A 55,604-nucleotide genomic window follows, 5' to 3' on the forward strand; every position below is an offset into this window, starting at 1 on the left:
GAACTCGTAGAACAACGCAGCCTGTTCGACTTGCCGATGTCCCATCATGATCTTCAGTCCTGCCAATTAGACTGACTGAATCACTGATCCCTCTGCGTCGCAACAGTCGCCTTTTTCAACACAATCGACCCTCAGCGGACATTCAGCAGAAGCCTCGAAATTCCATCACGGAATTCTGGCCAAGCGCGCGCAGCGTGAGCCCGGAACGATTTTTACCGAAGGTTGTTGAGGCTCAAGTTGTCTGATGTCGCTTCTATCCTGGCATGAGGCAGCAAGGGAGGGCACTTGGTCCAGCTTGGGGCCCCGAGCTCTTTGTTGAGGAGTTGCGGCGGCCTTTCGTTCGGTCGAACTCTCAAAGGAAAAATGGCATGACGAACAGCACACTCGATCTGGCACGTGCCAGGTTAAAGGCATACGTCCATAAGGATCGGACAGCAATTGAAGCGCTTCTTGCGGACGATTATCACTTCTCAAGTCCAATCGACAATGAGTTGGATCGCGCGACTTATCTGCGGCGCTGCTGGCCCAACAGCGAAAAAACCAGTTCGTTCGATGAAGTCATCGCGACCGAGGATGGAAACCGAGCAGTCATCGTCTATGAGGCAGCTGCTGCAGGAGGTCACAGGTTTCGTAATTGTGAGGTAACCACCGCTCGCGGAGACAAGATCGTTCGGGTGGAAGTCTACTTTGGATGGGATATGCCTCACAAAGCTCCGAAGGGCGGCTTTATCGAAAATGACGGCGAGGGTCACGCTTAGCAGGATGCCGGTCGATCTGCCATCAATAACGCGGCTTTGGCATTTGTCCGTGTTGAGGCAGCGCTGACGATTTTCGTGCTGATGCCGCTTCTGCTGTTCGCGATGGACGCGCTTTTCCTGCGCATCATGGTCCCGACTGCGATAACCACCGCCTGGTTCTCAATAGAGTATTGTTAGTAGTCGGTAGACAGACGGACGTATTGTGCCGCTCGACACATCCTTTGCGACTGAGGCAACGTCCCTTGAGACATCCGCGATCTATGATTCCGCCAAGGCGGGTGCAAAAGGCCCCGGACGATGCCGGGGCCTTTGAGTCGCCGGAGAGAAGCCCAGATCAGAACTTCGCGACGAGCGGACTACCCCAGTTGAAGCGGTAGTTGATGCGCGCCGTGATCAGATCGACATCCTGACGAATCGTGTCGGTGCGGAATACGCCGCCGACCGGTATGACAGCGGCACCCAAAACGCCTGTCGACGTGAAGCTGTGGCTATGGTTACCCATGAACAGGTGATCGTACTCGACCGCAACGGACCAATTCGGCGCGAAACCGAATTCGAGGCCCGTTCCGACGACACCACCCCAGCGGGTTTCACTCGCTGAATCGAACAGCGCGCCAGTGGCGGTCACCGTGCCACGGTATTTGTCGTCGGTTACGGCGGCGCCACCCTTTACATACCAAAGAACGTTGTTCCAGGCATAGCCGACCTGGCCGGTGAACAGGCCGAACGCCTCGATCTTGGAATTGTTAGTCCAAGCGGGAATGAAAGCGCTGACATTGGATCCGTTTAAATCAGCCCAGTCGCCCTGCGCTTCGAGACCGAACACCCAACCGGCGGTCTGCCAACGATAGCCAATCTGACCGCCAACCACGCCGCCGGTCGCATCATGACAACCTTCGCGGAAAATGGGGACGACAGTTGCACCGGGGAAGTTCGTAATATCCCAGCACTTATGGCTCGATCCCCAACCGCCGTTGGCGCCGATATAGAAGCCGCTCCAGTCGTAGATCGCAGCCACCGCCGGAGGTGGCGCCTTGGTGTAGGGACGTGCAGCCAGATCAGCGGCCGACGCGGGAGCGGCCACGCCTACTGCTATTAGACCCGCCATACCAACCAGAAACTTCTGCATGGGATTTCTCCATCTCCATCGCTTCTGATTTGTACGAAGCGATAACTGCACTGGCGACCGCCAACAACTTTGTTCCGGCCAATTGCGATTGCTTCCACGCTGAATGATAGACGATCCGGCCCTGAGATTCCGTGCCTCAAATGCAACTATCGGTTTTTGAAGTGCGGCGAAAAAAGGACCAGTTGCATGGACAGGCCTGCTGACCTTTCAAGGCAGATGCGAAGATTGGAGAATGCTGTTTGCTGCGCTGGCTCGAGTCCGGAAGTGGCCCCATAACCGACGTTGAATTTACAGCGGTCGAATGTCCGTTACTGGCGCTTCCGAACCCTTGACGGCGTCAGGGTACTGCTGGCTCCGCTTTGCCGCCGCGCGAAGTCGACAAACGCCTTGAACGCGGCGGTCGGGTTGCGTCGGCTCGGATAGTAGAGGCTTAACGGCGACCGAATGGGCGTCCAATCCTCGAGCACGGGCACAAGGCGACCTGCCTCGATGTCGTCTCGCACGTCGGACTCCATCGCCAGGGTGAGACCGACGGAAGCGAGGGCCGCGGTGCGCGCGAGGCTCGCTTCGTCGAGGGTGATGGGACCCTCAACGTCGACATGGACCGATTGTCCGTCCTTCTCGAACGGCCAGCGGTAGATTGCACCATCGGGAAGCCGGACGCGGAGACAGGAATGCTCGGCGAGATCCTGGGGGATCAGGGGCGTCCCATGCGCTTTCAAATAGCTCGGTGTTCCCACCACAACACTGCGCCGCGCGCCCCCCAATGGCAGTGCGATCATGTCGGCCGGCACAAGATCTGAGCTACGGACGCCGAGGTCGAAGCCGCCCGCGACAACGTCCACCAGGCGCCCCTCTGTGACGATGTCGATGTGGACCTGAGGGTGCGCTCGGAGAAACGGTAGGACAAGCCACGAGAAGATTTCCCGCGCCGCTGTCGGAAACGCATTGATGCGCAGTGTGCCCGAAGGCGTGGCTTGTTGAGAGCGCGCAACTTCCATCGCCTCATGAATGTCCTGCACGGCAGGAGCGACTTGTGCGACGAACCGCTGACCTGCCTCTGTCAAGGAGACGCTTCGCGTCGTCCGGTTGAAGAGCCGGACGCCGAGCGTGCGCTCCAGCTTTCCGACCGCATTGCTGAGCGCGGTCGTTGAGACCCCGAGCTCAAGCGCCGCCGTTCGGAACTTGCCCCGGCGGGCGACCATGAGAACGGCGTCCAATTCGTTCAGGCTGCTCTGCAATATTATCCCGATTTTCGTGATGAAACGTCCCGAATTGTCCTGATTATCGTCCCAGATGTCCATCGCTATCTTGGCTGGCACGCGCACTTGCAGCCGCCCCAGGCTGCGACCGCAGCAAGCAGGACAAAAACAATGTCGCTCGAACTACCTACCCCGATCGCCGCGTATGTGGCTGCGAACGCCCGCCTCGACGCCGATGGCATGCTGAAACCCTTCGCAGCCGACGCCATCCTTCGCGATAACGGCACCGTTCTTCGGGGGCACGCGGAAATCAGGCGGTTGCTTGAGGAAGCGGTGGTCGCTGCAAAGGCGATCTTTACGCCGGACACCCTCCGGCACGAGGGCGGTCAGGTCGTGCTCGAAGGCCCTGGCCATGGCGACTTCAAGGGCAGCCCGATCCGATTCACCTATCGCTTCACGCTCGAAAATGACGCCATCAAAGCCCTGGAGATCACGGCATGAGCATCGCAGCTGATCCGACAGAGTTCGCGGGCAAGCGCGTCCTCGTCAGCGGCGGCACCAAAGGTCTGGGCCGCGCCACCGTCGACCGCTTCCTGGCCGGCGGCGGCCGGGTGATCACCGCCGCCCGCGGAGCGATGGAGCCTGTCGACGGCGTCGAGTTCGTCCAGGCAGACCTGACAACGTCCGAGGGTGGGGAAGCGCTGGCCAAGGCGGCGCTCGCGCGTATGGGCGGCTTAGACATCTTGGCCCACGTCATCGGCGGTTCGTCCACGCCAGGCGGCGGCTTTGTCGCTCTGACGGACGAGCACTGGCTCTCCGAACTGAATCTGAACCTCCTGGCCACGGTCCGCCTTGATCGTCTCCTGGTTCCGCAGATGATCGAGCGGGGCGCCGGCGCGGTGGTGCACGTCGGCTCCATCCAGTCGGTCCTGCCTCTGCCCGAGGCGACGACCGCCTACGCCGCCGCCAAAGCCGCGCTCAGAACCTACAGCAAGTCGATCTCCAAGGAGCTGGGACCGAAGGGCGTGCGGGTCAACGTCGTCTCCCCCGGCTGGATCATGACCGAGTCCTCCGTCGACCTGTTGAAACGTCTGCAGGCCGCCAATGGCGGCACGATCGAGCAGGCGCGGCAAGTCGTCCTCGACAGTCTGGGCGGGATTTCCATCGGGCGTGCGGCCGAACCTTATGAGGTCGCCGACGTCATCGCCTATTTGGCCTCGGATCGCGCCGCCTCGATCCACGGCGCGGAGTTTGTCATCGACGGCGGCACCGTCCCGACCGTCTGATCAGAGGGACTCGTCCACGCTTGGCCGAGCTGACCGAGCGTGGACAGACGCATGCCCATGGCCTGATTGTCCCCCTCTGCTCTCCGGCCTTACAGCGGTGTCCGCTGTTGGGCCCACAGGCGACGTCCGACCTTGTCCGCGTTTGCGCCGCAACGAGAGGAGAAGCGAACATCGGTCACGCGGTCGCTCAATGAGCACGCGCCCTACCAGCGTTCATCGCGCTTTGAGTTGTCGATTGGGCGTGATCTTTGCGGAAAACCCCTTCGCAACTTCCGGATCATGCCTTAGTTCGTCAGCCGTCGCGACAGGCCGGTGACGCGCTCCATCACCGCGACCAGCGCGACGGTGGCGATGATCAGCACGCCCGAAAGTGCTGCGATGGTCACATCCAGCTTGCCCTCGAGATCCTGCCACATCCGGATCGGCAGCATGTCGGTGGCGGCATCGCGCAGGAACAGCGAGACCGGCACGTTGTCGAAGGACGACATGAAGGCGATGAAGGCGCCCGCAATGATGCCCGGCCGGATCAGCGGCAGCACGATGCGGCGGAACGTGTAGAGGCGGCTGGCGCCCAGCACCGCCGAGCTTTCGAGCAGGGTCGGCTCCAGCTGGGCGAGCGCTGCGACCGTGTTGCGCACGACATAGGGCACGCAAACCACGGTGTGACCGATCACCAGCGTCAGCGGCGACACCGGCAGGCCGACCAGCGAGAACAGCATCAAGGCGGCAAGGCCGAAGGCCAGCGCGGGCAAGACCAGCGGCGACATGAAGAGCGAATCGAGCAGGCGCGCCGACAGCGTCGGCGAGCGCGAGATCGCGAGTGCGGCGGCGACGCCGAGCACGACGGACAGGCCCGTCGCCCACAGCGCGACGATGAGGCTGTTCTTGGCGGCAAAATGCAGCTGCCAGGCATCCCAGAGCTCGGCGTACCAGCGCAGCGAATAGCCGGGCGGCGGGAATCGCAGCGAGAAACCGCTGGTGAAGGAGACGATCAGCACCACGAGAGAGGGCGCGATGATGATGATCAGCGCGATCAGTGCGATCACGGTCATGACAAACTCGAAGCTGAAGGCTTCCAGGGTGCGCTTGCGGCCAGCCATCACGCGCCTCCATAGCCGCGCGACAGGCGGCCGAGCGTGGTGAAGACGGAGACGACCGCGAGCACGGCGAGCAGGAAGATGATCGAGATTGCCGATGCAAACGGCCAGTTCTGCAAGGTCGAGGCCTGCTGATACAGATACATCGGCATGAACAGCATCTGCCCGCCGCCGATCAGCGACTGGGTGATGAAGGCGGTGATCGCGGCGGCATAGGTCAGCGTGCACCCGGCGATCACGCCCGGCAGCGACAGCGGCAGCACGACCTTGAAGAACGTGCGCCAGCTGCCGGCGCCGAGCGAGCAGGAGGCATCATCGAGATTGGGATCGATCCGGCCGAGCGCGGTGATCAATGGCAGCGTCATCAGCGGCATCTGCACCTGCGCCAGCGCAATCACCACGCCGAACTGGGTGTAGAGCAGCTTTAAGGGCGTATCGATGACTCCGAGGGATTGCAGCGTCGCATTGATGATGCCCTGGCGGCCCAGGATGACGATCCAGGCGAAGGTGCGCACCACGACGCTGGTCAAAAGCGGCAGCAGCACGATCAGGATGATGACAGTCTGAAGCTTTGGTCCGACCCGTTGGTAGAGCCAGGCGATGGGGAAGCCGAGCACGAGGCAGACGGCGGTCACCTCGGCGCCCAGCAGCAGCGTCGAGCCGAGCACGCTGAGGCTGAAGGGGTCGGTGAGGAAGTGCAGGTACTGGCCGAGCCCCCAATGGAGCCCGGCCGTGTCGTTGTGCAGTGAGAGCCAGAGCAGTTGCAGCAGCGGCGCGACGAAGAAGAACAGAAAGAACAGCGCCAGCGGCGCTGCCAATCCCATCCCGTAAGACGTTACGTCGCGTGATGCCGGTGCTGTGCCCATCGCTCAGACCTTCATGGCTTTAGATCTTGATCTCGCGATTAAAACGCTCGATCCAGGCCGAGCGCTGCTCGTTGATCTTCTTCCAGTCCTGGAACACGAATTTCTGCTTCAGCTCGGCGGTGTCCTTGGCCAGCACGCGCGCGATCTCGCCGCCCATCGTCACCTTGGAATTGGTAGGCACGATCAGATAGGGCGGGTTCATCAGCGTGGTCTGCACCTCCGGCGTCAGCGACGCCTCGATCAGCTTGAAGGCGAGCTCGCGGTTGGACGAGTTCTTGACGATGTGGATCGTGGTCTTGAAGGCGATGGCGCCTTCCTTCGGCGCCACGAACTCGACCGGCACGCCGCGCGCTTTCAGGATCTGGATCGCGTTGAAATTGCCGGGCGAGATGTCGATCTGGCCCTGCTGGAACAGGGTCGCAAGCGCACCGGGATTGGCCGCGACCGCGGCGAGATTGGGCTTCAGCTCCTCCAGTGCCTTGAAGGCGGGATCGACATTGGCTTCGGAGCCGCCGCGCATCTTGGCGATCTCGACCAACCAGCCGGTGCCGAGCGTCGAGTTGAGATTGGTGATGCCGACGCGGCCCTTGAACTCCGGCTTCCAGAGATCGGCCCACGAGGTCGGCGGCGTCTTGATCGCCTCCGGATTGTAGGTGAGGCCGACGACCTGGAAAAACGGGGCGGGGCCCATCGGCTCCTGGGCCTCGGCGATCAGGTCCTTGTAATAGGCGCTCTTCTCGACCGGATAGGGCTCGACCAGATCCTGGCCGATCGCGACGAGCGCGGGGCCCGGATCGTGCAGCATGACGTCGATCGGCGGATTGGCCTTGGCCGCATTCACCTTCGCGATTTGGTCGACCGAGAGCATGGGGTCGAGCACCATCGCGGCATCGGCGTTGGCTTTCCGGAACGCCGGCACCAGCACGGCCTTGTGCGCTTCCTCCCAGCTTCCTGTAAAAGTCGCAAACACCAGCGGCCGGGCCTGGGCAAAGCTCAGTCCCGGAAACGCCTTCATGGCGCCGAGCGCGAGCGCGGTCGTCATCAGGCTTCGGCGGTTCATGATCATGGTCGAACTCCCTCTGGACTGGATCTAAAGCGTTGCGGGAAAGGCGTTGGCGAGTGATGGGGCGAGCGGCGCGAGGCGCACCGCCGCGCCACTCTCCAGCGCGCGCGTCTCGCCGATGCGCGCCTGGGAGACCTTGACGCCGGAGCCGTCGGCGGTGGTGACCTCATGCACGACCGTGGCGCCCAGCGGCAGCGACATGCCGACGACGCCGGCAAACCCGGTCTCGTCGCCGACGAATTGCAGATGCTCCGGGCGGATGCAGACGGTGACGCGGCCGCCCTCGGTGAGGACGCCGCCCGCAGGCCGCGCAATGATCTCAGCGCCGGCGTCGAGCCGTACTTTGGCGGCGGTCCGGTCCGCCGAGATCACAACGCCAGGCATGCGGTTGCTGGAGCCGACAAAGGTGTTCACGAACAGCGTTTGCGGGCGGTCGTAGACGTCGGACGGCGTGCCGAACTGTTCGAGCTTGCCGTGGCCCAGCACGGCGACACGATCGGCCATCGACAGCGCCTCTTCCTGGTCGTGCGTCACGATCAGCGTGGTGATGCCGGAGACGCGTTGCAGCCGCTTGATCTCGATCTGCATGTCGAGGCGCAAATTCTTGTCCAGCGCCGCAAAGGGCTCGTCGAGCAGCAGGATCGACGGCTTGATGGCGAGCGCGCGGGCCAGCGCGACGCGCTGCTGCTGGCCGCCGGAGAGCTGTCGCGGCAGCCGCTCGGCCATAGCAGGCAGTTGCACCAGCTCCAGCAGTCGCTGCGCCTCGCGCTGGCGTGTCGCCCTGTCGATGCCGCGGGCGGCAAGGCCGTAGCCGACGTTCTCGCTGATCGACAGATGCGGAAACAGCGCGTAATTCTGGAACACGATGCCCACCGCGCGCCGGTTCGGCGGCAGCGCGTCGACGATGTCGTCGCCGATGATGATCCGCCCCTGCGTCTGCGCGATGAAGCCGGCGATGATCCGCAAGAGCGTGGTCTTGCCGCAGCCGGAGGGCCCAAGCAGCGCGATGATCTCGCCGCCCTTGACATCGAGATTGATGTTCTCGACCGCGAGCGCACCGCTAGGATAGCGGTGGGTGACGGCGTCGACGACGAGCGAACGTCCGCCTTGCGCTTCAGCCATGATGTTGCCTCCCGTTGCCCCGGAGGGGAAAGCAAGTCTCGTGCCCTGGTCCGGCCGCGCGATCGAAAAGCGATTGAAGCTCCTTCGTCACCGGCCAAAGCTCCCCTAGCTGTCGCGATGCTCGAGCCGCGCGGCGAGCGCGTCGGCAAGACCCATGGTGGGTTTGGCGGCGGGCCGGCGGAACGTCCCGGCTGTCGCCTTGCGCAGGCGCAGCGCCACCAGCGCCTCCGCCTGCTTGACGGCGGCGACGACCTGATCGACCACGGGGACAGGGATCCGGTCGGCGACGCGCCCGGCCAAGCCGGAGAGCGGGGCGCCCGCAAAGATCAACACGTCGGCCTCGTCCTCGACGATGGCGCGCTGCGCGAGCTCAACGAGCAGGTTCTCCTTCTCGGTGCCGACCTCCGAAATCGCCTTGAACGGCGTATCGAGCATGCGAATGCCGGCGCAGCGCTCCCACAGCCCATGGGCGCGGACACATTCCTGGTACCAGGGCCCCAGGGCCTGGGCGAAAGTGACGATGGCGAAGCGGCGCCCAGCCATGCAGGCCGTCAGCATCGCGGCTTCAGCCAAGCCGATGACGGGAATGTCGAAGGTTTCGCGCGCGGCGAACAGGCCGGGATCACCGAACGCGGCGATGATTGCGGCATCGACCCTGGTGTGCTGCTCGGCCAGCATCTCCAGCGCGATGGCGCCGCCGATCTGCGCCTCGGTGCGCGTGGAGATATAAGGCACACCGCGCGAGGCGGTGCAGGGGACGATCTCGGTGCCGGGCGCGGCGGCGCGCTGCCCGACATCCGTCATCAACTCGGTGACGGCGGTGCTGGTGTTGGGGTTGAGCAGCAGCAGCTTCATGATCAGGCCGCCGTCAGCTTGGGTTTGGAGAGGGCGAGCGTCTCGAGCAGCGCGGTACCGGTCTGGCGGACATGGGCGCCGAGCAGGCGTCCTGCGGCCTCGCTATCGCGCGCCTCGAGGGCCGCGAGAATGCCGGCGTGCTCGTCGACCGAATTGCTCCAGCGCCGGTCGGCGCCAAGCGCCAGATAACGCGCGCGTTCGGCGCGGGAGATCAAGGTCTCGTGCGCCTCGCGCAGCGGCGTGTTGCGGGCCATGCGGACGATGGTGTTGTGGATCTCGCCGTTGATCGCGAAGTAATCGTCGAGCTTGCCGTTGCGGTGGTGACCCTCCATGCGGGCTTGAAGCGTGCGCAGGCGGGCGAGATCGCGTTCGGTGGCGCGCTCAGCGGCAAGCTCGGCGGCCAGCCGCTCGATGCCGGCGAGGGCTTCGAACAGCTCCGAAATTCCGTCGATCGCGATGCCGGCGATGCGTGGGCTGCGGTTGGGGCGCAGCTCGATCAACCCCTCGGCGGCCAGCACCTTCATGGCTTCACGAAGCGGCGTGCGCGACACGCCGAGCTCCTTCGATAGTTTTGTCTCCTGGGTCTGCGATCCCGGCGGCAGCTCGCCGCGAATGATCATCGTCCGCATCCGCGCGGCGGCGCGCTCGTGCAGCCCCATCCGCTTGAGTTTGGGCGACTTTCGTCCCTTCGGCGCTTCCGATTTTGGCTGCACGCGTTCCTCTTTGCTTCAGTTCATCCTAGCCGTTTCCGGTCCTTTGGCTTGCTTAAAATACCGACGCATCTCGCTGAAAACAATGGCACAACGCGCAAATTGTATGCAGCATGCAGAAACCGGATTGCGCTGCGGCGAAGGCCGACCGATGATCTCCGCAAGACGCGCGAGATCTCGCGCCTTCGAAACGGAGTGAGCGATGCGGACGAGTTTGCGACTGGGCCTCGTGGTAATGGCGGCAATGGTTGGTGGAGGCGATCTCGCCATCGCGCAGACCGCGAAGATTAAGCTCGGCTATGCCAAATGCGCGCACTGCCTGCCGATGTCGCTGATCTCGGGCATGGCGAAAGGCGTCGAGGTCGAGGCCACCGGATTCAACTCGGGCAATGACGTGCTCACGGCGCTGATCTCGAAGAGCATCGACGTCGCGCAGGTGACTTACCTTCACTACATCACCGCGCTCGACAAGGGTTTTGACGTCGTCGCCGTGTCCGGCCAGATCAACGGCGGTTCGGAATGCCTGTCGTCGGCGAAGCTGAACCTCCCGCCGGAGGATTGGGCCACGTTCAAGACGACTGTCGCCAAGGCGAAGAGCGACGGTCAGCCGCTGAAGGTCGCGGCCTCCCGCGGCAACGCGCAGGACATCCACATGCGCGGCGCGTTCCTGAAGCAGGGCGTCGATCCCAACAAGGACATCCAGTTCATCAACATTCCCAATCCGTCCGACCATCTCGCAGCGTTGCAGCGCGGCGAGGTCGACATGATCTGCACGGTCGAGCCGTTCGCCTCGCAAATCCGGCTTGCCGGTGCCGGCAAGCATTTTGTGCTGCCGTATGACCAGGCCGCGGGCAATCTGACCAACCTCATCGTCACCCGTTCCGACGTCATTGCCAGCCAGCGCGCCGGTGTGCAGGGCGTCGTCACCGCCGTGGTCGAGCTCGACAACAAGCTGATCGCCGACAAGGGCCCGTGGATCGAGGTCATCAACAAGCTCACCGGCCTCGACAAGAATGTTGCGACCGAGGCGCTGAAGAATGCTGCGCCCGATCCCGCGATCCATCGCTCGCAGACGCTCGCAATCGCCGCGATGATGCGCGACCTCAAATACATCTCGAAGGATGTCTCCCCGGACGCGGAGAAGAACATGGACTATTCGTTCCTGGAGCAGGCGACGGGAAAAGCCAAGAATGACCTCGGCTATTGATGTTGCTCCGGCCAAGCCGGCGTTCCGGCTGACGCGGGCGTTTCAGGGGCTCGAACGCCTCATCGTGCCCGCACTGCTGATCGCAGGCTGGGAAGCCTTCGCCCGCAGCGGCGTGTTGCCGCCCGCGCTGTTGCCGGCGCCGAGCGCGGTGCTGCATGCGCTCGGCGACTGGGTGTTCGGCTTCGACGAGACCACGCAGACCTATTCCGGGCACTGGCTGCGCGACGCGCTGGCCAGCGCTGTTCGCGTGTTCGGCGGCTTTGCACTGGCGAGCCTGCTCGGCATTCTCGCCGGTGTCGCGATCGGCTGGTCGCGCCTGTTCGAGAAGACGCTGGAGCCGACGCTGCAGATGCTGCGTCCGATCCCGCCGGTGTCGTGGATTCCGCTCGCCATCATCTGGTTCGGCATTGCCGACAAGCCGGCGATCTTCCTCGTCTTCCTCGGCGCCTTCTTTCCCGTGCTGATGAACGCCATTCACGGCGTGAAGACCGTGGACCATAATCTCGTGCGCGCAGGTGCGATGATGGGCGCCAACCAACGGCAGATGCTGACCGACATCGTGCTGCCGGCCGCGCTGCCGTCGATTTTCGCGGGCCTGCGCATCGCGGTCGGATCGGCCTGGATGCTGACGGTCACGGCCGAAATGGTCGCGGTGAAAAGCGGGCTCGGCTACGTCTTGTGGGATTCCTATTACTTCCTGCGCTATGACATCGTGCTTGCGGCGATGATCTCGATCGGGCTGCTCGGCTATCTCTCCGATTTCGGCCTCAAGGTGATCATGGCGCGCACGCTGCGCTGGCAGCAGACGACAACCGTGCAGGGCAGGGCGGGCTGATGGCGGCAATCGAGCTTCGCAACATCGTCAAAGTGTTTTCCGACAAGCGGCGCGGCCGCGACCTCCTGACGCTGGACAACATCAATCTCGACATCGAGGCCAATGATTTCGTCTGCTTGCTTGGTCCGTCCGGCTGCGGCAAGTCGACTTTGCTCAACATCATCGCCGGCTTCGAACAGGCGACGTCCGGCCGCACGCTGGTCGACGGCAAGCAGGTGGAACGACCCGGCTCGGACCGCGGCGTGGTGTTCCAGCAGCCGACCCTGATGCCGTGGCTGACGGCGATCGACAACATCGCCTTCCACCTCAAGCTCAAGGGCGTTGCGAAAGCCGAGCGCTACGACCGCGCCATGGAGTTCATTGATCTCGTGGGCTTGCGCGGTTTCGAGCACCACCATCCCTCCGAGATGTCCGGCGGCATGAACCAGCGCGTCGGCATCGCCCGTGCTCTGCTGATGAACCCGAGCGTGATCCTGATGGACGAGCCGTTCGCGGCGCTGGACGCCCAGACCAAGCTCGAAATGCAGGAGGAACTGGTGGCGATCTGGCAGAAGCGCCGCTGTACCATCGTGTTCGTCACTCACAGCGTCGACGAGGCGCTGGTGCTCGGCAACAAGATCGTGGTGATGACAAAGCGGCCGGGCCGGATCCGTGAGGCCGTCAATTTCGACCTGCCGCGGCCACGGGACATCACCAGCCCCGAATTCAATGACGCCAAGCGTCGCATCCTGTCCCTGATCCGGGAGGAGTCGACGCGCCTTGCACAGGCGTCGTAAGGTAGAGCCATGCGCAAACGTCTCGGCATGATCACGCCGTCCTCCAATTCGGTGCTGGAGCCCGTCACCAGCGCCATGCTGCATGGCGTGACTGATGTCACCGCGCATTTCTCCCGTTTCCGCGTCACCGAGATCGCGCTCGATGCCGCCGCGCTGAACCAGTTCGACGCCTCGGTGATGTTGCCGGCGGCCGATCTGCTGGCGGACGCCAAGGTCGACGCCATTGCCTGGAACGGCACCTCGGCGAGCTGGCTCGGCATTGGCCGCGACCGGAGCCTGTGCGAGGCAATCACGGCGCGCACCGGTGTCCCCGCGACGACCTCCACGCTCGCCTGTATCGATGCCGCCCGCGCACTGGGCGCAAGGCGCGTCGGCCTGGTCTCGCCCTATACCGACGACGTGCAGCGGCGGATTGGCGATGTCTGGGCCGATGAGGGGATCGCCCCGCATGCCGAGCGGCATCTCGGGCTTCGCGACAACTTTTCCTTTGGCGAGGTCACGCCCGCAACCATAGCGGACATGATCCGCGCGGTCGCGGCCGAGGGCGCCGATGCCGTCGTGATCCTCTGCACCAATCTCGACGGTGCGGCGCTTGCGCCCTCGCTCGAACGGGAACTGGACATCGCCGTCCTGGATTCGGTCGCGGTCACGCTGTGGCGGACCCTTGAGCTCGCCGGCGGCGACATCGGGGCCCTTGCGGAGTGGGGCCGGATATTCCAGACATCGGCGGCCATCAAGTAAGGGAGACTCACGTGACGCAGCTCGATCTCGCCATTCGCGGCGGCACCATCGTGACGGCCAGCGACGAGTTTCGCGCCGATATCGGCGTTCGCGACGGTCGCATCGTCAGCATTGCTGACAGCATCGAAGGCGCCGCGAGCGAGATCGACGCGACGGGCCTGCTGGCTCTGCCGGGCGGCATCGACAGCCATGTGCATATCTCGCAAGCCTCGGGCCCCGACGTGGTGATGGCGGACGATTTTGCCTCGGCGACGCGCTCGGCGGCGGCCGGCGGCAACACCATGGTGCTGCCCTTTGCGCTTCAGGAGAAAGGCACGTCGCTGCGAACCTGTGTCGAGAACTACCGCAAGCTCGCCGAGGGCGAGTGCTATATCGACACCGCGTTCCACCTGATCATCTCCGATCCCACCGCGGTCGTGCTCGGGCAGGAGCTGCCGGCGCTGGTCAAGGACGGTTACACCTCGTTCAAGGTGTTTATGACCTATGACGACCTCGTGCTCAGCGACAAGCAGCTGCTCGAGGTGTTCGACGTCGCGCGCCGCGAGGAGGCGCTGGTGATGGTCCATTGCGAGGGCTACGACGCCATCCGCTTCCTCACCAGCAAGCTCGAGCGCGAGGGCCATATCGCCCCCTATTATCACGGCACCTCGCGGCCGCAGGCCGTCGAGCGCGAGGCGACGCATCGCGCCATCAGCCATGCCGAGGTGATCGGCGTTCCCATCATGATCGTGCACGTGTCCGGGCGCGAGGCGATGGAGCAGGTGCGTTGGGCCCAGCAGCGCGGATTGCCGGTGCATGCGGAAACCTGCCCACAATACATCACGCTCACGGCCGACGACATGAAGGGCCTGAACATGGACATCACGGGCGCAAAATATGTCTGCTCGCCTCCGCCGCGCGATGCCGAGAGCCAGCAGGCGATCTGGGAGGGCATCACCACGGGCGTGTTCCAGACCTTCTCGTCCGATCACTGCCCATTCCGCTACGACGATCCCAAGGGCAAGCTGACGCCGAATGCGCGGACCTCGTTCCGCTGGGTGCCGAACGGCATCCCCGGCGTCGAGACGCGGCTGCCGATCCTGTTCTCAGAGGGCGTCTCGAAGGGACGCATCAGCTTGCAGAAGTTCGTCGAGCTGACCGCGACCAACCATGCGCGGATTTACGGCCTTTACCCGCGCAAGGGCTCGATCGGTGTCGGCTTCGATGCCGATATCGTGCTGTGGGACCCGAAGCTGACGAAGAAGATTCAGCAGGCCGATCTGCACCACGGCGCGGACTACACGCCGTGGGAGAGCTTTGACGTCACCGGCTGGCCGGTCACCACCATCGCACGCGGCCGCGTGGTGTACGAGCAGGGCAAGATCGTCGGCGACAAGGGCGCGGGCGAGGTGCTGAGCCGCGGCAAGTCGAGCCTGGTGTAGCCAGTCACATCTGCTCGATGTGGCTGATCACATCGGCTCGATGCCGATCTTCTTGATGATCCCGGCCCATTTCGTGGTCTCTGATGTCATGAAGTCCGTCAGGCTCTTGGGGTCCATCACCAAGGGCTCGGCGCCCTGCTCGACGAAGAGGGCTCGCACCTTCGGATCGTTCACGGCTTCGACCATCGCTTTATAGAGTTTGTCGATGACGGCCTTATCGCTATTCGCCGGCGCAAGCAGCGCAAGCCAGGCGGCGCTCTCGTAATTCTTCAGGCCGGCTTCGGCCGCGGTCGGCACATCCGGCAGCGCGGTCATGCGCTTGTCGTTGGCAACCGCGAGCGGACGTGCATCGCCGCTCTTGATCAGGCCAAGGACGTTCGGCAACAGCTGGAAACCGAGCGGGACCTGGCCCGCGATAAAATCAGGCGTGTAGGCGGCGATGTTGCGGTAGGGAACGTGCGTGAGCTCGGTGCCGGTCAGCTGCTCGAAATAGGCGGCGGCCAAATGCTGCGACGAACCGACACCGACCGTGCCATAGTTCAGTTCGCGGGGATGCGCCTTGGCGTAGTCGATCAGCTCGGCCAGCGATTTCGGCGGCAGTTTTGAATTGATCACGATGACATTCGGCAGCGTGGCGAACAGGCCGATCGGGGTGAGGTCCTTCAACGGATCGTAGGGCAGATCCTTGTAGAGCGACTTGTTCGCAGCCAGCGGGCCGGAGGTGCTCATCAGCAGGGTGTAGCCGTCTGGTGCGGCATGCGCGGCGGCCGCGGTGCCGATATTGCCGCCGGCGCCGGGGCGGTTGTCGACCACAAAGGCTTGTCCTGTTGACGTCGACATACGGTTGAGCAGGATGCGCGTGATGACGTCGCTGGCGCTGCCGCCGGCAAAGGGCACGAGCACCTGGACAGGACGGGCGGGATAGTCTTGCGCTTGCGCAGGTCGCAGCCCCGCGGCGGCGAGAGCGGCGCCTGCGCCGAGTGAGAGCAACGATCTCCGGTCAGGGCGAAATGCCTTGCTCGGCTGCTGAGCGCTGACCGTGATGTTGCTGTGATCGAACCGTGTCATCTCGGACTGAATCTCCCGACTGTATCTTGTTCTGCCAGACCTGGGACTGTCCGGGACAAGGGTCATCGGGGATAAGCGCCAGGTCGCGATTTTCTGCGCCTGGATCGTAGTTAGCTCGCGAATACGACCGTCATGCCTGCTCGTCTCAAAACTTACCAACCCGTCTCATTCTGCCGCGGGCGCGACATCTTGTCCGAGTGCGACGACAGGGACGCTAGTCGAGTCCGATCTTGCCGGGAGCCCAATAGGCTTTGGCCTTGATCCGCAATGACGCGACGCCCGCAGCTTTCAGCGCGCGGCTGACACGCTGGATCGACGACGCTTTGCCTGTCAGGACGAATTGCGCTCCGTTTGCAGCAAGGCGCAGCATTTCCGCCTCGACGGCCGCGAGATGGGTGTCGCCGGCGCTGCGGGTGATCAGTCTCGCTTGACCGAGGTTGATGCCATCCAGCACTTGCCGCGATTCTGCGACATCTGTGACTTCGAACATGTGGAGCGCGCCGCCGGCCCGCGAATTGTCGCGCAGGGCTGCAGCCAGTGCGAACGACGTCTCATCGCCGAACAGAACGACGGGCGCTACGAGGTCGGCAATATCGAGTGAGCGGCGCGGACCGAAGAGCTGACACCTATCGCCTTCGCGCAAACCGCTCGCCCATCGGCTGCCGGGGCCGTCGCCATGCGCGAAGGCGAGGAGGCGGGTCCTGCCGTGGCCGGTGTCCCACGACATCGGCGTGTAGGTGCGCGCGCTGAGGCCCGCACCCATCGCGACCTGGATCTTCTGGCCGGCGGTCCATGCGACGTCCCTGAGTGCTTCGCCTTCGAGCTCGATGAGCCGAAGGCGCCGCGAGAGCGTCTCGACGGCAGCGACGCGCGCAGGGCGCATCAGCCATCGCAGCAGCATCCGCGTGACGCGCCCTTGCGGTGCCTGCGATGGCTCGGAGATTTGCGGCTGCTGGCTGGGCTCGTTCAAGGCTTGGCTCCCGGATTGTCAGGTCTTGATCGTGAATTCGTTGCCGCGCCCCGGATTGAAAGGTAGCGGCAGCGAGAGATAACCGTTCCGGGGATCGCGGACGTAGTCGATGTAGCCTGAGGCTTCCTCGAACGCGTTCTCGCCGACGACGAGCGCGCCGGGCTTCAGGTGCGGCTCCAGCAATTTGAGAATGGGAAGATAGAGTGTGAAGGCGCCATCGAGCATCACCATGTCGATGTCGCCGCCGAGGTCGGAGTTGAGGGTTTCGCGCGCATCGCCGAGTCGAAACTCGACGAAATCGGCGAGCCCCGCGGCGGCGACGTTCGCCCGCGCCCGCTCAATCTTGCCGGGTTCGAGATCGGTCCCGATCAGGCGGCCGCCGCCCATGTCGCGCAGTGCTGCCGCCATGTAGATCGCGGAAATCCCCATCGAGGAGCCGAACTCGACGATGCGTTTCGCCTTGCAGGAGCGGACGCACATGTAGAGGAAGAGTCCCAACCGCGGCGAAACGCTCAGGAAGTTGTCTGCGAAACCGTTGTAGAGCCCCTTCAAGTCGCGGCTTTCGGCCTCGATGACCCGGCCAATGATCTCCTCGCGGCTGCTGGTCCCATTTGTAAAGGTCTGTGCCAGCGGCGCATCGGCGGCTTCCGCTTCCTGATGGAGACGACGAAGAACGTCGGCGGCGAGGTCGTCAGTGAGTGAATCCATGTTTGTCGGCTCCTTCGGAATGCGCACGGCGCGCGTCGGAGCCTGCTTACGAAATCGCCCCTCCATCCGCATTCCGCGGACGCGACAATCGATTGCGATTTCCGGTCAATGCGCAGCGAGACGGCGTTCGGCGAGATATCGCGCCGGCGGCTTACCCAGTGCCTTGCGGAACATGGTGACGAAGGCGCTCGCGCCCTCGTAGCCGAGATCGAGCGCCACGGCCTGGACCGACGATCCCTGGTCGAGGCGTTGAAGCGCGATCAGGATGTGGAGCTGCTGGCGCCAGCGGCCAAAGCTCATGCCGGTCTCGCGTTGCAGGATGCGGGTGAGGGTGCGCGGCGCCATCGCGATGCGCCGGCCCCAATCGTCGATGGTCGCGCGGTCGGAAGGATTTTCCATCATCGCGCTGGCAATCCGGCGCAACCTGACATCTTCAGGCATCGGGAAGCGCAATCCCTCGACCGGTGCCAGCGAGAGCTGGTCGAGCAGCACCGTCGCGATCCGGCCGTCGGTGCCGTCGATGTCGTACAGGGCAGGCATGTGGGTGGCATGGACCAGCAGGCGCTCCAGCAAGGGAGAGATCGTCAGCGCGCAGCATTGCCGGGGCAGCCTCAGTGCCGCATCCGGCTCGACGAACAGACAATAGATCTCGACATCGCCGGCGACGTTCACGCTGTGGGCGACATCACGGGGAATCCAGACCGCGCAGCGCGGCGGCACGATCCAGACGCTTTGCCCGGCTTCCAGCCTGACGACGCCGCGCAAGGCCAACACAAGCTCGTCCTTGCGATGCGCGTGCATGGCCACCTCGGTGCCGTTCGTGACCATTTCGCCGCCGAAAGCAGCGATGGCGCGCGGCACGTCCTCCGGATTGAAATCGATGGTGTCATCCGGGCGAAGATCGCCGTCGTTGAGCCGGAAGAAGGGCATGGCGGGATGATTGATCGACCTGGAGGGATGGGCAGGACCCAACCAATATCAGGCCGACGATTGCGACTTTCAACGCAGTGAGATCGAATCTCGATGGGTTCTAAACAGCTCGCTTCCTTGGCTTCCTGCGGGAGGACGGCTCCACGAACTCTCTCGCGACCGCTGCGGCCTGCGCGAGGTCGTGGCTGATGATTTCGAGCACGGCCTTGGCCGCGACAGACACCGCCCGCCGGGGATGATGCACCCAGGCGATCGAGCGCACGATCCGCTGTTCGTCGAAGCGATGTGCACGGATGGTGCCGCTTGCAAGCGACTGCCGAAGCGCGATCGTCGGCAGCACCGTCGCGAAATCGGTGGTTGCGATGACGTCGCAGAGGGCGGGCAGCGTGTCGAGCTCGAGCCGCGGGCGCAGGTCGATACCGACAGCAGCGGCGTGCTCGTCCAGGATCAGCCGCAGGCCGTGGCGTTTCGAGGGCAGCACCAGGTCGAAATTCGCGATGTGGTCGAAGCGCAGTTTGGCCGCTGGCTTCATTGGGCTGTCCTTGCGGAAGGCGAACACCATCTCCTCGTCCATGATGTGATGCGCGGCCAGTGGCGTCTTCCGGCGCGGCACGTTGATCAGCGCGAAATCGAGCTGGCCGGTGTTGACCCAGTCGACCAGCGTCTCCGTGTAGCCCTCGCAGGCCGACAGCGTGATCTCGGGATAGCGGCTGGCAACCGTCGCCGACGAACTCGCCATCGTGCTCTGCGCCACCGAGGTGATGAGGCCGACCGAGACGCGGCCCGAGATGCGCCCGCCGAGTTGCGCCATCTCCTGGCGCGCATGCTCGGCATCGCGCACGATCGGCGCCGTCAGCCGCACCAGCGCCTCGCCGGCACTGGTCAGCGTCATGCCCTGGACGCTGCGGTCGAACAGCTTTTGGCCAAGCTCGGCCTCGAGCTTGGCGATCTGCATGCTCAGCGCCGGCTGCACGATGTTGAGCTGGCGCGCGGCGCGCGTGACGTTCTTCTCCTCGGCCAGGCACAGGAAATATTGCATCTGCCGGAGTTCCACGGGCGTGTCCTTCGTTCGCCGATCTTGCTTGCTGTCGATCATTTCAGATGATGAATGATATAATCAATCATTATTTGTGGTGATGGTTGCGATTGCCTAGTCTGGTGATGGACCGCAGCCTCAGGCGCGCGTGCCCAGGGAGCGAAACCAGAAATATGCAGGACGCAACGCCCAAGCGGATGATCATCGGCATTTCCGGCGCTTCGGGCGTCACCTATGGCGTGCGCCTGCTCCAGCTGCTGCGCAATGCCGGCGTCGAGACCCATCTGGTGATGTCGAAGACGGCCGAGCTGACTTTTGCCTATGAGACCGATCTGAAGATCGCGGAGGTAAGGGAGCTCGCCAATGTCTGCCATGCGATCGACGACATGGCCTCGGCAATCTCGAGCGGCTCGTTCCGCACCGCGGGGATGATCGTGGCGCCGTGCTCGATGCGCTCGATGTCCGAGATCGCTTCGGGCGTCACTACCACGCTGCTCACCCGCGCCGCAGACGTCGTGCTCAAGGAGCGCCGGCGCCTGGTGCTGATGGTGCGCGAGACCCCGCTGCACACCGGGCATTTGCGGACGATGACGGCGCTGTCCGAGACGGGTGCGATCATCGCGCCGCCGGTGCCGGCCTTCTACGCCAAGCCGGAAAACCTCGACGACATGGTCGAGCACACCGTCGGCCGTGTGCTCGACCTCTTTGACATCGATATCGGCGTGGTGCGCCGCTGGGGCGAGGACGAGGCGCTCAAGCGCCGCTCGCCGTCGCTGCGCAAGATCGGGCCCTGACCTGAAGACCTCCAAGGAAAGTCATATGCAAATGGAAACTCCGGCCAGGACAAGTGTAAATGCGCCTGCTGATCTGCGCGCGTGGCTCGCTTATCTCGCCCAACGCGGCAAGCTCGCGATTGCCCGCGAGGGCATTGGTCTGGCCGACGAACTCGCCGCAATCGCCAAGCGTCTGGAGCGCGAAAGTGCCGTGCTGTTTCCGCGTCCTGACGGGCACGCGATTCCCGTTGTTGCGAACCTCTTTGCCGGCCGCGACTGGGTCGCCGAGTCCATCGGGGTGACCGAGGACCAGCTGCTGCCGCGGTTTCTTGCTGCCGCAAGCCATCCGCTGCCGACGCATGAGGTTGCGAGTGGGCCGGTGCAGGACGTCGTTCACAACGAGGTCGATCTGCTCCGCCAGCTTCCGGTGCCCAAGCACAATGAGCGCGACAGCGGTCCCTACATCACCGCCGGCCTGCTGATCGCCCGCAATCCCAGGACGGGTGTGCAGAACGTCTCGATCCACCGCTGCCAGATCTCTGGCAAGAACCGCATCGGCGTGCTGCTACTGCCGCGGCACACGTTCTCCTATTATCGCTTTGCGGAGGAGATGGGCCAGGCGCTGGAGATCGCGATCGTCATCGGCGCGCATCCGGCGCTGATGCTGGCATCTCAAGCCATCGCCGCGCTCGACGAGGACGAGATGGCGATCGCAGGCGCGCTGCTTGGTTCGCCGGTCGATGTCGTGAAATGCCGCACCAATTCGGTTCGCGTTCCCGCGCATGCGGAGATCGTGATCGAAGGACGTATCCTGCAGGGCGTGCGCGAGCCGGAAGGGCCGTTCGGCGAATTCCCTCAATATTACGGCCCGCGCGCCAATCGCGAGGTGATCGAGGTCGATGCGATCACGCATCGCAGGGCGCCAATCTTTCACACGATCGTCGGCGGCGGTTTCGAGCATCTGATCCTCGGCGGCGTGCCACGCGAGGCGACGCTGCTTCAGCATCTGCGCCGCAGCTTCCCGAATGTGCTCGACGTTCGCCTGACGCGCGGCGGCACCTGCCGCTACCATCTTGCCATCAAGATCGACAAGACCAACGACGGTGAGCCCAAGAACATCATGATGTGCGCTTTCGGCGCGCATTACGACATCAAGCAGGTGATCGTGGTGGACAAGGACGTCGACATCTCCTCGTCCGAGGAGATCGAATGGGCGGTGGCGACGCGCTTCCAGGCCGACCGCGATCTCATGGTCGTATCAGGCGCGCTCGGCTCAAAGCTCGATCCGACCACCGACAACGGCATCGGCGCCAAGATGGGCCTCGATGCGACCGCGCCGGTCAGCGCGCCCGAGCTCGCTTTCAAGCGCATCCGCGTCAGGGGCGAGGAGGAGGTCGATCTCGCCACCGCCTTGCAGGCCGACCCGGGCGCCGCGGTCGCGCGGTTTCTTGCGGAGGCGCGGACGTGAGCGGGTTACCGGCCGATAGGGACTTGCGTCGCTTTGCGCGGTTGGAATATGTAGCCGGTGCTGCTTATAGTGCCGCGCCAACAAGCCAATCATTTTGCGGCGCAATGCCGGGAGGAAGGAACTGATGTCGACGGCCCTGCGCATCGCCCATGGCGCTTTCGGCAGGGTCGCTCTGCTCGACATGGATCGTTCGCTGGTCCGTCACGCCCATCATCACTGCCACGTCCTGCTCAAGGTCGAGGGCGCCGACACCCAGTTCATGGTCGGCGACCAGGTGACGCCGCTGACGGACGCCGCCGCCGTCCTCGTCGACGGCTGGAAGCCGCACGCTTACGTGCATGACGTCAATCGCCCGAAAACCCTCATCATGGCGCTCTACATTGAGCCGGAATGGCTGAAGGAGTTCCGTCCCGGCTGGGCCGCGAGCGGCGCGCCCGGCTTTTTCGAGCGTCCGTCGGGCGAGGTGTCGCCGCGCATCCGCCAGCTTACGCTGCATTTGGCGGCCGAAATGATGGCGAATCCGGATGCGGTGCGGACTCACGAGCAGACGCTGTCCGACCTCATGATCGCGGTGATCGAGCGCTTCACGCCCTGGCGCAGCTTTCCGACCTCGATCCGCGGCATGAGCGCGGTGAGCTGCGACTGGCGCATCCGCCGCGCGATGGACGCGATGCGGGTGCATGATTCCTATGCCAACGTCGATCAGTTCGTGAAGGGCGCAGGGCTCTCGCGTGCGCAGTTCTTCCGCCTGTTCGAGACATCGCTCGGTGTCTCGCCGAAGATTTATCTCAACGTCGTGCGCATCGAGCGCGCGCTCGATGCTGTGATGCGCGAGGACACGCCGCTCGGTGAGCTCAGCGAGCGGTTTGGCTTTCCGGAGCCGGCGCATTTCACGCGGTTTTTCCGCGATCATGCCGGCGTCAGCCCGCGCGAGTTTCGCAACGTCTCGCGTCTCGCTGGTTGATTCTTTTGGGTTGATATTGCGCTGCACGCGCGCGAATGAGACGATTTGGTAAGTCGTGAGAGCGGGTGGTATGGCCCCCGCATCCCCTGTCCTGACATCTGTCACCGTCGCGTCAAAGAACGCGTCGGGAGGTATGCCGGGACATGGTGCAGGCTGCGGTTCAATCCGCAAATTCAGTCGATCAGGGTGGCGAGAGGCCGTGGGTCGGGCGTTCGATCGAGCGCGTCGAGGACGCCGCGCTGCTCTCTGGCCGCGGCCGCTTCATCGACGATCTCGGCGTCGCGCCCGGCACGCTGCACGCGACGATTTTGCGCTCGCCGCACGCGCATGCCGATATTCTTTCCATCGATACTGAAGCCGCGAAGCGTCTGCCGGGCGTTGCCGCGGTCCTGACGGGCGAGGACGTCAAGGCGGTCACGACAACCCTCGTCGTCGGTGTGAAGGCGCCGGTCGAATGCTGGCCGATTGCGATGGACCGCGTGCGCTATGTCGGCGAGCCCGTCGCCGTGGTCGTTGCGACCGACCGCGCACGTGCCGAGGATGCGGCAGAGCTGATCAACGTCGAATATCGCCCGCGCGGCGCCGTGGTCGATCCGCTCGGCGCGCTCGCATCAGGCGCGCCGGTGCTGCATGACGGCTTCCCCGGCAATCTCGCCAGCGAACGCACTTTCCGTTACGGCGACCCTGAAAAGGCGTTTGCGGACGCGCCGCATCGCTTCTCCATCGACATCAGATACCCCCGCAACTCATGCACGCCGATCGAGACCTATGGCGTCGTTGCATCGCACGATGCCGGCGAGGATGCCTACGAGGTGCTCGCCAATTTCCAGGGCCCGTTCAGCATCCACACGGTCATTGCGCGTGCGCTGAAGGTGCCGGGCAACCGGCTGCGGCTGCGCACGCCGCCTGATTCCGGTGGCAGCTTTGGCGTCAAGCAGGGTGTGTTTCCCTACATCGTGCTGATCGCGGCCGCCGCGCGCGTTGCGGGTCGGCCAGTGAAGTGGATCGAGGATCGGCTCGAGCATCTCGCTGCGTCGGTGTCGGCGACCAATCGCGCGACGACCTTGGCGGCGGCGGTCGCGGCTGACGGAAAGATCCTCGCGCTCGATTGGGACCAGGTCGAGGATTGCGGCGCGCATCTGCGCGCACCCGAGCCGGCGACGCTCTACCGCATGCACGGCAACATGACCGGCGCCTACGACATTGGTCACGTCAAGATCCGCAACCGCGTCGTCGTCACCAACAAGACGCCGACCGGTCTCAATCGAGGTTTTGGCGGACCGCAGGTCTATTTCGCGCTGGAGCGATTGGTTCAGAGGATCGCAATCGGCCTCGGCCTCGATCCGCTCGATGTGATCAAGCGCAATCTGATTGACGCCGGCGCGTTTCCCTATCGCACCGCGACCGGTGCCTTGCTTGATTCCGGCAACTACCAGGAAGCGGTTTCGCGCGCGGTCGCGCAGGGCAGGCTTGCCGAGTTGAAGGCGAAGCGCGACGAGGCGCGGGCGCAGGGGCGGCTCTACGGCATCGGCTTCACCGCGGTGGTCGAGCCCAGCGTCTCCAACATGGGCTATATCACGACCGTGCTGACGGCGGCCGAGCGCCGCAAGGCCGGTCCGAAGAACGGCGCGCAGGCAACGGCGACTGTTGGGCTTGATCCGGTCGGCAGCGTCACCGTTCACGTTGCCTCCGTGCCGCAGGGGCAGGGCCACCGCACGGTGCTGTCGCAGGTCGTCGCCGACGTGTTCGGCCTTCAGCCAAAGGATATCCGCGTCAATACCGAGATCGACACGGCCAAGGATGCCTGGTCGATCGCGTCGGGGAATTACGCCAGCCGTTTTGCGGCAGCAGTCGCCGGTACCGCAAAGCTCGCGGCGGAGCGCGTCGCCGGGCGTCTCGCTCGCATTGCAGCCAGCCAGTTGAACGTCGAGGTCGTCGACATCGTGTTCGCGAAGGGCTTCGTCGCTTCCAAACATAATCCTGAAAACCGCATTGCGTTCTCGCGCGTCGCGGCGCTCAGCCACTGGTCGCCGGGCTCGCTGCCTGACGATGCCGGCCAGACCATTCGCGAGACAATGTTCTGGACGCCGCCGGAGCTGACGCCGCCTGACGAGGACGACCGCATCAACTCCTCGCTTTGCCACGGTTTCATTTTCGACTTCTGCGGCGTCGAGATCGACCGCGTTACGCTGGAGACGCGGATCGACCGGTACGTCACCATGCATGACTGCGGCACCATTTTGCATCCCGGCATGGTCAACGGCCAGATCCGCGGCGGTTTTGCCCAGGCGCTCGGCGCCGCGCTCTACGAGGAATATGCCTACGCCGAGGACGGCAGCTTTCTCACCGGGACTCTCGCCGACTATCTGCTGCCGACCACAACCGAGGTGCCGGAGCCCGAGATCATCCACATGGAGACGCCGTCGCCGTTCACGCCGCTCGGCGCAAAAGGCGTCGGCGAGGGCAATTGCATGTCGACACCGGTCTGCCTCGCCAATGCGGTTGCGGATGCGCTCGGCGTTGCCGACATCACGCTGCCTCTGGTGCCGGCGCGACTGGCTGAACTCGTGCGCGGCGCCGAACCGCCGCCTCCGGCTGGCGGCGCGGCTGTCGCGCCTGTGCGCGAAGGCGACCGGCGATTGCGCGGCGAGGGGCAGGCCTTGGTCAAGGGCGTGCCCGAGCAGGTCTGGGCGATGCTGCTCGATCCCGCGACGCTGCAATCGGTCATTCCCGGCTGCCAGCGCGTCGACAAGATCACGGACACGCATTTCCGCGCCGACGTGACGCTCGGCATAGGCCCCGTCTCGGGGCGCTATCGCGCCGATGTCGAGCTGTTCGATCTCGATCCGCCACGCGCCGTCTCCTTGCGCGGAGGAGCGACCGGTGCGCTCGGCTTTGGCAACGCCGAGGGACGCATCACGCTAGCGCCCGACGGCAAGGACGGAACGAAGCTGACCTACAGCTATGACGCCGCTATCGGCGGCAAGGTCGCGAGCATCGGCGGCCGCCTGCTCGACGGCGCAACGCGGGTGATCATCGACCAGTTCTTCACGGCGCTCGCCCGCAAGGCCGGCGGCGGCGCGCCGGGCGGCGGCTTCTCGCTGTTCGCGCTGCTGGCGAAGGTGGCCGGCCTGTTCGGAGGGCGCCGATGAAGCCGCCCGCATTCGATTATCTCCGCGCCGAGAGCATCGGTGACGTCCTCGAAGGGCTTGCGCAGCAAGGCGGCGACGCGCGCGTGCTCGCGGGCGGGCAGTCGCTGATGGCGATGCTCAACATGCGCCTCGCAAAGCCAAAGCTGCTGATCGACATCATGCGGATCGGGGAACTTCGCCAGATCGAGCGGAAGGGCGATGCCGTCGTGATCGGCGCCGGCGTTCGCCAGGCCGATCTCTTGGCATGGTCTGACCTCACCGAGGCGCTGCCGCTGGTGGCGCTGGCGCTGCCCTGGGTCGGGCACATGCAGACCCGCAGCCGCGGCACGATCTGCGGCTCGCTCGCGCATGCCGACCCCAGCGCCGAGATGCCGCTGACGCTGGTCGCGCTTGGCGGCGAGGTGTTTCTGCGCGATGCCAAACGACGACGCCGCGTCGCGGCCAAGGACTTCTTTGCCGGCATGATGCTGACCGCACGTGCCGATGACGAGCTGATCGAGGGTATCTCGCTGCCCGTCATCAAGGGATCGCGCTTCGCCTTCCGCGAGGTCGCGCGTCGTCACGGCGATTTTGCCATCGTTGCCTGCGCCGCTTTGAAGACGCCGACAGGTGTGCGGCTCGCCGTCGGCGGCATCGCCGATGTTCCGACGGTGCGGGACTGGCCGCGGCTGGAGGGCAGCGCGCTCGACGATGCCCTCAACGCCTTTGCCTACGAGCTCGGCGCGCGAGACGACGTCCATGCCACCGCGCGTTACCGCCGCGACCTCGTGCGCATGATCGGCCGCGACCTGATCGGCGAGGTGCTGCAATGACCCGTCTCAAGGCAGACAGCCGCCATTCCGTTCGTTTCTCGCTCAACGGTAAGTCCGTCGAGGGTGAGGCCGAGCCGCGCATGCTGCTCTCGGATTTCCTGCGCCATCAGCTGGGTGCGACCGGCACCCATGTCGGATGCGAGCATGGCGCCTGCGGTGCCTGCACCATCGTTGTCGATGGCATGCTGACCCGCGCTTGTCTCACGCTAGCCGCGCAAGTGGATGGCTGCGAGATCAAGACGGTCGAAGGGCTCGCGCCCTCGGCCGACCGGCTCGGCGTGTTGCAGCAGGCGTTTCGCCGCAACCACGCGCTTCAGTGCGGCTTCTGCACCGCCGGCATTTTGATGTCGCTCGACCATTATCTCGCTAGCAACCCGGCGCCTACCGAAGCGGAGATCCGCGATCTCCTCAGCGGGCACCTGTGCCGCTGCACCGGCTACACCCCGATCATCACGGCGGCGCTCGAAGCCGCCGCAAAACTCGCTTCATCCAAACAAGAGACGTCAGATGCTTGATCTCGCCAGCAGCTTCATGGCCAGCGCAGCGCGCGATCCCCATGCCATCGCATTGGTCGACGGCGATCTCCGCCTGACCTATCGGCAGTGGTACGACAAGATCTCCGCGCTGGTGGTGTCGTTCGACCGCCTTGGCCTCAAGCCCGGCGATCACGTCGTCACGCTGCTGCAAAACCGCTGGGAGGCCGCGACACTGCACTGGGCCTGCCAGTTCGCCGGCCTCGTGATCACGCCGATCAACTGGCGCGCCAAGGCCGACGAGCTGGATTACTGTATCGAGAACGCCGAGGCCTGCGCGATTGTCTATCAGGACATTTCCGCTGAGGCCGTGCAGGGCTCTGCGCTATCAGGCAAGCTGCTGCGCGTGTCCGTCGATCCCGGCACGGGCGAGGCGACCAGCTTCGCAAGTCTGATCAAGGACAGCGCGCCGGACGCCGAGCCGCGCGTTGGCGCCGATGCCTGGTCGATCATGCTCTACACCTCGGGCACGACTTCGCGGCCGAAGGGCGTGCCGCGCCGGCATCGCGCCGAGCGCGCCGCGGCGATCGCCCATGTGGCGCAAAATCTCTATGGCCGCGGCGAGCGCACGCTCGGCGTGATGCCGCTCTATCACACCATGGGCGTCCGCTCGCTGCTGGCGATGTCGCTGATCGGCGGCCGTTTTATTTGCCTGCCGCGCTATGACAGCCGCCAGGCGCTGGCGCTGATCGAGCAGGAGGCGATCACCAATCTCTATCTGGTGCCGACGCTCTATCACGACCTCGTCCATCACGACGCCTTTGCCAAAACCGACGTCTCCAGCGTGCGCAAGCTCGGCTTCGCCGGCGCGTCGATGACCGATGGCCTCCTAAAGAAGCTGAACGAGGCGTTCAAGCCGAACCTGTTCGTCAACCATTACGGCAGCTCCGAGATCTACACCTTTACGATCGACCAGAACGCGGCGGCAAAGCCCGGGTCGGCGGGCAAGGCCGGGCTGAACCAGCACGTGAAGGTCGTGCGCATCGGCGCGCGCTCGATCGCGGATCTTGCCGCGGTCGGTGAGGAGGGCGAGATCATCGCGACGCTCGCCGGTGACGAGGCCTTCGAAGGCTATTGGCGCCGCCCGGAGGCCGACGCAAAATCGCTGCGCGAGGGCTGGTATTTTACCGGCGACACCGGCTTCGTCGATCCCGACGGCGATCTGTTCGTCACCGGCCGCGTCGACGACATGATCATCACCGGTGGCGAGAACGTCTCGCCGGTCGAGATCGAGAGCTGCCTGTCGCTACATCCGGCGGTTGATGAGGTTGCCGTGGTCGGCGTCGCCGATGAGAAATGGGGCAAAATCGTCGCCGCCTTCGTCAAGCGCAATCGCGCGGTCTCCGATGTCGAGCTGGAACAGTTCTGCCGCACCTCGGGGCTCGCCAATTTCAAGCGTCCGCGCCGCTACGTCTTCGTCGACGCGATTCCGAAATCGCCGGTAGGCAAGCTGCTGCGGCGACTGCTCGTCGCCGGAGAATACGAGGCCGAGCGCCTGCCGCCATCGGACGCGGCGTGATCAACAATCATCAACAGAAGGAAGCACAGATGCCGTCAGCCTATAATTTTACCGATCCCCGATTAGCAAAACTCGACGGGTTCAAGGTCGAGATCGACGAGGCGCATGAGCGCGCCGACATCATTCTGGGACGTCCGCCCTACAATATCGTGGCGATGCCGCAGCGCGACCAGTTGCGGCTGACCTTCGAGACGCTGGACGAAGATCCGCGCGTCCGCGTCATCGTCGTACGCGGCGAGGGCGAGCACTTCTCCAGCGGCGGGAACATCGGCGGCTTCATGGAAGCGAGCCCGGAGCACGTCTCCAAGCTCGCCTGGAACATCGCGGCGCCCGCGCGCTGCGCAAAACCCGTGATCGTCGCCAATCGCGGCTATTGCTTCGGCGTCGGCTTTGAGCTGTCGCTGGCCTGCGATTTCCGCATCGCCTCGGAGACCACGCAATACGCGCTCCCGGAGCAGAGGCTCGGCCAGATCCCGGGCTCGGGCGGCTCGGCACGCCTGCAGAAGATGGTCGGCATCACCCGCACCAAGGACATCGTGATGCGCTCCAAGCGCATCTCGGCCAAGCAGGCGTTCGACTGGGGTATCGCCACCGAATGCGTGCCGGATGCCGAGCTGGAGAAGGCGACCGACAAGCTGGTCGACGAGCTCCGCACCTTCTCGCCGCTGGCGCAGCGCACCGCCAAAAAGCTCCTCAATGACACCGAGGATTCGACGCTCGCCATCGCGATCGAGCTCGAAGGCCATTGCTACAGCCGCCTGCGCCAGTCGGAAGACTTCAAGGAAGGCGTCGAGGCTTTCAACGCCAAGCGTCCGCCGAAGTTCGCCGGCCGCTGAGACGCGACAAAACTGCCGCGGTTCGCAATGGCGCGGACCGCGGCTCAACCAAAACGGGGAGGTAAATAAAAATGGCTGAGATGGATATGCCGGTCGCAGGTGCACAAGCGTCCGCAGATAACAAGCAGATGGTCAATGCGATCATCGCGTCGGTGCTCGGATGGGCACTCGACCTGTTTGATTTGTTCATTCTTCTTTATGTGGCGCCTGTTATCGGCGCGCTGTTCTTTCCGTCGAGCAATCCGGCGCTGTCGCTGGCCGCGGTCTACGGCTCGTTCGCCGTCACGCTGTTGATGCGGCCGCTCGGCTCGGCAATCTTCGGCCATTATGCCGACGTCCACGGCCGCAAGCAGGCCATGCTGATCGCCATCGTCGGCGTCGGTCTCAGCACGGCGGCGTTCGGCCTGCTGCCGACCATTGCGCAGGTCGGTGTCATCGCGCCGGTCATCTTCCTGATCCTGCGCCTGGTGCAGGGCATCTTCGTCGGCGGCGTCGTGGCGTCCACCCATACGATCGGCACGGAATCGGTGCCGGCGAATTGGCGCGGCGCGATGTCGGGCCTGGTTGGCGGCGGCGGTGCCGGCATCGGCGCATTGCTGGCGTCCTTCATCTTCCTGATCACGTCCTCGATCTTTCCGGGCGATGCCTTCGCCGTCTGGGGCTGGCGCTTCATGTTCTTCTCGGGGCTGCTGAGCTCGCTGCTCGGCTGGTTCATCTTCCGCAACCTCGAAGAATCTCCCTATTTCAAGGAGCTCAAGCGCCAGCAGGGCAACAAGCAAGCAAAGGTCTCGAAGGCGCCGGTCAAGGACGTATTCTCGGGCGAATATCGCGGCGTTCTGCTGGTCAATTTGCTGATCACCTTCGGTGGCGGCGCGGGCTACTATCTGACCTCCGGCTATCTGCCGAGCTTCCTGAAAGTCATCAACGCGGTCCCGAACCAGACCTCGTCGCTGATTCTGATGGGAGCGAGCGTGTCGGCGTTCGTTTCCGCGGTGCTGATCGGTGCACTCAGCGACCGTATCGGCCGCAAGAAGACGTTCCTTCTGATCGGTGTCCTCGCGGCGGTTCTGTTGCCGCTGTGCTATCTCAACCTCGCGGCGACCAAGGACACGACGCAGATCACGCTCTATGCGTTCGCCATCGCCTTCATCGGCAATGCCGGCTATGCGCCGGTGCTGATCTTCCTGAACGAGCGCTTTCCGACCGCGCTGCGCGCGAGCGGCACGGGCCTGTCCTGGAACATCGGCTTTGCGCTGGGCGGCATGATGCCGACCTTCGTCTCGCTGGTGAGCGGCAGCCCCGCGGAGATTCCGATGTCGCTGGCCTATTTTTCAGTCGGTGTCTTCGTGATCTATTCGATCGGTGCGGTCGTGATCCCCGAGACCAAGGGCAATTTCCGTTGAGCCAAATCGGCGCGGCCCGCAAAGGCCGCGACTACCCATCCATGACCGTCACCCTGAGGTGGCCGCTTCTTCAGCGGCCCTCGAAGGGCGACGGCCCGGCTGCATCATCTCGGCCGTGCATCCTTCGAGGCTCCCCGCGCGCTGCTTCGCAACGCACGTCTCGCACCTCAGGATGACGGAGCGGACATGGCGGTCATTGCGAGCGCGAGGAGAGCCGCCGCCCCCTCAATTCGTCGGCCCGTCACCCCTGATCGCGAACGTCGTGGTCTTCAGCTTGGTCATGCCGAACTTGTCGAACAGTCTATCATAGGTGCCGTCGGCGCGGGCCGCCGTCAGCGCGTCGGCGAAAGCTTGCGCGAGCAGCTTGTCGCGGAAGGCGAAGGTGATGTCGGTGCCGGCGATGTCGCGCACCCAGATCTTTGCGATGCCCTTCTGCTCGAGCGAATTCGCCGTCTCGTTGATGTTGAGCGCGGCCTCTAACTGGCCGGCGCGCAGCGCTGCCGAGGTCGCGGTCACCGTGGTGAAGGTGCGCAGCTCGATCGGCTTGAGGCCCTTGGCTTCCATCGCCGCGCTGAATTCGCGCGCCTTGCGCTCGGTGTAGGTCGCGGATTCGACACCGACCACGCGGCCAGCGAGGTCCTCGAACTTCTCCAGCTTCAGGCTGGAGGAGGGATCGGTGTAGATGCTGATCGCCTGCTGTGCGTAAGGCACGAGGTAGAGCATCTTCGAGCGCTCCTCGGTCCAGAACAGGCCGGTGTTGATGGCATCGAAGCGGCCGGAGCGCAGCGCCGGGATCATCGGCGGGAAGTCCATGCGCAGGAACACAGCCTCGATGCAGATGCGCTTGGCGATCTCGCGGGCGAGTTCGACATTGAGGCCCTGCAACTCGCCCTTGTCGTCGACGAATTGCTGCGGCGGCAGCGTCGGGTTGATCGACATCTGCCATTTCGGTGCCTCGATCAGGCTCGATGCCGGCACCTTCGGTGTGCAGGTCTGGGCGCCGGCCGCTTGCGTCAGGCCGATCAGAACGGCGAGGGCGGAGAAGGTTTTTGGAAATCGCATCAAATTACTCCTGTCAAATCGTGGGTGGCAGTTGAGCCGTCTCCGGTCCGACGTCTCCGTTCATTGTCACGTGGCAGAAGTCGCGTCGCGCGCGGCCTGCCGGGTCAGGATCAGCGAGATATGACGCGCGGCGGTCACGACCTCGTCGCGCTGGTTGAGGAGGTCGAGCGTCTCGACGACGATGCCTCGTTCAGGATTTTTGGTCGGCCGCTTCTCGACGAAGCGGAAGCGGACGCGCAGGGCGTCACCGGCGACTATGGGCCCCTTGAACTTCACCTCGTCCCAACCGAGCGAGGCGACCGAGGTCTCCTCGTACAGCTTCAATTCCGACTTCAGCCCTTCCATCAGCGACAACCCGAACAGCCCGTGACCGATCACCGCGGGAAAGCCGCGCGAGCGGGCGTAGCTTGAGTGGATATGAAGCGGATGATGGTCGCGTGTGACGTCGGCGAAGACCGCGATGTCGGCCTCCGTCACAGTGTGCACGGCGGTCTCGAACTCCTCTCCGAGCGCGATGTCTTCGTAACGGAGATTGATCGGGGCGCTCGTGTCCATGCTGATCCCTCAGGCGACCTTGCGCGACCGCGCCGGCAGCGCCATAAAACTTTGCGCAATCCCCATCGGGCCGGAGCGGAAGATGCGCGGGTCCATATCTTTCAATTGCGGGCTGATGCGCGGTCGGAAGCCCATATGGGCGAGGATGTCCTCCTCCAGCCGCACACCGGGCGCGATCTCGGTCAGGGTGACGCTGCCGTTCTCCAGCTCGAACACGGCGCGCTCGGTGACGTAGCTGACGTGCTGGCCGCGCTGCGCGGCAAGCGAGGCGCTGAAGCTGATCTGGCCCACCTTAGACACGAATTTCCGGAAGGCGCCATCGCGCCGGATCGCGAGGCGGCCGTTCTCGACACCGATGTCGAACTTGCCGCCGGTCATGGTGCCGCTGAAAATCAGCCGCTTGGCGTTCTGCGTGATGTCGATGAAGCCGCCGGAGCCATCGCGGCGCTCGCCGAAGCGGGTGACGTTGACGTTGCCGGTCTCATCCACCTCAGCGAAGGAGAGGAACGCGCAGGAGAGGCCACCGCCGTCGTAGAAGTCGAACTGATAGGCCTGGTCGAGAATGACTCGCGGATTGATGGCGGTGCCGAACTCGCGGGCGTGCCCGGGCACGCCGCCGACCACGCCGGATTCGACCGTCAACGTGATCAGGTCGGAGATGCCCTCCTCGGCCGCGACATTCGGGATCATCGCGGAGATGCCGACGCCGAGATTGACGACATCGCGCGGGCGCAGCTCGAAGGCGGCGCGGCGGGCGATCACGCGCCGCTCGGTGAGCGGATCGGGCGTGATCATCGCCACAGGTACACGCGTCTCGCCGCAGCGCGCGGGATCGTAGACGGTGCCGTAGGTCTGCATCTGATCCGGCTCGAGCACGACGTGGTCGATCAGGAAGCCGGGGATCTTCACCATCTGCGGATGGATCGAGCCGCGCTTGACGATGCGCTTGACCTGGCAGATCACGGTGCCGCCGGCATTGTGCACGGCCTGCGCGATCGAGAGATCCTCGCGCGTCGTGCCCTCGTGCTCCATGCTGATATAACCGTCCTCGTCCGCCGAGGTGCCGCGGATGATCGCGACATCGGGCGGGGCGGGGACGCGATAGAGCAGGTACGACTGGCCATGTAGCTCGAGCAGATCGACCAGAGGCGCAGTGGTGCGCTTGTTCATGCGGCCGCCGTCCTGGCGCGGATCCATGTAGGTGTCGAGGCCGACATGGGTGAGCACGCCCGGATGCTTCGCCGCCATGGCGCGGCAGAGCTGGCTCATCACGCCCTGTGGGAAATTATAGGCATCGATCAGCTCGTCGCGGACGAGGCGCATGAACGGCACCTGAAGTCCAAAATTGCCGCCGATCACGCGCGCGATCAGGCCCTCGTGGGCGAGATGGCACAGGCCTTTCTCGGTGACGGCGCCGACGCCGGTGATGTTGATCAGCGTCAGATTGTGCGGGCCCTGGCCACTGACGAAGCGCTGCTCCAGCGCGTCGAGGATGGCTTCGGCAACGCCGGTGCCACCATTGCCGCCGACGATCAGCGTATCGGTGTCGCGGATGAGGCTAGCTGCTTGCTCCGCCGTGATGATGCTCAGCATGTGCGCGCGTCCCGCATCACGCGGCCTCCTTCTCGACCTGCCGGGCGATGATCAGCCGCTGGATCTGGTTGGTGCCTTCATAGATCTGGGCAAGGCGGACATCGCGAAAAATGCGCTCGATGCGGTATTCGCGGGAATAGCCGTTACCGCCGTGGATCTGGAGTGCGTTGGAGACGTGCTTCATCGCCATGTCGGTGGTAAACAGCTTTGCCTGCGCGGCTTCCTTGGCAATGGGCTCACCGGCATCGTGCAGGCGCGCGGCGTGATGGATCAGAAGGCGCGCAGCCGCGATGTCGGTCGACATGTCCGCGAGCATGAACTGCACCGCCTGGTAGCCGATGATGGCCTGGCCGAACTGCTTGCGGTCCTTGGCGTAAGCGGTGGCGTCCTCGAACGCCGCCTGCGCCATGCCGAGCGCCATCGAAGCCATCATCAGCCGGCTGAAGTTGAAATTGCTCATGGCCATCTTGAAGGCCTGGTTCTCCGGACCCATCACGCTGTCGGCCGGCAACTGCACATCGGAAAACGTGATCTGGCAGTCGTCGAGGCCGTGCATGCCGAGCAGCTCCTCGTTCTTGCCGCGCGCGATGCCGGGCAGGGTGCCGTCGACGAGCAGACAGGAGATGGCGCGATGGCCCGCATCCGCGCCGGTGCGCGCGAACACCATGATGCGGTCAGCGACACCGCCGAGCGTCACCCAGGCCTTGGTGCCGTTGAGCCGCCAGCCGTTGCCCTCGCGCACTGCGTTGGTGCGGATGCCCGCGACGTCTGAGCCATGATCTGGCTCGGACACGGCGGTGGCCGGAATGATGTCGCCGCTGAGAATCTTGGGGATCAGCGCCTTGTGCGCGTCGGTGCCGTGATGGTCGAAGAACAGCACGGCTTCGACGGGAATAGCAAACGCATTGGCGACCGCGCCGGAGCAGCGCGCCAGCTCCTCCATCGCAATGCAGGCCGCAATCGCGTCGAGGCCGGCGCCACCGGCGCCTTCGCGCAGGCAGATCCCGAACAGGCCGAGATCGGCCATGCCCTTGTAGAGGGTGCGGTCAAACCGGTCCTCGCGGTCGATCGCGGCGGCGCGCGGCAGGATCTCCGCTTCCGCGAAGCGGCGGGCGGTCTCGCGCAGGGCTTTCTGGTCTTGGCTATAGAAACGATCCATGGCGTGCGGCTCCCGTCAGTCGCTGGCGAGCTTGGAATCGTGTGACACCTCGCTCTTGTCGCGATCGCAGAAATAGACCGCGACGTCGTCGCCGGGCACGCCATAGGCGGTGCAGACGCCGCGGGTCAGCGCGATGGCCGCGGCGCGTCGCTCGGGCTCGGTACGACGGAACGCGTGGACCTTGAGCAGGATGCGTTGGCCGGTCGCTTGAGCGCCGAAGACGCCGGCATGGGCATAATCGTCGGCCGCGATCGGCAGGAAATAGAGTGTGACGGTGTCGGCGGTGACGCCGAACGCCGACATCAGGCCGTCGGTGACGGACCTCGCCAGTGCGGCCTTGCGTTGGGATGGAACTTGTGGGGCGAGCACCTCGACATAGGGCATCGATCAGACCTTCGCGGGCTTGGCCGCAGACGATTTGGATTTTGGGGATTTCGGCTTGCTGGCGGCATCGATCCGGCGGCAAGAATCGCGCTGCACCAGCCGGGCGCCGACGCGATATTCGCGCACGCCGTCATTGCCGTTGCCTTTCGCATCCATGCGATGCAGCAGCCGGTCGACCGCGAGATTGGCGAGATCGCGCGCGCCGTTGTCGACGATGCTGATCGCCGGGCGATGCCATTCGAACCAGGGCATGTCCTCGTAGCAGAGCAGCGAGAGATCGTCGGGGATCGCGATGTTCCGTTCCGCAATCACGCGCAGCGCGCCGAGCGTCGCCTCGTGATTGGCGACGAAGATCGCGCTGGGCGGGCGGGGGAGATCGAGCAGCTTGCGGCAGCAGCTCGCACCGGTCTCGGGCACGAAATGGCCGGCATGAATTAATGTGTCGTCCTTGGCGATGCCGGCCTCACGCAGCGCGCGGACATAGCCGGACAGGCGTTCGCGGCCTGACGTGGTATCCTGACGGCCGACGATCAGCCCGATGCGCTTGTGTCCGAGCTCGATCAGATGGCGCGTGCCGAGATAGGCGCCTTGCGGATCGTCGGCGAGCACGGTTTCGAGGTCGGTCGCGTCATCGCGACGCACGAGGCAGACGATCGGGACGTCTTTCGCCAAGGTCTTGAGCTGCGCACCATTCTTTCCCGTCGGCACGACGATCAGCCCGTCGATGCGGTGGTCGACCAGCGTGGTCAGCGTGTCGCTCTCCTGTTGCGCGTCGTCGCCTCCGATGCACAGCAGCATCTGATAGTTCAGCGCCTTCAGGCGCGCCTGCACCACTTCGGCCATCACCTGGAACGAGGCGTTGGTGAGATTGTGCACGAGGAGGGCCACGAGCCGCGACTGCCCGGTCTTCAGGCCGCGCGCGATCGGGTTCGGTCGATAGCCGAGCTCGCGCGCGATGCGCGTCAGGCGCTGCTGCGTGCGCTCGCTCGTCAGCCCGGTTCCCGTCAGCGCGCGGGACGCCGTACTGACCGAAACGCGGGCCGCCTGTGCCACATCTTTGAGCGTGACGCTCATCCAACCTGCCGATAGACTGCAAACGATTGCAAAAAGCTAAGAGCTAATTCCACGCGGATCAAGCTCAAAAAATGGATGGTGTTGCCCAATGCAGAGCCAGTTCTGCAATCGTTTGCATCAATGTTGCGGATATTCCGCAGGCGGCCGCCATCGCCTGAATTCAACCGATTACCGGGCTGTTCCCTGATGAAGACGTTCCGCGGCACCTACACCGTCATGATTACCCCGTTCACGGCAGCCGGCGAGATCGATGTCGCGGCCCTCCGTGCCTTCGTCGACTGGCAGATTGCCGAAGGCATTCACGGACTGATCCCGCTCGGCTCCACCGGCGAGTTCCTGTCGCTGGACGATGACGAGAAGGCGCTGGTCGCCGAAATCGTCATCACTCAGGCCGCGGGACGCGTGCCCGTGCTGATCGGCACCGGCGCGGAGGATACGCGCGAGGTGGTGCGCCTCAGCCGCCGTGCCGAAAAGCTGGGCGCCGACGGCGTCATGATCATCCCGCCGTTCTATTCGACGCCGACCGACGATGAGCTCGTCCATCATTACAAGACGGTGGCGGATGCGATCGCGCTGCCGATCATGGTCTACAACAATCCGGCGACCGCCAATGTCGATCTCAAGCCACAGTTGGTGGCGCGCATCGCCGAGATCGACAACTGTCTCTATATCAAGGAGTCGACGCTGGAGGTGACGCGGGTGCGCGACATCATCCGGCTCTGCGGCGACAGGATGACCGTGTTCGGCGGCATCCTCGGCTTCGAATCCTTCGTCGAAGGGGCGCAGGGCTGGGTGGCGGTCGCCTCCAATGTGGTGCCGGCGGAGATGGCGCGCATCTTCAGCCTGGTTGCTGATCAGGGTGCGATCAAAGAGGCGCGCGAGCTTTATCTCAAATATCTGCCCGTGATCGAATTCGTTGGCGGTCAGGCCTATGTCGCTGGCAGCAAGGCGCTGCTCGGCCACATGGGCTTTGCGGTCGGCCATCCGCGTCCGCCGCGGCTGCCGTTGCCAGCGGCGCAGGATGCTGCTGCACGCGCCCTGGTCAAGGCGTTCGATCTGGCGTGGCGCAGTGCGCCAATTGCGGCTGCCTAAATTGGATGTGAACGGATGAACCTGCTCGACGGCGTCAAGATCCTCAGCTTCAATCACTACCTCGCGGGACCACTGGCCGCTCAGACGCTCGCCGATCTCGGCGCCGACGTCATCGCGGTTGAGCCGATCGAGGGCGCGTTTCAGCGCAACTGGGCGGTCGCCAATCATTTCGTCGCGGGCGACAGCGTCAATCATCTGGCCACCGGGCGCAACAAGCGCAGCATCGCCGTCGACCTCAAGCATCCCGACGGCATCGCCGTCGTGAAGAAGCTGGTCGCGTCCTCCGATGTCGTGATGGAGAATTTCCGGCCGGGCACCATGGCCAAGCTGGGGCTCGGTTACGACACGCTGAAGGCCATCAATCCGGGCCTGATCTATGCGGTTGCTACCGGCTTCGGATCGGACGGTCCCTACAAGGATCGTCCGGGTCAGGACCTGCTGCTCCAGGCGATGTCGGGGCTTGCGATGCGAACGGGACGCGCAGATGGCGAGCCGACGGCGGTCGGCGCCGTCATCGTCGACCAGCACGCGGCCTCACTCTATGCCATGAGCATTCTCGCCGCGTTGTTCGCCCGGACGAAGACAGGCAAGGGACGGCTCGTCGAGGTCAACCTCTATCAAGCGGCGCTCGATCTCCAGGTCGAGCCGCTGACAGCCTGGCTGAACGGCGCGCCGTCGCCGACGTCGCGCGGTCCGGCCGGCATCGCCGCCTGGTTCAGCCCCGGACCTTACGGCGTTCACGCCACAGCGGACGGTCATATGGCGATCTCCATGGCCGCGCCCAAGGCGCTGGCGGTCGCGTTCGACAGCGAGGAGCTGAAGCAGTTTGGGGAGAGCGACAGTTTTTCGAAGCGTGAGGAGATCACGCGGATCGTCGCGGCCAAGCTGAAGCAGAAGTCGACCGCCGATTGGTTGCCCTCGCTTGAGGCCGCGAAGGTCTGGCACGCGCCGGTGCAGGACTATCGCGATCTCGTATCCGATCCCCAGCTCAACCATCTCGGCGTGTTCAAGAGCGCCGAGAGCGCAGGCGGCGCGCCCATCCGCATGGTCGCGCATCCCGCCCGCTATGACGGCCAGACGCCCGAGGTGCGGCTGGTGCCGCAGCGGCTCGGCGCGCAGACCCGCGAGGTGCTCGGCGAGATCGGCTACGGTGCCACCGACATCGACGCGATGATCGCCGGCAAGGCTGTCGGAGTGGCGCGATGATCGATTTCTCAATCCCAGAGGATACGCGCCTGCTGATCGACACCGTCCGCCGCTTCGTCGAGACGGAGGTGCAACCGCTCGAAGAAATCGTGGAGCAGACGGCCACGGTGCCAGCCGACAAGCTGGCGGTGACCAAGGCCGAGGCCCAAAAACTCGGCCTTTACGCGATGAACATGCCGGCGGATGTCGGCGGTGGCGGGCTGTCCTGTATCGAGCATTGTCTCGTCGAGGAAGAGTTCGGCAAGACCTCCGATGCGCTGATCCGCCGCGTGTTCGGCCAGGTCTATCCGATGCTGATGGCCTGCAAGGGCGACCAGGTCGAGCGTTATCTGCTGCCGACGGTGAAGGGCGACAAGATCTGCGCGATGGCGATCACCGAGCCGGGCGCCGGCTCCGATGCGGCGTCGATCAGCACCACGGCTCACCTTGACGGCGACGAATGGGTGCTCAACGGCACCAAGCATTTCATCAGCGACGGCGACATCGCCGACTACGTGATCCTGATGGCGCTGACCGACAAGGACAAGCGGGCGCGCGGCGGCATCACGCTGTTCCTGGTCGATCGTGGCACGCCCGGCTTCAAGGTCGCGCGCACCCAGCCAATGATGGGCCATCGCGGCTACGGCCATGCCGAGCTGAGTTTCGAGGATTGCCGCATTCCGAAGGCGGCCGTGCTCGGCGAGGTCGGCGGCGGCTTCAAACTGATCATGCAGAGTGTGCTCCAGATCCGGCTTGCCCATATCGGCGCGCGCGCCGTCGGCATGGCGCAGCGCGCGCTCGAAATGATGCGCAAGCACGCCGGCGAGCGGCGCCAGTTCGGCCAGCTGATCGGCGATTTTCAGATGGTGCAGAAGCTGATTGCCGATTCCGCAACCGAAATCTTCGGCGTCAAGATGATGGTGATGAACGCCGCCTGGGACATCGATCAGGGCCGGGATGCGCGCGACAAGGTTTCGATGATCAAGGTCGCGGCGTCCGAGATGCAGGGCCGCGTGGTCGACCGTGCCATCCAGGTGTTCGGCGGCATGGGCTTCAGCAAGGATTTGCCGCTGGAGCGCATGTATCGCGATGCGCGCGTCACCCGCATCTATGACGGCACCTCCGAAATCCACCGCATGCTGGTTGCGCGCAGCACCATCAAGAACGGCTTGCAGCTCTAGGGAACGACCGATGTCTCACGCACCTCTCAAGCCCGGCGCCGCCTTTGCCTTCCGCAAGACCATGACGGTGGCCGAGCAGGCCATGTTCACCGGCATCAGTGGCAATCTCGGCGGTCTCTATGTCGATGCTATCAGGGCCAAAAAGGCCGGCGCCTCCAACATGGTCGCCTTCGAGCTCGCGGTCGGAGGTCTCGCCACGACGTGCCTCAGCCAGCTCGGCGGGCCGACCCGGCGGATCGGCAGCATCGTGCTGAATTTCGCCGCGCCCGTGATCGTCGGCGATTCCGTCGAGGCCAAGGCCGAGATCGTCTCGGTTGCGGGCGAGGAGGCGGTCTGCCGCGTGACCTGCACCTTGTCGCCTTCGGACGTGACCGTGGTGGACGGCACCGCAACGCTCGTTCCCTTCGCGCTGGGCTGAGCCATGTACGAGTCAAAATCCTTCGACGATCTCAGGGTGAACGACAGGGTCAGCCTGAGCAAGACCATCACCGAGGCGGACGGCGCGCTCTACATCGCCGCGACCGGCGATTTCGGCCCGGTTCATGTCGACGATGTCTATGCCGGCGCGACGCGCTTCGGCCGCAGGCTGGCGCCGGGGATCATGGTCGCGGGGCTCTGCACCAGCATCCTCACCAGCGAGCTGGTCGGCACCATCGGCGTGTCGGTGGAGGACCGGTTCTGGTTCACTGGTCCCGTGTTCTACGGCGACACGCTCACCTTCGACGTCTGGATCGCCGAGCAGCACGACGAGACCCGCACCATCATCTGGGAAGCGAGTGCCCGCAACGAGGGCGGCCTCGAAGTGTTGAAAGCGCGTGCGAGCCTGAAATTCCCGCGGCGCAAACTGTCATGAGCAAGCCGATGAAGAAAGCTGACTTGCGCGGCGTCACGGTCGCAACCGTGCTGCCCTTCAGGGACGACAGCTCGATCGATTGGGACGGCTATGCCCGCGTGCTCGACTATTGCGCCTGTCCGGATGGAATTGCGGCGGTGTTCGTCAACGGACATGCCGGCGAGGGCGGATCGCTCTCGGATGACGAGCGTCAGGCGGTGATCTCGCGGACGCGCCGGCAGATCGGCGGCAAGCCGCTGCTGTCAGGCATCATCGCGCATTCCACCGCCGAGGCGATCCATCAGGCGCAGCTCGCCGAGGCTGCCGGGGCCGATTGCGCGGTGTTGTTTCCACCGGCGCCGCTCGGCGGCGGTGCATCCGCGACCTCGCGCGCGCCGGTGGCCTTCGTGCAGGCGGTCAGCTCCGCGATCGGAATTCCGGTGTCGATCTTCCAGTATCCGCTGGCGTCCGGCTCCGGCTATTCGCCGGAAACGCTGGCGAAGATCGCGGCGCTGGACAGCGTCATCGCCATCAAGGAAGGCAGCGACACCATGCTGGCCTATGATGAGAACCGCCGGGCGGTGAAGCAGGCCGATCCCTCCGTCGCGATCCTGCCGTCGAACTTCAACTGGTTCCTGCCGCAGCTCGCCGTCGGCGGCGACGGCATACTGTCCGGCCTTGTCAGCCTCGCGCCGGACCTGTTCATCGCGCTGTGGCAGGCATCGCTCGCCGACGATCTCAAGGCGATGCGTGCCGTCAACGAGCGGCTCTATCCGATCGTCCGCGTCATCTACGGGCCGGCGCCGATCATGGACATGCATACGCGCATGAAGGTCGGGCTCAGGGCGCTTGGCCTGATCCGCAACGCCGATCCGCGGCCACCGCTGCTGCCGGTCCTTCCCGCGCTGTGCGAGGCCATTGCAACGACCGTCGGCGCGGCGCGCGCCGCCGGCGACATCCGTCTGGCGTGAGGCGCGAGCCCATGACCGACGAAGCCTTCATCCACATCGTGCGGGTCGACATCGACCCCGAGCACGAAGCTGCGTTCAACGCCTGGTACGAGCAGAGGCATTTTCCCGATCTGCTCGCCTGTCCCGGCTGGTTGTCGGCAAAGCGCTTCGTCTCGGTCGGCGACGGGCCGAAATACGCGGCCATGTACGAGGTCGCGGGACGCTGGGCGTTCGAGACGCCGGAGTTTTTGAAAGTGAAGGGATTCGGCCCGTTCGAATCCCTCGTGAAGAATTTCATGCGCATCCAGCTCAGGCCGATGTCGGGACCGGCTTGAAGCGGGACAAAGACGGTGCTGCCTGCCGTGTCGCGAGATCCGGTCGGCGGCATCCAAGAAACGTCGAGGGGGAATCCCGGGCGAGGGACTGCATCGGTCATTGGCGTCTTACTGGAGGTAAAGAATGTTCTCGACACTGCTTCGCTTGAGTGCCGCTGCCGCACTCGTCTTCGTAGCCAATGCAGCGCATGCCGCATGCACGCCCGCGATCGCCGACAGCGATCTGATTGCGCCGGGCAAGTTGCAGCTCTCGATCAACCCGACCAACCCGCCGCAGCAATTCGTCGACAAGGATGGCCAGTTGCAGGGCCTCAACGTGGAACTCGCCGCCGAGCTCGGCAAGCGGTTGTGCCTTCCGGTCGAACTCGTCCGGATGGATTTTCCGGCGATGATCCCGGCCATGGGTGCGGCGCGCATCGATGGCGTCAATACCGGGATGTTCTGGACCGAGGAACGCTCGAAGCTGATGTACATGGTGCCTTACGCCATTCAGGCCATTTCGGTCGTGGTTGCGCCCGACAGCGGCATAAAAATTGCTACCGAGAATGACCTGATCGGAAAAACATCCGCGGTCGAGGTCTCTACCTACCAGATGAACTGGCTCAAGAAGCTCAGCGATACCAATGTGGCGAAGGGCGGCCCTGCCATCGAGATGCGTACGTTTCCGACCGCGACCAACGTCGTCAGCGCGCTGCTCGCAGGACAGGTGGACAACGCGCTGCTGGTCGACAGCGTGGCGCGCGATCTCGTCGGCCGTGGCCGCGTCAAGGAAGTGTTGAGCGGGCTCGGCACGGCGCGGACCACGCTGGGTTTCCGCAACAAGACGGTGGCCGATACCGTCGTCAAGGCGCTCAACGCGATGCGTGCCGACGGCTTTTATCAGGCGCTGTTCGACAAGTTCGGCCTGACCAGCATGCCGGCCGATCAGCCGCTTGCGATCGCCGGCCCCGGTCCAGCCTGAACCTTACGGAGACGAGCCGATGAGCCATTTCAGTCCGACGGCCGCCGTCAACTACTTCTTCAACTACTTCCTGATGAAGGGTGTGCTCGTCACCATCGGCTTGACGGTGGCGGCTGTGATCGGCGGATTGATCCTCGGCATGGGCATCGCGTTGATGCGCATGTCGTCCAATCCGGTGCTCTCTGGCTTCTCGCGCTTCTACATCTGGTTCTTCCGCGGTACGCCGCTGCTGATCCAGCTGGTGGTGATCTACAGCGGCCTGCCGCAATTGGGGATCAAGTTCTCCGTGATCACCTGCGCACTCGTCGGCCTCATCCTCAACGAGGCCGCCTATCTCGCCGAGATCGTGCGCAGCGGTTTCATGGCGGTGTCGGCGGGGCAGCGCGAAGCCGCCTGGGCGCTGAGCTTGTCGCCCTGGACGACGTTCCGGCGGGTCACCCTGCCGCAGGCATTCCGGCTGATGATCCCGCCGCTCGGCAACTCCATCAATTCGCTGCTGAAGGCGACGTCGCTTGCCTCCGTCATCTCGGTCGAGGAGCTCATGCGCCGCAGCGACATGCTGATGCAGGAGCATTTCCAGATCCTCGAAGTCTACGCTGCGGCAACGGCCTATTACCTGATCCTCACGTCGGTCTGGGATGCGGTTCAGCGCCGGCTGGAGAAGCATTTCGGTCGATCGAGCGCTGCGAAATCGAGGCGGGTCGCGGCGAGTGCGCCGGTTGCGCAGACAAGCGTGGAGGCCAGGGCATGAGCGAGATGTCGATGAATATTGCCGGCGGTGCCGAGGGCGTCGCGGCGCAGCCGCAGTTGCGTGAGGTGCCCGCGGTTCGCATGGAGGCCGTCTACAAGCACTATGGCGACTTCACCGCGTTGAACGAGGTCGACCTCAAGGTCGCCAAGGGCGAGAAGATCGTGGTCTGCGGTCCCTCCGGCTCGGGCAAGTCGACACTCATTCGCTGCATCAACCACATCGAGAAGCACGACGAGGGTCTGATCTACGTCAACGGCATCGAGCTCGATCACCAGCGCAAAAACATCGATGCGGTCAGGCGCGACACCGGCATGGTGTTCCAGAGTTTTAATCTGTTCCCGCACATGACGGTGCTGGAGAACTGCATCCTGGCGCCGATGACCGTAAGCGGCATGTCGCAGGCTGAGGCAAAAGACCTCGCCATGCATTTCCTCACCAAGGTCCGGATTCCCGATCAGGCCGAGAAATTCCCCGGGCAGCTCTCGGGCGGCCAGCAACAGCGCGTCGCCATTGCGCGGGCGCTGTGCATGCGGCCGAAGATCATGCTGTTCGACGAGCCGACCTCGGCGCTCGACCCGGAAATGGTCAAGGAAGTGCTGGAGACCATGAAGAAGCTCGCGGAAGAGGGCATGACCATGCTGTGCGTCACGCACGAGATGGGCTTTGCCCGCGAGGTCGCCGACCGTATCGTGTTCATGAACGAGGGCAAGGTCGTCGAGCAGGCCGCGCCGGAGGAGTTCTTCAAGAACCCGAAGTCCGAGCGTGCCCGGACCTTCCTCGACCAAATCATTCACTAGCCGATGTCGATCGCGATGCGGACATTCAGCGATCGCCTGCGCGGCATCCATGCCGCGACGATCGTGCCTATGACGCCTGACTTTGGGATCGATGAGGCGAAGCTCGTAGCGCATCTCGCCTCGGTCGCGTCAACGCCGGGCGTCAATGGGGTGTTGGTCAACGGCCACGCCGGCGAGAACTTTGTGCTGTCGCTGGCCGAGAAACGGCGCGTGGTGGAGCTGGCGCGCAAGCATGCCCCAAAGGACTGCCTGATCGTCTCTGGCGTCAATCATGAATCCAGCCTGGAGGCCGCGCGCGAGGCGGCTGCGCTGGAGCAGGCCGGCGCGGACGGGCTCCTGGTGTTTCCTCCGAACAGCTGGGCGCTCGGCCACGCCGACGACTGTGCCATCGAACATCACCGCCATGTCCGCGATGCCACGACGGTGCCGTTGATGCTCTACGCCGCGCCCGTCGGTGCGGGCGCCATGGCCTATGCGCCGCCGCTGCTGGCACGGCTCGTCGCCGATCCTCGCTTCGTCGCGATCAAGGAGGGCAGCTGGGAAGTCGCGACCTACGAGCAGAATCTGCGGCTGATCCGCAAGCTGCGGCCGGAATTCGTCGTGCTCGGCTCGGGCGACGAACATCTGTTGACGAGCTATCTCGTCGGCTCGGCCGGCAGCCAGGTGAGCCTTGCCTGCGTCGTGCCGGAGCTTGTCGTCGGCCTCTGGACCGCGGCGGAAGCCGGTGATTGGGAGCGGGCGCGCGCCGCGCACGAGAAGCTCTATCCGCTGGCGGTCGCGATCTACCGCGATGCGCCCGGGGGGCGGGCAACGGTGCGGCTCAAGGCCTGCCTGAAACTGCTCGGCCGTCTCTCATGCGACGCCGTGCGGCCGCCGCAGCCACCGGCAACACCAAACGAGGTGCAGGCGCTCGATCAGGCACTGCGGATCGCCGGCGCGCTCTAGGCCGCGAAGAACGGATTCGCGGGACGCGCGAGGCCGAGATGATCGCGCAAGGTCGTGCCTTCGTACTCCGCGCGGAACAGCCCGCGCTCTTGCAAGATCGGCACGACGAGCTCGACGAAATCCTCGAACCCTTCGTGGAAATAGGGCGGCATGACGTTGAAACCGTCGGCGGCATGTTCCTCGAACCAGAGCTGGAGCGTGTCGGCGATGCGCTCGGCCGAGCCGCACAGCACCCAATGGCCGCGGGCTGCTGCCGTGAGATTATAGAGATCGCGCAGCGTCATGTTCTCGCGGCGGCCCTTGGCGAGCATGACGCTGGCAAAACTGTGATAGCTGTCCGACGGCGCGATGTCCGGGATCGGCCCGTCGAGATCGTAGGCCGACATGTCGCGCCCGAAGCGGTCGGACAGGATGGCGAGGGCATTGCTGCCACTGACAAAGCTCTGGAGCGTGTTGAGCTTCTCGAACGCTTCTCTGTCGGTGCGGCCGACGACGGGCATCACGCCCGGCAGCACCGTGACATCCTCAGGCCAGCGGCCGAACGACGGCAGCCGCGTCTTCAGTGAAGCATAGCCGGCCTTGGCTTCGTCGATGTCCTGCACCACCGAGAATACGATATCGGCGGTGCGCGCGGCGAGCGCTTGTCCGGCCTCGGAGCCGCCGGCCTGGAGAACGATGGGGTGGCCTTGCGGGGTCCGGCCGATATTGAGCAGGCCCTTCACCTTGAAGAATGGGCCCTCATGGTCGATCGGACGGAGCCTCGCTGGATCGATGTAAAGGCCGTTGGTGCGATCGGCGACGATGGCATCGTCGGCCCAGCCGTCCCACAATCCCTTGACGACGTCGAGGAATTCGCTGGCCATCTCGTAGCGGCGGGCGTGGTCGGGATGGGTGGTGCCGAAATTCGCCGCGGTGGCCGGATTGGCCGTTGTCACCGCGTTCCACGCCGCGCGGCCGTTCGAGATGTGATCGAGCGAGGCGAACACGCGTGCGACCGAGAACGGATCGCTGTAGGTGGTTGAGACGGTGGCGCCGAGGCCGATATGGCTGGTGGAGGTTGCGAGCGCAGCCAGCATGGTCAGCGGCTCGAGCCGCAACGTGTAGGAGGGGTGGGCGGCGGCATCGGCGTAGAGATTGTCGCCCATGAAGATCAGGTCGAACTTGCCGCGCTCGGCGGTGCGGCCCATCTGCTGGATCGCTGCAAAATCCTGAAAGCTGTCGACCGCGCCGGGATAGCGCCAGCCCGCGACATGGCTGCCGGTCCCCAGGATGAACAGGCCGAGATGCATCTGTCGTTTCATGGCGTGTTTTCCTGACGTGTTTCCTGGCGTCATGTCCAGAACAGGATTTTTCGTTCGAGAAAACCGATCAGGCCGAAGAAGGCGAGGCTCGCCGCGGACGCGACAAAGATCGCCGCCCAGACCTGGACGAAGTCGATCTGGAGCACGGCCTGGTAGATCACCCAGCCGAGGCCGCCCTGGGCGCCGAGCATTTCGGTGACGATCGCCACGATCACGCTGCGCACCGTGGAGACGCGCATGCCGGAGAGCAGCAGCGGCAGCGCGGTCGGCAGGCGCAGGCGCCACAGCACACCGAAGCGGCTGGCGCCAAAACTCTTCATGAGGTCGACGGCGCGGCGATCGACACGGTCGAGCCCGGCCAGCATCGACAGCAGGATGGTGAAGCTCACCGCCATCGCCACCATCACGATCTTCGAGCTTACGCCGATGCCGAACCAGAGCAGGATCAGCGGCGAATAGCCGACCACGGGCACCGAATTGATCGCGGTCGCGAACGGCAGGATCGCGCTGCGCAGCGCCGGCACCAGGGCGATGGCAACGGCAAGACCGATGCCGATCAGGCAGCCGAGCCCGTAGCCGACCAGCGCTTCGAGCAGGGTGTAGCCGGCGGCATCGATGAGCGTTACACGTTTCGACCATAGGCCCGCGAGGATGTCGCTGACGGCTGGGAGCACATAGGCCGGCAGGTGCAATCCACGCGCCGCGCCTTCCCAGCACGCGACCAGGAGGACGGCGCCCAGAATGCCGCGCTGGACCGCGAGCGAAGGTGAGGCAAGGGCGCGGCTCATTGCTCGGCGTTCCAGAACACGAGCCTGCGCTCGACCGCGGCGACCACCGCATAGAAGCCGGTGCCGAGCAGGGCGGCGGCGAGCAGGGCGGCCCAGATCGCAACGACGTTCTCGGTGAACATGGCCTGGAGCAGCAGCACGCCGAGCCCGGTGGTGTCCCCGAACCATTCGCCGACAATGGCGCCGACGAGGCTCAAGGATGCCGCGAGCCGCAGCGCCACAAAAATCTGCGGCAGCGCGGTCGGAAGCTGCAAGCGGAGCAGGAGCTGGCGGCTAGAGGCGCCGAAGCTGCGCATCAGGTCGACCTGCCTGGGATCGACGGTCTCCAGCCCCAGCAGCGTGTTCACCGTGACCGGAAAGAAGGTCAGATAGAACGCGATGATCGCCTTGGCGAGCAGGGTGTTGCCGAACCACAGCACCACCAGCGCGCCGAAGGCGATGACCGGAATGGTCTGCGACACCACGAAGATCGGAAAGATCATCTCGCGCAGCGGGCGGACGCGGAAGAACACGACTCCCATCAGCACGCCGAACGCGCCGCCGGAGGCGAAGCCGATCAGCGTCTCAGCCAACGTGCGCAGGAAGCCGTCGACATAGGCCCGAGGTGTGGCCGCCATCGCCATCAAGATGGTGCTGAGGCGCGGCAGATAATAGGGCCGGATGCCGAACAGCAGCACCGCGCCTTCCCAGATCACCGCCGCAATGGCGAGGCCGAGCAGAAGCCGGATCAGCTTGCGCATCGAATCCGGCATGGCCATCGACCGCGCAGCCGCGCGGCCGTCACCTAGCGATGTCGCGGCAGGGCTGCTCACGGCAGCCGGTCCGCCGCCGGGATGCTCTGGATGAAGCTCGCGTCATAGGCGGCTGCGAGATCGACCGGCTTGGAGATGACGCCGTATTTCAGGAAGAAATCGTGGGCGGTCTTGACGGCGTCAGTATCGATCCAGAACAGGCCGTTCTTCGCTGCCGCGCCTGCGGTCATCAGACGCTTCACCTCGGTCAGCATGAACTCCTGCTGCGCGCGGTCGAGCGTCGGGGCCGTGGCCATCACGGTGTCGACTGCGCCCTTGGGATCGGAGAACGCATCCTTCCAGCCCTTCAGCGAGGCGCGCAGGAACGCCTTGACGAGCTCCGGCTTCTCCTTGGCAGTTGCTTCGGCCACGATCAGCGTATCGCGCGGGAAGGTGATGCCGTAATCCTCGGCGACGAAGGTCTTCAGGCTGTCCTTCGGCATGCGCGACTGGATGGTGTAGAACTCGTTGTAATAAGTCGCCGTGATGACGTCGACGTTGCCGTCGACGAACGGCGTCACCGAAACCTGCTGCGGCTGGATTTTCAATTCATCCGGCTTGATGCCTTCCTTGGCCAGCATGCCGTTCAGCACATGATTGGCGCCGGTGAACCAGGTGGTGACGGTCTTGCCTTTGAAGTCCTGGATCGTCTTCACCGGGCCGTCCTTGCGGGTGACGAAGATGAATGGCGTGATCTGGTGCGAGACGCCGATGCAGACGATAGGCAGCCCCTTGTCGCGCGCCGCGAACACGCTGTCGGTGCCGCCCGACAGGCCGAATGTGTCGGCGCCGGTCGCGACCAGGTTTTCGGTCAGCAAATTGGGCCCGCCGGGATTGATGGTGAGGTCGATCCCCTCGGCCTTGTAATAGCCCTTGGCTGCCGCGACGTAAAAGCCTGCGAACTGCGCCTGCGGCAGCCATTTCAGGCGCAGGCTCGCCTTCTGCAATTCGGCTGCGGGTGCAGCCGTGACGAGGGAGCCGGTCGCCAGTGCGATGGCGGAGAGGACGGAGAGGGCGTGGCGTCGGCTCAACATGGTCATACTCCAGGCGGTGAAATCAATTGCGATAGGATGGATCGGTGCGGTCGAGCTGGCGCATCAGCGCCGGCCATTCGCGTTCGCCGGGCACGAGGATGTCGCCCTGCAATTCCCAGAATTGGCGGGCGGCTTTCTCGCAGACCTCGTGCGGCGGCATCACCAGCTTGGCGCCTGAAGCCGCGGCGGCTTGCATCTGGAGCTGGATCCGCGCGGCGCGCTCGAAATAATAGAGCAGCATGAAGGCTTCGCCCGGCGTCCGGCCGACCGTGAGGATGCCGTGGTTGCGCATCAGCATCACCTTGTGCGGACCGAGATCGCGCACGAGGCGGACCTGCTCGTCGAGGTCGATGGCAACGCCTTCGTAATCGTGGAAAGCTTGTCTGTCGTAGAAGCGCATTGCGAACTGGCTGAGCGGTAGCAGGCCCTTCTCCTGCCCCGAGACCGCGACGCTCGCGTCGGAATGGGTGTGCAGCACGCAGGCAGCGTCGTGGTTCGAGGTGTGGATCGCGGCATGGATGACGAAGGCTGCGACATTGACGGCCTGCGGCGTGTCGTCGAGCTTGTTACCCTTGGTGTCGATCTTGACCAGGCTCGATGCGGTGATCTCGTCGAACAGCAGACCATAGGGGTTGATCAGGAACTGATCGTCATGGCCGGGCACGCGCGAGGAGATGTGATTGTAGATCAAATCGTCCATGCCGAGCCTGGCGACCATGCGATAACAGGCCGCGAGCTTGATGCGGGCATCCCATTCCGACGGATCAATCCCGCGCGGTTCTCTCGCTGACATCGCATTCACGGCGTCTTCTCCTGCGCGATGGAGGACTGGAACGATTTCATGCTTTCCTCCTCGATCGCATCGAGCAGCGTGCGCTTGAGGCGCACGAATTCAGGGGAGGTGACGATCTCGGGCCGGCGCGGGCGAGGGAGGTCGACGACCTGTTCGAGCTTCACCGCGCCGGGACGCGCCGTCATGACCAGCACGCGGTCGCCGAGGAAGATGGCTTCGTCGACGTCATGGGTGATGAAGAGGATGGTGCGGCGGTATTTCTGCCAGACGTCGAGCAGCCAGCGCTGCATCATCGCCCGCGTCAGCGCATCGAGCGCGCCAAAGGGCTCGTCGAGCAGCATCAGGTCGCGCTCGAACAGGAAGGTCCGCATCAGGGCGACGCGCTGGCGCATGCCGCCGGACAATTGATTGGGATATTGCTTCTCGAAGCCGGCGAGGCCGAACTCGGGCAGCATCTTCAGCGCCTTGGCGCGCGCCTGGTCGCGCCTCATGCCCTCGACCTCGAGCGCGAGGATGGCGTTGTCCACCACATTGCGCCAGGGAAACAGCAGGTCGCGCTGCGGCATGAAGGAGACGCGGCCGAGTAGATCGGCGGAATGGCAGCTGTTGCCTTCGAAGCGCAGGATGCCGCCGGCATCAGGCTCCTCTAGTCCGGCGACAATATTAAAGAGCGTGCTCTTGCCGCAGCCGCTCGGGCCGACGACGGTGACGAATTCGCCGGGGGCGATGGTCGCCTGAAGTCCCGAGAGCGCCGCGACGGCGCCGAAGGTCTTGTTGATCGCGCGCAGTTCGAGCAGCGGCTCAGGCTTGCTCTGAGCCTGCGGCGCTTCGGTCGCCGGTCCGGGATGGGGGAGGCGGGCAGCCTGCACCGGGATGTCCTTGTATAATGGCGGCGGCCATTCGCATACGAAAGCGGACCGCGTCGAAATCTCTTAGCAACTCGTGTGCCAGCGCGATTTCGATGCAAATCAGGCATAGGATTTGCGAGGTCGACGGCGAATAGGCCGGCGCCGCGCGCATCTCCGCACGAAAATCGGTCGTTTCGCTGGAATGTTAGTGCCGTTTTGTATACATATATTGATGTTGGAGAAACATGATGGCGGATATTGGTGCACATAGCGGAGGCAGGCGCGTGAAAAATGGGCATGAATCCCTCGCCACGAGCCCCGGTGTGACGCTGGCCGAGAGCCTGCGCCAGAAGCTCGAAGGGGCGATTGCGGCGGGTCATCTCGAACCCGGCAGCCGGCTCGACGAGCAGGAGATCGCCCAGCGTTTTGGTGTCTCGCGCACACCGGTGCGCGAGGCGTTCCGCCTGATGGCCGCCAACAATCTGGTCGAGCTGCGGGGCCGGCAGGGCGCGACCGTCCGCAGCATCAAGGCGCAGGCGCTGATCGAGATGTTCCAGGTCATGGCGGAGCTCGAAGGTCTCTGCGCGCGGCTCGCCGCAAGGCGCGTCTCCCAGGCCTGGGGAGCCGAAATTGGCGAGATTCACCAGCGACTTGTGGCCGCAGGCGAAACAGGCGACATTGACGTCTTCTACGACATCAACCAGGAATTCCACGAAGCGATCTACGAGGCCTCGCGCAATAGCTTCCTCGCAGATCAAACCCGGAAGCTGCGCAATCAGGTGGCGGCCTATCGCCGCCGGGTGACGCGGATGCCGAACCGGATCGCCGACACCGTCAGGGAGCACGAGGCAATCATGCAGGCGATCCTGGCCCATGATCCGGAGCGGGCTCACAGCGCCATGCGCGACCACGTCAACCTGCTCGGCGACAACCTGTTGGACTTTCTCGCCGCCTTCGAATGACCGTCCCCGGTCGTCTGGTATGCAAATTGCTAGACATTGTATATCTGGCTTGCATTCTGGAGACCCCGAGTGGACCTGAAGCTGACGAACAAGACCGCGCTGATCACCGGCGCGTCAAAAGGAATTGGTTTGGCGGTGGCCGAGCTCTTCGCCGCGGAAGGGTGTCATCTGCATCTCGCCGCCCGCAACGGCGAGGCCATGCTTGAGGCCAAGAAACAGCTCGAAGCCCGCTTTGGCGTGAAGATCACCATCCACGCGCTCGATTTGTCGAGCACTTCAGCAATGGAGAAGCTCGCGGCCGAGGTCGGCGACATCGACATCCTCATCAACAATGCCGGCGACATCCCCGCGGGCTCGCTGGAAATCCTCGACGATGCTGCCTGGCGGCGCGGCTTCGATCTCAAGGTGTTCGGCTACATCACGCTGTCGCGCCTCTATTATCCGCGCATGAAGGGCAAGGACGGCGTCATCCTCAACATCATCGGCAATTCCGGCGAGAACTGGGACGCCAGCTACATCGCCGGTTCGACCGGCAATGCGGCGCTGATGTCCTTCACCAAGGCGCTCGGCGGCCGCAGCCTCGACCACGGCGTGCGCGTCGTCGCAGTCAATCCGGGACCGGTTGCCACCGACCGCATGCTCAAGATCATGAAGCGCAAGGCGATCGACATGCTCGGCGACGAAAGCCGCTGGGAGGAGCTGTTCGACAAATATCCGGGCAAGCGGCCGGCGACGTCGGAAGAGGTCGCCGATCTCGTCGCCTTCCTGTCCTCGCCGCGGTCCGGCTACATCACCGGCACCGTGGTGACGATCGACGGCGGCATTGCTGCGCGCGGTTCGGTGATCTGAGGCGCCAATGTCTGGAGTGCAATCCGCGGCGCTGGTCCGCAACCGCTATTTCGACGAGCTCTCGGCGACGCCGGGGCTGTATTGGCTCGGACAGAACACCAACCATATCGAGAGCCATCCCGCCGTGCGTGAGGCGATGCTGCGCTCGATCGAGGCGGGCGAGTTCAACGCCTATGCCCCGCCGCTCGGCTTCGAGGCGCTGCGTGCCGCGATCGTCGCCGACCTCGAGACGCCAGGCGCCGAGGCGCTAGTGACCGAGGGCGGCGTCAACGCGCTCGCCATGATCTGCCGTGCGCGCTGCAAGCCCGGCACCACGCTGGTGACAACCGATCCGACCTGGAAATGGCCGTGCCTGTTCGCGCGCCAGCAGGGCGCCGAGGTGATCGAGATTCCGATCTACGATCCCGCCTGCAACTACCGCCTGACGCCGGAGGCGTTGAAGGCGAATGTCGATGAACGCACCGCTATCATCTATCTCGTCGATCCCAACAATCCGCTCGGCATTCGCTATACGCGTGAAGAGATCGAGAGCTTTGCCGCGATCGCGCGCGATTGCGGCGCGCTGCTGGTGCACGATTGCACCTACCGCGATTTCGCCGACGGCCACACCCCGGCGCTTCACGTCGCGCCGCAAGGCACGGTGGTCTCGACGAGCTTCTCGAAATGGCTCGGCCTTGCGGGCTTGCGGATCGGGGCGCTCGTCGCGGCGCCCGATCTGTTCGAGGAACTGGCGCAGACCTCCACCAGCGTGCTCGGCGCGAGCGTCATCGCCCAGCGCGCGGCGCAGGCGGGCTTGTCGGTCAAGGCCGAATGGATGAAGAAGGTCCGCAGCACCGATCGCGCCAACAAGGCGATGATCCAGGAGGCGGCGGTGGGCATCGAAGGGCTGGCGCTGCCGATCATGCCCTCGCACGGAAATTTTCTGGTGCTGGAGACGATCGCGGCGGGCATCCGCCCGGAGGCGCTGGTCGAGTGCTATCTCCGCCAGGGCATCATGATCCGCCAGGGCACGTATCACACCCAGCGCTTCGGCGACCGTTTTGTGAAGATCAGCACCTCCGTGCCGCAGGCGTGGGTCGAGAAACTCTGCACGCTGCTGCCGGACATGGTCGCGCAGGCGCGCACGCTCAACGACCTGCCGCCGCAATTCTAGGGACGATGCCAATGACGACGATCACAGCGAAAGACGGTGTGAAGCTCCATGTGGAAGAGGCGGGCGAGGGCACGCCGATCCTCTTCATCCACGAATTCGGTGGCAATCATCAAAGCTGGGAGCCGCAGCTGCGCTATTTCAGCCGGCGCCACCGATGCATCAGCTACGCCGCGCGCGGCTATCCGCCGTCGGACGTGCCTGACAGCGTGGAGGCCTATTCGCAGGCGATTGCTGCGGACGATGCGGTGGCCGTGCTCGACGCGTTCAAGATCGAGAAGGCGCATATCGTCGGACTGTCGATGGGCGGCTTCTGCACCGTTCATTTTGGCCTGCGCACGCCGGAGCGCGCTTTGTCGCTGACGGTGGCCGGCGCCGGCTATGGCTGCGAGAAGGAGTTCGAGGAGTATTTTCGCGGCGTCTCGCGCGAAGTCGCCGACAATTTCGAGAAGCAGGGCGCGAAGGAATTTTCCAAGGTCTATGCGCTCGGTGCGAGCCGGGTGCAGTTCCAAAACAAGGATCCGCGCGGCTGGCAGGAATTCGCGGATCGCCTCGCCACCCATTCCGATCGCGGCGCTGCCAACACCATGCGCGGCGTCCAGGCACGGCGGCCGTCGTTCTACGATCTCGAAGACGGCCTGAGAAAGATGATGGTGCCGACACTGGTGGTCGTCGGTGACGAGGACGATCACTGCCTCCAGCCCGGTATCTTCCTGAAGAAGACCCTTCCGGCCTGCGGCCTCTCGGTCTTCCCCAAGACCGGCCACACGCTCAATCTGGAAGAACCGGCGGCGTTCAACGCGCTGCTCGCCGAGTTCATCGCCCAGGTCGAGGCCGGGCACTGGCTGCCGCGCGATCCGCGCGCGCTGCCGGGCCAGATCATGCGCACGAAGTAGGTCGATGGCATCGGGCACCCTGATCAACCGGGATCGGCTCTGGACGCGCTTGATGTCGCTTGCCGAGATCGGCGCGACGCCGGCCGGCGGGGTCAA

58 protein-coding genes (1 of these 58 running past the window's edge) are annotated in these 55,604 nt (G+C 64.5%); 33 read left to right on the forward strand and 25 right to left on the reverse strand.

Features of this window, described 5'->3' with window-relative positions; translation table 11 throughout:
• Positions 1-368 precede the first annotated feature (368 nt).
• Entirely contained in the window at positions 369-758 is a 390-nt protein-coding gene (locus B5V03_RS24390) for a nuclear transport factor 2 family protein (RefSeq protein ID WP_129272924.1), read from the forward strand.
• 334 nt (positions 759-1,092) lie between these two features.
• Here B5V03_RS24390 and B5V03_RS24395 read toward each other — a convergent pair whose 3' ends face one another.
• Positions 1,093-1,887 (reverse strand): outer membrane protein, encoded by a 795-nt coding sequence (locus tag B5V03_RS24395; protein WP_129272925.1) that lies wholly within the window; start codon positions 1,885-1,887, stop codon positions 1,093-1,095.
• A gap of 308 nt (positions 1,888-2,195) precedes the next feature.
• The gene (locus B5V03_RS24400; protein ID WP_129273055.1) at positions 2,196-3,131 is read right to left on the reverse strand and encodes a LysR family transcriptional regulator; all 936 of its coding nucleotides are present in this window, start codon (positions 3,129-3,131) and stop codon (positions 2,196-2,198) included.
• Positions 3,132-3,260: 129 nt separating this feature from the next.
• Between B5V03_RS24400 and B5V03_RS24405 the strand changes: the two genes are divergently transcribed.
• Positions 3,261-3,590: a nuclear transport factor 2 family protein gene (locus B5V03_RS24405; RefSeq protein WP_129272926.1), complete on the forward strand. Its 330-nt coding sequence runs from the start codon at positions 3,261-3,263 to the stop codon at positions 3,588-3,590.
• Positions 3,587-4,375 carry an SDR family oxidoreductase gene (locus tag B5V03_RS24410; protein ID WP_129272927.1) on the forward strand — a complete coding sequence of 263 codons (789 nt, stop codon included), beginning with the start codon at positions 3,587-3,589 and terminating at the stop codon, positions 4,373-4,375. The genes B5V03_RS24405 and B5V03_RS24410 overlap by 4 nt, the downstream gene beginning before the upstream one ends.
• Positions 4,376-4,659: 284 nt before the next feature.
• Here B5V03_RS24410 and B5V03_RS24415 read toward each other — a convergent pair whose 3' ends face one another.
• The 6 genes from B5V03_RS24415 to B5V03_RS24440 form a co-directional block, all read right to left on the reverse strand.
• Entirely contained in the window at positions 4,660-5,475 is an 816-nt protein-coding gene (locus B5V03_RS24415; RefSeq protein WP_164988246.1) for an ABC transporter permease, read from the reverse strand.
• Positions 5,475-6,338: an ABC transporter permease gene (locus tag B5V03_RS24420; protein WP_129272929.1), complete on the reverse strand. Its 864-nt coding sequence runs from the start codon at positions 6,336-6,338 to the stop codon at positions 5,475-5,477. Before B5V03_RS24420 ends, B5V03_RS24415 begins: the two co-directional genes overlap by 1 nt.
• A gap of 19 nt (positions 6,339-6,357) precedes the next feature.
• Positions 6,358-7,404, reverse strand: coding sequence for an ABC transporter substrate-binding protein (locus B5V03_RS24425; RefSeq protein ID WP_129272930.1), 1,047 nt, complete (start codon positions 7,402-7,404; stop codon positions 6,358-6,360).
• 24 nt (positions 7,405-7,428) lie between these two features.
• A complete protein-coding gene (locus B5V03_RS24430; RefSeq protein WP_129272931.1) occupies positions 7,429-8,523 on the reverse strand; it encodes an ABC transporter ATP-binding protein in 1,095 nt (364 codons plus the stop codon).
• A gap of 105 nt (positions 8,524-8,628) precedes the next feature.
• On the reverse strand, positions 8,629-9,378 hold the full coding sequence (locus B5V03_RS24435; protein WP_164988247.1) for an aspartate/glutamate racemase family protein: 750 nt from the start codon (positions 9,376-9,378) through the stop codon (positions 8,629-8,631).
• Positions 9,379-9,380: 2 nt separating this feature from the next.
• Positions 9,381-10,091, reverse strand: coding sequence for a GntR family transcriptional regulator (locus B5V03_RS24440; RefSeq protein ID WP_129272933.1), 711 nt, complete (start codon positions 10,089-10,091; stop codon positions 9,381-9,383).
• Between the two features lie 199 nt (positions 10,092-10,290).
• On the opposite strand from B5V03_RS24440, the gene B5V03_RS24445 reads away from it, so the two are divergent.
• The 5 genes from B5V03_RS24445 to hydA are packed head-to-tail and all read left to right on the forward strand — an operon-like array spanning position 10,291 to position 15,068.
• On the forward strand, positions 10,291-11,295 hold the full coding sequence (locus tag B5V03_RS24445; protein WP_129272934.1) for an ABC transporter substrate-binding protein: 1,005 nt from the start codon (positions 10,291-10,293) through the stop codon (positions 11,293-11,295).
• Positions 11,279-12,130: an ABC transporter permease gene (locus B5V03_RS24450; RefSeq protein ID WP_129272935.1), complete on the forward strand. Its 852-nt coding sequence runs from the start codon at positions 11,279-11,281 to the stop codon at positions 12,128-12,130. The genes B5V03_RS24445 and B5V03_RS24450 overlap by 17 nt, the downstream gene beginning before the upstream one ends.
• The gene (locus tag B5V03_RS24455) at positions 12,130-12,906 is read left to right on the forward strand and encodes an ABC transporter ATP-binding protein (RefSeq protein WP_129272936.1); all 777 of its coding nucleotides are present in this window, start codon (positions 12,130-12,132) and stop codon (positions 12,904-12,906) included. Before B5V03_RS24450 ends, B5V03_RS24455 begins: the two co-directional genes overlap by 1 nt.
• A 9-nt stretch (positions 12,907-12,915) precedes the next feature.
• On the forward strand, positions 12,916-13,647 hold the full coding sequence (locus tag B5V03_RS24460) for a maleate cis-trans isomerase family protein (RefSeq protein ID WP_129272937.1): 732 nt from the start codon (positions 12,916-12,918) through the stop codon (positions 13,645-13,647).
• A gap of 11 nt (positions 13,648-13,658) precedes the next feature.
• Positions 13,659-15,068 carry a dihydropyrimidinase gene (gene hydA / locus B5V03_RS24465; protein WP_164988248.1) on the forward strand — a complete coding sequence of 470 codons (1,410 nt, stop codon included), beginning with the start codon at positions 13,659-13,661 and terminating at the stop codon, positions 15,066-15,068.
• Positions 15,069-15,095: 27 nt separating this feature from the next.
• Here hydA and B5V03_RS24470 read toward each other — a convergent pair whose 3' ends face one another.
• The 5 genes from B5V03_RS24470 to B5V03_RS24490 all read right to left on the reverse strand — a co-directional run bounded on the left by B5V03_RS24470 (position 15,096) and on the right by B5V03_RS24490 (position 19,783).
• Complete coding sequence (locus B5V03_RS24470; RefSeq protein WP_129272939.1) at positions 15,096-16,136, reverse strand: Bug family tripartite tricarboxylate transporter substrate binding protein; 1,041 nt, start codon at positions 16,134-16,136, stop codon at positions 15,096-15,098.
• A gap of 214 nt (positions 16,137-16,350) precedes the next feature.
• Entirely contained in the window at positions 16,351-17,106 is a 756-nt protein-coding gene (locus tag B5V03_RS24475) for a siderophore-interacting protein (protein WP_245502330.1), read from the reverse strand.
• 18 nt (positions 17,107-17,124) lie between these two features.
• Entirely contained in the window at positions 17,125-17,814 is a 690-nt protein-coding gene (locus B5V03_RS24480) for an O-methyltransferase (RefSeq protein ID WP_129272940.1), read from the reverse strand.
• Between the two features lie 105 nt (positions 17,815-17,919).
• On the reverse strand, positions 17,920-18,744 hold the full coding sequence (locus tag B5V03_RS24485) for an AraC family transcriptional regulator (RefSeq protein ID WP_129272941.1): 825 nt from the start codon (positions 18,742-18,744) through the stop codon (positions 17,920-17,922).
• A gap of 100 nt (positions 18,745-18,844) precedes the next feature.
• Positions 18,845-19,783: a LysR family transcriptional regulator gene (locus tag B5V03_RS24490; protein ID WP_164988261.1), complete on the reverse strand. Its 939-nt coding sequence runs from the start codon at positions 19,781-19,783 to the stop codon at positions 18,845-18,847.
• Between the two features lie 170 nt (positions 19,784-19,953).
• Between B5V03_RS24490 and B5V03_RS24495 the strand changes: the two genes are divergently transcribed.
• From B5V03_RS24495 to B5V03_RS24535, 9 genes are all read left to right on the forward strand, one after another.
• Positions 19,954-20,574, forward strand: a complete 621-nt coding sequence (locus B5V03_RS24495; RefSeq protein ID WP_129272943.1) for a UbiX family flavin prenyltransferase — start codon at positions 19,954-19,956, stop codon at positions 20,572-20,574.
• 25 nt (positions 20,575-20,599) lie between these two features.
• On the forward strand, positions 20,600-22,021 hold the full coding sequence (locus B5V03_RS24500) for a UbiD family decarboxylase (RefSeq protein WP_164988249.1): 1,422 nt from the start codon (positions 20,600-20,602) through the stop codon (positions 22,019-22,021).
• 124 nt (positions 22,022-22,145) lie between these two features.
• The gene (locus B5V03_RS24505; RefSeq protein WP_129272944.1) at positions 22,146-22,985 is read left to right on the forward strand and encodes a helix-turn-helix transcriptional regulator; all 840 of its coding nucleotides are present in this window, start codon (positions 22,146-22,148) and stop codon (positions 22,983-22,985) included.
• A gap of 143 nt (positions 22,986-23,128) precedes the next feature.
• Positions 23,129-26,137, forward strand: a complete 3,009-nt coding sequence (locus tag B5V03_RS24510; RefSeq protein ID WP_164988250.1) for a xanthine dehydrogenase family protein molybdopterin-binding subunit — start codon at positions 23,129-23,131, stop codon at positions 26,135-26,137.
• On the forward strand, positions 26,134-26,949 hold the full coding sequence (locus tag B5V03_RS24515) for an FAD binding domain-containing protein (protein ID WP_129272946.1): 816 nt from the start codon (positions 26,134-26,136) through the stop codon (positions 26,947-26,949). The genes B5V03_RS24510 and B5V03_RS24515 overlap by 4 nt, the downstream gene beginning before the upstream one ends.
• Entirely contained in the window at positions 26,946-27,464 is a 519-nt protein-coding gene (locus B5V03_RS24520; RefSeq protein WP_129272947.1) for a (2Fe-2S)-binding protein, read from the forward strand. The genes B5V03_RS24515 and B5V03_RS24520 overlap by 4 nt, the downstream gene beginning before the upstream one ends.
• Positions 27,457-29,001, forward strand: coding sequence for an AMP-binding protein (locus B5V03_RS24525; RefSeq protein WP_129272948.1), 1,545 nt, complete (start codon positions 27,457-27,459; stop codon positions 28,999-29,001). Before B5V03_RS24520 ends, B5V03_RS24525 begins: the two co-directional genes overlap by 8 nt.
• A gap of 29 nt (positions 29,002-29,030) precedes the next feature.
• Entirely contained in the window at positions 29,031-29,837 is an 807-nt protein-coding gene (locus tag B5V03_RS24530; protein WP_129272949.1) for an enoyl-CoA hydratase/isomerase family protein, read from the forward strand.
• A gap of 71 nt (positions 29,838-29,908) precedes the next feature.
• Entirely contained in the window at positions 29,909-31,240 is a 1,332-nt protein-coding gene (locus tag B5V03_RS24535; RefSeq protein ID WP_129272950.1) for an MFS transporter, read from the forward strand.
• Between the two features lie 225 nt (positions 31,241-31,465).
• Here the strand turns inward: B5V03_RS24535 and B5V03_RS24540 are convergent, their stop codons facing one another.
• From B5V03_RS24540 to B5V03_RS24565, 6 genes are all read right to left on the reverse strand, one after another.
• On the reverse strand, positions 31,466-32,302 hold the full coding sequence (locus B5V03_RS24540) for an ABC transporter substrate-binding protein (RefSeq protein ID WP_129272951.1): 837 nt from the start codon (positions 32,300-32,302) through the stop codon (positions 31,466-31,468).
• 66 nt (positions 32,303-32,368) lie between these two features.
• On the reverse strand, positions 32,369-32,857 hold the full coding sequence (locus tag B5V03_RS24545; protein ID WP_129272952.1) for a MaoC family dehydratase: 489 nt from the start codon (positions 32,855-32,857) through the stop codon (positions 32,369-32,371).
• Between the two features lie 9 nt (positions 32,858-32,866).
• Positions 32,867-34,450 carry an acyl CoA:acetate/3-ketoacid CoA transferase gene (locus B5V03_RS24550; protein WP_129272953.1) on the reverse strand — a complete coding sequence of 528 codons (1,584 nt, stop codon included), beginning with the start codon at positions 34,448-34,450 and terminating at the stop codon, positions 32,867-32,869.
• Positions 34,451-34,466: 16 nt separating this feature from the next.
• Positions 34,467-35,609, reverse strand: coding sequence for an acyl-CoA dehydrogenase family protein (locus B5V03_RS24555; RefSeq protein ID WP_129272954.1), 1,143 nt, complete (start codon positions 35,607-35,609; stop codon positions 34,467-34,469).
• Positions 35,610-35,624: 15 nt separating this feature from the next.
• Entirely contained in the window at positions 35,625-35,993 is a 369-nt protein-coding gene (locus B5V03_RS24560; protein ID WP_129272955.1) for a tautomerase family protein, read from the reverse strand.
• A 3-nt stretch (positions 35,994-35,996) separates the two neighbouring features.
• A complete protein-coding gene (locus B5V03_RS24565; RefSeq protein ID WP_129272956.1) occupies positions 35,997-37,067 on the reverse strand; it encodes a LacI family DNA-binding transcriptional regulator in 1,071 nt (356 codons plus the stop codon).
• Between the two features lie 183 nt (positions 37,068-37,250).
• Here B5V03_RS24565 and dapA point away from each other — a divergent pair, with 183 nt between their 5' ends.
• The 11 genes from dapA (at position 37,251) to B5V03_RS24620 (ending at position 46,096) form a co-directional block, all read left to right on the forward strand.
• Positions 37,251-38,159 (forward strand): 4-hydroxy-tetrahydrodipicolinate synthase, encoded by a 909-nt coding sequence (gene dapA, locus B5V03_RS24570; RefSeq protein WP_164988262.1) that lies wholly within the window; start codon positions 37,251-37,253, stop codon positions 38,157-38,159.
• Between the two features lie 15 nt (positions 38,160-38,174).
• Positions 38,175-39,365 (forward strand): CaiB/BaiF CoA transferase family protein, encoded by a 1,191-nt coding sequence (locus B5V03_RS24575; RefSeq protein ID WP_129272958.1) that lies wholly within the window; start codon positions 38,175-38,177, stop codon positions 39,363-39,365.
• Positions 39,362-40,525, forward strand: coding sequence for an acyl-CoA dehydrogenase family protein (locus B5V03_RS24580; RefSeq protein WP_129272959.1), 1,164 nt, complete (start codon positions 39,362-39,364; stop codon positions 40,523-40,525). The genes B5V03_RS24575 and B5V03_RS24580 overlap by 4 nt, the downstream gene beginning before the upstream one ends.
• Before the next feature lie 10 nt (positions 40,526-40,535).
• Positions 40,536-40,943 carry a MaoC/PaaZ C-terminal domain-containing protein gene (locus B5V03_RS24585; protein WP_129272960.1) on the forward strand — a complete coding sequence of 136 codons (408 nt, stop codon included), beginning with the start codon at positions 40,536-40,538 and terminating at the stop codon, positions 40,941-40,943.
• Between the two features lie 3 nt (positions 40,944-40,946).
• A complete protein-coding gene (locus B5V03_RS24590) occupies positions 40,947-41,378 on the forward strand; it encodes a MaoC family dehydratase (protein ID WP_129272961.1) in 432 nt (143 codons plus the stop codon).
• 8 nt (positions 41,379-41,386) lie between these two features.
• A complete protein-coding gene (locus B5V03_RS24595) occupies positions 41,387-42,328 on the forward strand; it encodes a dihydrodipicolinate synthase family protein (protein WP_245502331.1) in 942 nt (313 codons plus the stop codon).
• 11 nt (positions 42,329-42,339) lie between these two features.
• A complete protein-coding gene (locus tag B5V03_RS24600; protein WP_164988251.1) occupies positions 42,340-42,642 on the forward strand; it encodes a DUF4286 family protein in 303 nt (100 codons plus the stop codon).
• A gap of 124 nt (positions 42,643-42,766) precedes the next feature.
• Positions 42,767-43,603: an ABC transporter substrate-binding protein gene (locus tag B5V03_RS24605; protein WP_129272964.1), complete on the forward strand. Its 837-nt coding sequence runs from the start codon at positions 42,767-42,769 to the stop codon at positions 43,601-43,603.
• A gap of 19 nt (positions 43,604-43,622) precedes the next feature.
• The gene (locus B5V03_RS24610; protein WP_129272965.1) at positions 43,623-44,354 is read left to right on the forward strand and encodes an amino acid ABC transporter permease; all 732 of its coding nucleotides are present in this window, start codon (positions 43,623-43,625) and stop codon (positions 44,352-44,354) included.
• On the forward strand, positions 44,351-45,151 hold the full coding sequence (locus B5V03_RS24615; protein WP_129272966.1) for an amino acid ABC transporter ATP-binding protein: 801 nt from the start codon (positions 44,351-44,353) through the stop codon (positions 45,149-45,151). The genes B5V03_RS24610 and B5V03_RS24615 overlap by 4 nt, the downstream gene beginning before the upstream one ends.
• 15 nt (positions 45,152-45,166) lie before the next feature.
• The gene (locus B5V03_RS24620; protein ID WP_245502332.1) at positions 45,167-46,096 is read left to right on the forward strand and encodes a dihydrodipicolinate synthase family protein; all 930 of its coding nucleotides are present in this window, start codon (positions 45,167-45,169) and stop codon (positions 46,094-46,096) included.
• On the opposite strand, the gene B5V03_RS24625 is transcribed toward B5V03_RS24620, so the two are convergent.
• From B5V03_RS24625 to B5V03_RS24650, 6 genes are read right to left on the reverse strand one after another with little or no spacing between them, the layout of a single operon-like run.
• A complete protein-coding gene (locus tag B5V03_RS24625; protein WP_129272968.1) occupies positions 46,093-47,397 on the reverse strand; it encodes an LLM class flavin-dependent oxidoreductase in 1,305 nt (434 codons plus the stop codon). The two genes, B5V03_RS24620 and B5V03_RS24625, sit on opposite strands and share 4 nt — an antisense overlap.
• 29 nt (positions 47,398-47,426) lie before the next feature.
• On the reverse strand, positions 47,427-48,185 hold the full coding sequence (locus tag B5V03_RS24630; RefSeq protein ID WP_129272969.1) for an ABC transporter permease: 759 nt from the start codon (positions 48,183-48,185) through the stop codon (positions 47,427-47,429).
• Entirely contained in the window at positions 48,182-48,997 is an 816-nt protein-coding gene (locus B5V03_RS24635; RefSeq protein ID WP_129272970.1) for an ABC transporter permease, read from the reverse strand. The genes B5V03_RS24630 and B5V03_RS24635 overlap by 4 nt, the downstream gene beginning before the upstream one ends.
• Positions 48,994-50,010, reverse strand: coding sequence for an ABC transporter substrate-binding protein (locus B5V03_RS24640; protein WP_129272971.1), 1,017 nt, complete (start codon positions 50,008-50,010; stop codon positions 48,994-48,996). Before B5V03_RS24640 ends, B5V03_RS24635 begins: the two co-directional genes overlap by 4 nt.
• 22 nt (positions 50,011-50,032) lie before the next feature.
• Positions 50,033-50,812: a class II aldolase/adducin family protein gene (locus B5V03_RS24645; RefSeq protein WP_129272972.1), complete on the reverse strand. Its 780-nt coding sequence runs from the start codon at positions 50,810-50,812 to the stop codon at positions 50,033-50,035.
• Positions 50,809-51,672 carry an ABC transporter ATP-binding protein gene (locus B5V03_RS24650; protein ID WP_129272973.1) on the reverse strand — a complete coding sequence of 288 codons (864 nt, stop codon included), beginning with the start codon at positions 51,670-51,672 and terminating at the stop codon, positions 50,809-50,811. Before B5V03_RS24650 ends, B5V03_RS24645 begins: the two co-directional genes overlap by 4 nt.
• A gap of 263 nt (positions 51,673-51,935) precedes the next feature.
• Here B5V03_RS24650 and B5V03_RS24655 point away from each other — a divergent pair, with 263 nt between their 5' ends.
• From B5V03_RS24655 to B5V03_RS24675, 5 genes are all read left to right on the forward strand, one after another.
• On the forward strand, positions 51,936-52,613 hold the full coding sequence (locus B5V03_RS24655) for a GntR family transcriptional regulator (RefSeq protein ID WP_206736187.1): 678 nt from the start codon (positions 51,936-51,938) through the stop codon (positions 52,611-52,613).
• Between the two features lie 69 nt (positions 52,614-52,682).
• Complete coding sequence (locus B5V03_RS24660; protein WP_129272974.1) at positions 52,683-53,462, forward strand: SDR family oxidoreductase; 780 nt, start codon at positions 52,683-52,685, stop codon at positions 53,460-53,462.
• Between the two features lie 7 nt (positions 53,463-53,469).
• Positions 53,470-54,615: a pyridoxal phosphate-dependent aminotransferase gene (locus B5V03_RS24665; RefSeq protein WP_129272975.1), complete on the forward strand. Its 1,146-nt coding sequence runs from the start codon at positions 53,470-53,472 to the stop codon at positions 54,613-54,615.
• 11 nt (positions 54,616-54,626) lie between these two features.
• A complete protein-coding gene (locus B5V03_RS24670; protein ID WP_164988253.1) occupies positions 54,627-55,508 on the forward strand; it encodes an alpha/beta fold hydrolase in 882 nt (293 codons plus the stop codon).
• A 4-nt stretch (positions 55,509-55,512) separates the two neighbouring features.
• Positions 55,513-55,604, forward strand: partial view of a Zn-dependent hydrolase gene (locus tag B5V03_RS24675; protein ID WP_129272977.1) — the start only. The gene runs 1,162 nt beyond the window's last position; only the first 92 of its 1,254 coding nucleotides appear in the window; the start codon lies at positions 55,513-55,515; its stop codon lies beyond the right edge, outside the window.

The organism is Bradyrhizobium betae (assembly GCF_004123905.1).
Lineage (GTDB): Bacteria > Pseudomonadota > Alphaproteobacteria > Rhizobiales > Xanthobacteraceae > Bradyrhizobium > Bradyrhizobium betae_A.

What these genes read in the sequence shown, in the direction of transcription:
- B5V03_RS24550 (WP_129272953.1), bottom strand. Translation starts at nt 34,450, where the DNA reads ATGCTGAGCATCATCACGGCGGAGCAAGCAGCTAGCCTCATCCGCGAC.
- B5V03_RS24525 (WP_129272948.1), top strand. Translation starts at nt 27,457, where the DNA reads ATGCTTGATCTCGCCAGCAGCTTCATGGCCAGCGCAGCGCGCGATCCC.
- B5V03_RS24415 (WP_164988246.1), bottom strand. Translation starts at nt 5,475, where the DNA reads ATGGCTGGCCGCAAGCGCACCCTGGAAGCCTTCAGCTTCGAGTTTGTC.
- B5V03_RS24490 (WP_164988261.1), bottom strand. Translation starts at nt 19,783, where the DNA reads ATGCAATATTTCCTGTGCCTGGCCGAGGAGAAGAACGTCACGCGCGCC.
- B5V03_RS24600 (WP_164988251.1), top strand. Translation starts at nt 42,340, where the DNA reads ATGACCGACGAAGCCTTCATCCACATCGTGCGGGTCGACATCGACCCC.
- B5V03_RS24510 (WP_164988250.1), top strand. Translation starts at nt 23,129, where the DNA reads ATGGTGCAGGCTGCGGTTCAATCCGCAAATTCAGTCGATCAGGGTGGC.
- B5V03_RS24540 (WP_129272951.1), bottom strand. Translation starts at nt 32,302, where the DNA reads ATGCGATTTCCAAAAACCTTCTCCGCCCTCGCCGTTCTGATCGGCCTG.
- B5V03_RS24480 (WP_129272940.1), bottom strand. Translation starts at nt 17,814, where the DNA reads ATGGATTCACTCACTGACGACCTCGCCGCCGACGTTCTTCGTCGTCTC.
- B5V03_RS24470 (WP_129272939.1), bottom strand. Translation starts at nt 16,136, where the DNA reads ATGACACGGTTCGATCACAGCAACATCACGGTCAGCGCTCAGCAGCCG.
- B5V03_RS24565 (WP_129272956.1), bottom strand. Translation starts at nt 37,067, where the DNA reads ATGAGCGTCACGCTCAAAGATGTGGCACAGGCGGCCCGCGTTTCGGTC.
- B5V03_RS24530 (WP_129272949.1), top strand. Translation starts at nt 29,031, where the DNA reads ATGCCGTCAGCCTATAATTTTACCGATCCCCGATTAGCAAAACTCGAC.
- B5V03_RS24410 (WP_129272927.1), top strand. Translation starts at nt 3,587, where the DNA reads ATGAGCATCGCAGCTGATCCGACAGAGTTCGCGGGCAAGCGCGTCCTC.
- B5V03_RS24505 (WP_129272944.1), top strand. Translation starts at nt 22,146, where the DNA reads ATGTCGACGGCCCTGCGCATCGCCCATGGCGCTTTCGGCAGGGTCGCT.
- B5V03_RS24435 (WP_164988247.1), bottom strand. Translation starts at nt 9,378, where the DNA reads ATGAAGCTGCTGCTGCTCAACCCCAACACCAGCACCGCCGTCACCGAG.
- B5V03_RS24590 (WP_129272961.1), top strand. Translation starts at nt 40,947, where the DNA reads ATGTACGAGTCAAAATCCTTCGACGATCTCAGGGTGAACGACAGGGTC.
- B5V03_RS24495 (WP_129272943.1), top strand. Translation starts at nt 19,954, where the DNA reads ATGCAGGACGCAACGCCCAAGCGGATGATCATCGGCATTTCCGGCGCT.
- B5V03_RS24535 (WP_129272950.1), top strand. Translation starts at nt 29,909, where the DNA reads ATGGCTGAGATGGATATGCCGGTCGCAGGTGCACAAGCGTCCGCAGAT.
- B5V03_RS24420 (WP_129272929.1), bottom strand. Translation starts at nt 6,338, where the DNA reads ATGGGCACAGCACCGGCATCACGCGACGTAACGTCTTACGGGATGGGA.
- B5V03_RS24395 (WP_129272925.1), bottom strand. Translation starts at nt 1,887, where the DNA reads ATGCAGAAGTTTCTGGTTGGTATGGCGGGTCTAATAGCAGTAGGCGTG.
- B5V03_RS24560 (WP_129272955.1), bottom strand. Translation starts at nt 35,993, where the DNA reads ATGCCCTATGTCGAGGTGCTCGCCCCACAAGTTCCATCCCAACGCAAG.
- B5V03_RS24580 (WP_129272959.1), top strand. Translation starts at nt 39,362, where the DNA reads ATGATCGATTTCTCAATCCCAGAGGATACGCGCCTGCTGATCGACACC.
- B5V03_RS24390 (WP_129272924.1), top strand. Translation starts at nt 369, where the DNA reads ATGACGAACAGCACACTCGATCTGGCACGTGCCAGGTTAAAGGCATAC.
- B5V03_RS24555 (WP_129272954.1), bottom strand. Translation starts at nt 35,609, where the DNA reads ATGGATCGTTTCTATAGCCAAGACCAGAAAGCCCTGCGCGAGACCGCC.
- B5V03_RS24625 (WP_129272968.1), bottom strand. Translation starts at nt 47,397, where the DNA reads ATGAAACGACAGATGCATCTCGGCCTGTTCATCCTGGGGACCGGCAGC.
- B5V03_RS24620 (WP_245502332.1), top strand. Translation starts at nt 45,167, where the DNA reads ATGCGGACATTCAGCGATCGCCTGCGCGGCATCCATGCCGCGACGATC.
- B5V03_RS24670 (WP_164988253.1), top strand. Translation starts at nt 54,627, where the DNA reads ATGACGACGATCACAGCGAAAGACGGTGTGAAGCTCCATGTGGAAGAG.
- B5V03_RS24515 (WP_129272946.1), top strand. Translation starts at nt 26,134, where the DNA reads ATGAAGCCGCCCGCATTCGATTATCTCCGCGCCGAGAGCATCGGTGAC.
- B5V03_RS24545 (WP_129272952.1), bottom strand. Translation starts at nt 32,857, where the DNA reads ATGGACACGAGCGCCCCGATCAATCTCCGTTACGAAGACATCGCGCTC.
- B5V03_RS24520 (WP_129272947.1), top strand. Translation starts at nt 26,946, where the DNA reads ATGACCCGTCTCAAGGCAGACAGCCGCCATTCCGTTCGTTTCTCGCTC.
- B5V03_RS24610 (WP_129272965.1), top strand. Translation starts at nt 43,623, where the DNA reads ATGAGCCATTTCAGTCCGACGGCCGCCGTCAACTACTTCTTCAACTAC.
- B5V03_RS24585 (WP_129272960.1), top strand. Translation starts at nt 40,536, where the DNA reads ATGTCTCACGCACCTCTCAAGCCCGGCGCCGCCTTTGCCTTCCGCAAG.
- B5V03_RS24595 (WP_245502331.1), top strand. Translation starts at nt 41,387, where the DNA reads ATGAAGAAAGCTGACTTGCGCGGCGTCACGGTCGCAACCGTGCTGCCC.
- B5V03_RS24450 (WP_129272935.1), top strand. Translation starts at nt 11,279, where the DNA reads ATGACCTCGGCTATTGATGTTGCTCCGGCCAAGCCGGCGTTCCGGCTG.
- B5V03_RS24615 (WP_129272966.1), top strand. Translation starts at nt 44,351, where the DNA reads ATGAGCGAGATGTCGATGAATATTGCCGGCGGTGCCGAGGGCGTCGCG.
- B5V03_RS24485 (WP_129272941.1), bottom strand. Translation starts at nt 18,744, where the DNA reads ATGCCCTTCTTCCGGCTCAACGACGGCGATCTTCGCCCGGATGACACC.
- B5V03_RS24665 (WP_129272975.1), top strand. Translation starts at nt 53,470, where the DNA reads ATGTCTGGAGTGCAATCCGCGGCGCTGGTCCGCAACCGCTATTTCGAC.
- B5V03_RS24455 (WP_129272936.1), top strand. Translation starts at nt 12,130, where the DNA reads ATGGCGGCAATCGAGCTTCGCAACATCGTCAAAGTGTTTTCCGACAAG.
- B5V03_RS24500 (WP_164988249.1), top strand. Translation starts at nt 20,600, where the DNA reads ATGCAAATGGAAACTCCGGCCAGGACAAGTGTAAATGCGCCTGCTGAT.
- B5V03_RS24425 (WP_129272930.1), bottom strand. Translation starts at nt 7,404, where the DNA reads ATGATCATGAACCGCCGAAGCCTGATGACGACCGCGCTCGCGCTCGGC.
- B5V03_RS24640 (WP_129272971.1), bottom strand. Translation starts at nt 50,010, where the DNA reads ATGTTGAGCCGACGCCACGCCCTCTCCGTCCTCTCCGCCATCGCACTG.
- B5V03_RS24445 (WP_129272934.1), top strand. Translation starts at nt 10,291, where the DNA reads ATGCGGACGAGTTTGCGACTGGGCCTCGTGGTAATGGCGGCAATGGTT.
- B5V03_RS24460 (WP_129272937.1), top strand. Translation starts at nt 12,916, where the DNA reads ATGCGCAAACGTCTCGGCATGATCACGCCGTCCTCCAATTCGGTGCTG.
- B5V03_RS24605 (WP_129272964.1), top strand. Translation starts at nt 42,767, where the DNA reads ATGTTCTCGACACTGCTTCGCTTGAGTGCCGCTGCCGCACTCGTCTTC.
- B5V03_RS24405 (WP_129272926.1), top strand. Translation starts at nt 3,261, where the DNA reads ATGTCGCTCGAACTACCTACCCCGATCGCCGCGTATGTGGCTGCGAAC.
- B5V03_RS24630 (WP_129272969.1), bottom strand. Translation starts at nt 48,185, where the DNA reads ATGAGCCGCGCCCTTGCCTCACCTTCGCTCGCGGTCCAGCGCGGCATT.
- B5V03_RS24575 (WP_129272958.1), top strand. Translation starts at nt 38,175, where the DNA reads ATGAACCTGCTCGACGGCGTCAAGATCCTCAGCTTCAATCACTACCTC.
- B5V03_RS24430 (WP_129272931.1), bottom strand. Translation starts at nt 8,523, where the DNA reads ATGGCTGAAGCGCAAGGCGGACGTTCGCTCGTCGTCGACGCCGTCACC.